Below are 57,332 nucleotides of genomic sequence, written 5' to 3' on the forward strand. Positions count from 1 at the left end.
AAGCTGGGAGAACGCCCAGCAGCGCCTGATTTCCAGCCGGCCATGATCTTTCTCAACCGACTCGTCGAAGGTGTGCGGGGTGTGCTTCCAGCCTTCCGCCTGTCCGATTTCGAAGAAAGTCTTTATCGATTCGGCTAGTTTGGGCTATCGTCAATCACATGAGAAACATGCCGACCCAGCTTGATGAAATTCTGCCGCACCACACCACGATGCCCGTCGAACTCATCACCGAACGTTTGGAAATCAAGCCCGACAGCAACATCCAATAGATGACGATCCAGACGGCCAGCAGTTCCTCGGCCGAAGCGTGCTCCATCGCCAGCTGATCCGTGTGGAAGAGCTGCAGCTACATACACTACGACGTGGGCGAGTTCGGCATGGCCGCAATCATGAACGGCCGCGTCCTGCACGGCGGCTTTCGTAATAACGCCTTATCTCCCAGAGCGCGCCATAGAGACTAGTTCAATCAACTCTTTGCTTATGGTTTGAAATTCTTTTTGCGTTAGAGGCATAAGCCCGGTAGATAGAGCGATGTCGGCAGGCAAATTTTTTATGGCGGGAACATGTGGGGCAAGCAACAAAATTTCTGTCTGAAAGCCTGGCGGAGGCACGATTAAGAAACGCCCTGGACGGTTTAAGCCGGGAATTGGAAGTTCGACAACACCAAACACTGCGCGCGCGCCGGCTTTGTTGAATTGTTCGATGACTTCTGCCGCAGAACCAGCCTTGCTTTCCAGCCCAAAAGTCGTGAAAGCAACACCATCGATTTCGGTGCTCATTTCGCTTTGCATAGTTGCGGCGATTTCATCCATTTCCTTACCAACACCTTTGGGTGGTGCGTCGAATCGGTACAACCAATCCGAGCCATCAAACCACTCGCCTGATACATTGCCGTTCAGTTTGGTCACGCGCACAGCGTCATCGACTGAGGCTTTGACCCAGCCGGCATCAACCAGTCCAAGTTCATGCGACAGAGCACGGCCCAAGGCACGCTCACGCAAAACTCGGGTGACGTTTTGCGTGAGCGCTACGCCTTCCCCTATAGGGCCTTGAAGAGCACTTTGCAGCCCCTTATATTTTTTTCCTAATTCACGTCGTATTGCAGCCGGACTCATCTTGAGTAAAGGTTTTCCAGTGCCGTCGAGTCGTCGCAAAATCTTCTCTAGGGCTTTTCGCAATGAGGCGTTTTCAAGCGATCCGACGACATTGACCCACTTAAGTAAATTGGGGTAACGCAAACTTTCTTTACTATCCATCAATGCTTTTTCAATTCGCTTCAGGACATCAGGCACATGCTGCGCTACGGGCTTAGCAATTTTTTTTGCGGCATTGTTGGCCACCCTTTCCGGCACCAAGTGTCCAGCGCCGACTAGGCCGCGACCGGTCGCTTCAACAGGCGCGCTTCTTAGCGTGACATGTTCTTCCATCGATTTAATCGCTTCGAGCAAGACTTTTTTATCCTCTTTAGCCAATTGCTCTGCTGATTTTTTTAAGGTGCTAACGCTTTTATGAAACGCTATTTGATCGGCTTGAAAAATTTTCATCGCCGCACGTTTTTCAGCACTGGGGAGTTTTAAGAACTCCAAATAAGCCGCTTCTAACGCATTGAGTTGTTGGCACGCTTGCACAAACTCAAGCTGGATTTTAGTTGGCCATTTAAATCGTTTAAAAATAGCTTGAATGATTTCCGGCAAACCCGGAGCAAGTTCTTTGACGGTATTGCGCTCAATTCGACCCGCCGCCTTGGTGAGGTATTCGGCAGCTTCTTCGGCTGGACCGAGCAGGACATGCGTCGATGCTTGAACAAGTTTGGTATTCATTGCATCACTTTCTTAACACCACGCAATACAGGTGCTATATCCAGCGCAGCAAACGCCACAGAAAGCGCAATCGCCGAAGTGTCGGGCGATTGCTCGGAAAGCGCCAGGCCTGGGTCGAGGGTGCAGAAATATGGTGCGACGCTTTGATCGTAGTCTTCAATCGCGTCATATACGCCTTTACCGGACACAGCAACGCCAAATGCTGCGCCAAGCGGTGGGGCAATGGCGGTTAACAAGATGTCGGCAGCGACCAATCCTACAGTTTCAACAATCGCCAAGCCCATTTGATTGCGTGCCTTTTGTTGTCTGAGTGGTGCCAATGCTTCAAGCACATCGGAAGCTAATTTTAAATTTTCATCAGCTTGGTCTTCTTGCAGCCTGACTAGCCCCGCATGAATCAAAGATGGATGACGCCAGAGCAGGTCGTTGTCGATGAGTGCTCCAGCAAGACGAGCTTCGACATCAACATCGGTTAACCCACCCGCATCGTTAAACGAAATCTGGTTTGCTTGAGGCGAGATTCTTTCCAGTAGATAGAGCATGTGCTGCGCGGATTGGTAGAGCCGATGCAAGAGGAGTCCGAGTGGCTTTGAAAAATGTGCTAAACCATGATCAAGCGCTTCGAGCAAAACGTCTGGCGGGGTGCGAAACAAAATGGGGTGATGCAAAGCATGAACGCCAATTTCAGCGGAATAACGTGCCATTGATGGACCTAGAATCCGTTGCATTTCTTTTTGCAGGTCTGGCGCGCCATAAGCACCCATGACAGAAAACAAGCTCTTCAATTGTTCGTAGGCCTTCTTTACTTCAAGCGCCGCCGGGCGCATCGCCGCCATGCGGTTTTGTAAATCCTGAACCAAGGGTTTCGCCGTATTGATGATGATAGGTGGCATTTTTTTATTTGCCAGCATGGCGATAGCGCTTTGCGTACTGCTTTGATCGAGCGTGCTATAGACCGTTAGCCACAACGCAGCTTGATCCATCGAAGCGCGCATGCGCTCTAAACCGGCTTCACGTGTAGCAATTTCGATAGCGGCAATTTTTTTACAGCGCGCACGCGCTTCTTGCCGGACAGCATTTTGCCAAGCGCGTAGGGTGCGTTGCGCTAGCTTTAAGGCGGCTGTGTCTAGGCTGGGCGCGCTGTAATCGGCCTGCGGTGGAAAAACCTGTCGCCGGAAATAACGCAGTGACTCATTGTTAAGTAATGCATCGGACAAATTCTTTCGGGCAAAAGAAGGCATACGAAACAGTGAATTGGGCACCGACAAACTGGACAATAGATCGAACGGATTGCTTCTCACATTCCAGCCTGGCGGCAAGTATTGACGGCGCATTTCAGGCGCTGAAAAGGCAGCGCAGATTAACGCCAGTTGTAATTCAAAAGAAAGGATACGCTGCGTGCCGCCGGTAGCAAACGCTAGCCCGGCGAGACGTTGCATCTGTTGGAATACGCCTGTGCGTTCAAAGTCGTTCGATTGTGGATTTTCAGGAACCGCAGGAAATTCAATGTCAACATCTTCAATGCGTACCGCAACATATTGCGGCGCCGGCCATTGAAATGTGCGCGCATCAAGCTTTGGCACCGCCGGCAACTGTGCCGTGTTCACTGCTGCGGCTTTTGGTGCGGCATTCTCAGCAAGGTAATCCCACACATACCCGGTAATACGAAAGTGCGGGTTAGTGGCTGAAGGATCATCAGCCAAGGTGATTACCCGGGTATTTGATTCAGATTTACGTCCAGCCCAGAGGATGGCGCGACAAACGGGTCAAGAATTTTTTTGTCGAGTAAGGCTTCGCGGCGTTGTGCTTCAGCTTTTTCTTGGCGCGCTAAAGCGTCGAGCCGGACGAGCTCATGGCCGCGCGCAGTTTCAATGTACTCCTCGCAACCAGTACAAGCGCCTAAACGTGTTGCGACCGATACTCCCGGTGTCGGCAGTACCACTGTGTCCGGCGTCAAAGCTGCGCTATTAAAGGCAGTGGTCAAGGTAGTGCGCAAACCGGCGACAAAGGTTGATAAATCGCTCGTTGCCAAAGGCGTCAAAGGCACGGCTAACGAGCGCCCGCTCATGGCGACAACACGCGGCTCAAACATACCCACGTTGAGTTTTCCGTCGGACACGGCGACGATGCGCGAGGCCTGCTCAGTCACCGGTAAAGATTGAAATAACGCGTAGTTGTAGTGATCTTTATGGTCGTTAAAATGCGCTAGCAAGATCTTTTGTCGTTCCCACGCATGCGCCAGTTCATCGAGCGGAAACGCCATAGCTAATTTATCATCGGTACTGGCCTTGCCTTGACGCCCTTCGGCTTCGGTCTTGGCGACATCAGCGCTCTTCATGGCTTCGCCTTGCGTTTGCTTGGCCTGCCATTCTTGGTAGGCACGCGCGAGTTGGTCGGCCAGGCCGGCAAGACCAGCATCGTTCGGCGTGTACAAGCTTTCATTTTTTAGATTGCTAGTCCAAAAACCCCAGTCCCAAAAAATGTAGCCTGGCTGCGCTTGTATCTTTGCCGCCAGCCCACTTTGTTCTTTTTCCTGGTCAGAGAGCTGCGTCAAATTACCCAAATTCGTAGGCGCGTCGGGCTTGGGTAATACGCTCAATAAACGTTGTGCCTTATCAGCGTAAGTGGCACCACCGGAACCGCTGGCCACTTCTTCCAGTGCTGTTAGTAGCGCTGGAAACTTGGCAGCGCACAGATTGATGAATAGCCAATACTGTCCATTACGACGCGCAGCTTCAGTTACGCTGACTTTGTTCGGGTCTTTGCTGGCAATAGCGCTCATCGCCACATCAATGTTGGCGTTACTGCGAATTGTCTTTAGCGCTTTGATCATCTGCTCGGTGATGCGCCCCAGTTCAGCGGCCTGTTGTTCTGCGGGGCTCGGCATATTGCTGCCACCAGGCGGGGGGTCGGCGCGTTGAGTTGCCAACTCATCGAGTTTTACAACTTCGGCTTCCTGCTCGGCCAGCAAACGCTTTGCTTCTTGATACGCGGCGACCATGCGACACGCATCAAAGCCCGCAGCCAGAGCCGGCTCTAGCAAAGCTTCGCGCAGACTGCTTTCATTACGCCGCACGACCTCAGAAGTAAAGTCGCCAATTTGTATCGGGTTCGGAATCAAAACAACCAGGCGTAAACGATCTGGCTGAAAACTCAGCGTAATCGTGTAGTGCGCCAGTGTTTCAAAAAAATCCATGGTCAAGGTGTGACATTGGTTCGGGTTGCGAATAATACGCGTGGTGCGTTCTTCACGGCCCTGTTCTACGGTTTGCGTGATGCGTGTTACTCGTTTGGTACGCACCCGCGACGAAGCTTTCAGCGTTGATTCTTTAACCGACTGCGAGGAATTTTTGACGGTTTGTTGAATCGATTGTGTATCCGAAACTCCCCCACGGGCTTGAACATTAATCGTTGCCGTCCCTAAACCGTACGATGCATCAATCGAACCGGACACCTGCCAGGCGAAATCGCGCTTCGAAACCATCTCCCGAAATACGTCTTCTGTATCGCGCGTGCTTTGGCTAAATTCGGTACTTTGTTCAGTGTCAGTTTCAGACGATTGTTCCAGGGTGCGCGAACGACGCTCCCAGCTAAAGACTTGCAAGGTCAACTCTTCTTGCGGCGCAAGCGCCAAACTCTGCAATAGGTTGCCACGACTAAAGCCGTTCAAAGTCCACTCCTGGCGCCACGGAACAAACACGGCGACGGGCAAACCTGTTTTAGTTGGCAAACGCGGCTCGACAAGGTCGTTAAAACCAGGTGTTGTTGCGTTATTGCCCGAGTTATTGCCCGAAGGGGTGTTCGTCGTTGAGGTGTTGTTATTGCTATCCGCGATGAACCATTGCGGTCGCTTTCCCTCTTTCCACGGAGTGACAAAAAAGCCATCTTTTTGTTTTAATTTGTTGAGATAAGTTGTCCAGTCCATGCCTGGCGGTTTAATGGTGATTAAGCCTTTGAGACCCTGTACCAAACGTGGGTCTAATGCGTCGCTTTTGGCTTCGCCAGGACGCACTACCGTGAGGCTGACCTTATCGCTGCCAAGCAGTACGTTGGCGCTGCCTTTATTGATCAAGCTTTCGACGTGGTTAGGGTTGAGATTAAGCGGCAAACCCTTGCCTTGTCGATTAGGAATAACCGGGGCAGCAAGAAATCCATCCAGGTCATGAATCTCGAAATTGCCCGCGAGCGGCTTGCCTTGATTGGCTGGCGCCAAACGCACTGGCAGTGCTTTGCCATTTTTTAGCGCCGCGCTGGTCAATACGGTGCCGCCTTCACGCAAAACGCGTACTGCTGCTGCGTCAAGTAGCGGTTTGTAAGAACGCTCGCCAACTTTGATGTCTTGTCCAGCCAGCACTGCTAACAACTGTTTATCACTCAAGCTAACGTCAGTAAAACTCGGCGTTAAACGCAGCATGATCGGACTGGCATTCGTGTTATTCACTTCACTCGCCAAGGCATCGACGACTAGGCCAGCGCGCAGCGCTGGCAGCACCTCGTCAATAATGTCGAGCCGGTATACCTTGCCAGAAATGCTGATTTCATAATTTTCTTCGAGCGTATTCAAATTTCCCAGTTGCGCTTCAAGCACACGAACCTGCGCAGCGCTACCGCTTTCCAGTAACCGTGCCAAAGAAGCTTGCTGCTCTTGTTGTGGCGCCTCGGCGTCGCTGCTTGTTTTTTGCGCCTTGAGTGGAGAGCGCGCTTGCTGCACACCACCGCTGCTTTTGGCTTCTTGACCCAGAGTGCCGGCGGTATCGAGAACAATGCGTACTGGTGTCGGCAATTGCCCCGGCGCCGGAGTGGTCGGCGCCGCCTGATACAACTCGATGAACTGCCCAAAATCAAATTGTCGTGTGACGCCAAGCTCCGGTATGGTATCGGCGCAGCCAGTTAAACGAGTGGGAGCAGTGGAAAGGGGTGGCATAAGAGTTGACCCTGGTTGAGGTTAAACACGCAGGGGCAAATGCTAACAAAACAAATACGCATTGGGGAAGTTCTGAACAAGTCATGCTCACGCAAAGTAGTAATGTCCGCTTTCTCCCAAGAAGAGGACGCGTTGCTTAACGTCAACAATGTAGCCATCGTAGTCGCGATGCTGCGATCGATAATGCGCTCGGCACGGTCACTCGCTGATATGCTTTGAAACTCCTAAATAATTGCGAATTGCGTCATGGCCCGTATCAAAATTGAAATCCCTGAACATTTCCCCTTCACCACTGAAGTCGCCCTCTACCTTAGCCATATGAACTACGGCGGGCACCTCGACAACGCGCTCCTGCTCACCGTGGTTTCAGAGGCGCGCGCAAGGTTTTTCCAGTTCCTCGGGTACACCGAAATGAATGTCGAAGGGGTTGGCATCATTGTCGCGGATGCGGCTGTTCAGTACCAATCAGAGGCTTTCCATGGCGAGGTGATGGCAGTGCGCATGGCTGCTGTCGAGTTCAACAACTATGGTTGCGATCTGCTCTGGTGCATGAACGAGAAGTCGTCCGGGCGCGAGGTGGCGCGTGGCAAAACCGGGATTGTTTTCTTCGACTATACTGCGCGCAAGGTCACGTTAGTGCCGGAAAAGTTTCGCGCGTGTTGTGTTTTGCGGCCCCGATGACTGTTGCATTGGTCAAGATGCCGGAAAAGCGACCCACAATCGGGCCTCATATCACCCATGCTCTGTTCGATAACGCACAGAAATCGTTCCAGGCTTGTGGATAATCAAAACCCCGATGGCCTGAACACACTGTGACGCTTTGGCCATACATTGACATTGGAGTAGCCGCACATGAAACCGATTACCGGAATAAAAAACAAATGGCTGGTCTATAGCGCCGCAGTGGTATTAGGCACAGCAGCGCTCGCCTCCTTCGCTCGTGCCGAGCCTGTTATGCAGACTGCCGGCCAGGTGGCCTATGTGTCTGGAGGGGTCGGTACGGAGTCGATTGAGCGCCTCACGGCACAGGCCGACGAGTTCAATCTCAAGCTTGTATTCGCTCTGAATTCCGGCGAATTCGTCAGCGGCGTCAAGGTCATCATTACCGATGACAAAGGCCAGGCCGTTCTCGATGCCGTGTCCGAAGGGCCATGGTTCCTGGCCCGTCTGCCCGTGGGAAAATATCAGATCGTCGCCAGCCTGGCAGACAAAGCGGAGAGACGATCGGTTAACGTTGGCGCGGCAAAACTCATGACCGTTGATTTTCGCTGGGCAGCTAACTGACCTGCCGGAAGCGAAACATCATGGATGCTATTTGCATAGCTGACTTGAGTCCTGGCGGTACTGCACATCGGACAGCAAGCGCTTTAGCTCCTTGCTGACCACGGCGTAGCACTCGCAGGCGTGGGCTTCCAGTCCGGTGCGATCGGTCACAGCGATGTGGCCGCGGCGATAGCTGATCAAGCCAGCGCGTTGCAAATTTCCGGCAGCTTCGGTGATCCCTTCGCGGCGCACGCCAAGCATGCTGGCGACCAGTTCCTGGGTCATGACCAGCTCGTTGCTCGGTAGGCGGTCAAGGGTCAGCAGCAACCAGCGGCAGAGCTGCTGCTCAAGCGAATGGTGACGATTGCATACCGCCGTCTGCGCCATCTGGGTCAACAGCGCTTGGGTATAACGCAGCAGAAGACGTTGCAACAGCCCGCCACGATTGAATTCCTGCAGTAGTTTGTGCCGCTCCAGTCGGTAAGCGTGGCCAGCGGTTTGCACGACTGCCGAGCTGGGCGTTGTGTCGCCGCCCATGAACAGTGAAATGCCGACCAGCCCTTCATTGCCGACCCCCGCCGTTTCAGCCGATGCGCCGGATTCCATGACATAGTGCAGCGAGACGATGGCAGTGGTTGGAAAATAGCCGTGCTGCAACTGACCGCCGGGTTCATAGAGCATATGTCCGAGCGGTAGCGGGACCAATTCAAGATGCGGCGAGATGAGTTCAAACTCGCTCGCCGGCAATGCGGCAAGGAGATGGTTCTGACTGGGGCTGTGGGGCAATGACAGCGCTATTTTTGGCGACAGGGCACTCATTTACTTCTCGGTCGCTTCTGTGTGCGCTTCTGTGCGCGCCTCCGTGTGCAACTCAACGCCGATTCCGCGGTAACCGAGGAAGCGGCAATTGCGGTCGAACATCGGCTCGCCGCTAACCTTGAAGCTTTGCCGCGAACCATTGGCATTGACGCGGCTGAAAACAAAATCCAGGAAGGGCTGGCGGGCGGCAATCCGTTCTTGCAACTGGGCCCGTTCCACCTCGTTCCAGCCGGCCACCTGAATCGGGTCGCTACCTCCGGTCAAGGTGTCGACCCGGATTCCGAGCATTTCGAGGACCGGTCCTGAAACCTTGGTGAAACTCATGTTTTCATCCTGCTCCCAGTACCAATCCGAGGCCAGTTCAGTCAGGCTGCGATAGCGGGCTTCGCTCTCGCGCAGTTCAGCGGTGCGTTCCTGCACCGTCTGCTCCAGCTCCTTGCTGTAATTTTCGAGTTTATTGTAAAGCAGGCGTACTTCAAGCATATTGTGGATACGCGTCTTGACTTCGATCAGGTCGAAGGGTTTGCTGATGAAGTCTCTGGCGCCGGCTTGCAGGGCGCGCAGCTTGTGGCCGGGCTGAGCGGTGAGCACGAGCACCGGCAGGTAATCATCGGCCTCGTTGGTCTTGAGGCATTCGATGACCTGGAATCCGTCCATGATTGGCATCTGCAGATCGAGTAGGATCAAGTCGTAGTGGTTTTTCCGGTGCAGCGCGCAGACCTCCTGCGGATTCATCGTCGAGCTCACGCTGGTGTAACCGGCCTCACCGAGCAATTGCTCAAGCAGACTGATATTGGATTCCTGATCGTCAACAATCAGGATACTGGCCTTAAAAATCTCGGAGGGGCTGATCATCATGCTTTCCTTTTTTGATTGCATTGGCTGATGCGGCTGATTCCAGCGCAGCATCGAGCACGACCACGAATTCATTGACCTTGATCGGTTTGGTGAGATAGCTGAAGAAACCGGCCTCCATGGCCTTCTCTATGTCACGCGGTACCGCATTGGCACTCAGGGCTATGATTGGAATATGCGCCGTTGACGGGTCGCCACGAAGTATTTTCATGCCGTCGATGCCGCTGATTCCGGGCAGGTTGATGTCCATCAGGATGACCTCGGGCTGATAAACCCGAGCATACTCGATGCCGAGATTGCCGTCTGGGGCACTGAGCAGGCGCAGGTCGCTGCGCCGTTCAATGATCTGCTCGACCAGTTCAAGGTTGGCGGGGTTATCTTCCACGTAGAGCAGGGTGCGCAGCGACGTGCCTTCCGCTACCTGCGTGTAAACCAGGTCAGTTAGCCTGGCCTCGTGCGCGGCATGCAAGGGCGCACTGGCCAGGGTCAATTCGAACCAGAACACACTGCCCACCCCGACCACGCTATCCGCCCCGATGCGCCCCCCATCAGTTCAACCAGACGTTTGCTGACCATCAGGCCGATGCCCGTACCTTCTTCGGCGCTGCTTTCCTTGCCGAGACGATTGAAGGGCTGGAAAAGCTGACCAAGCTGTTCCGCAGTCAGTCCGGCGCCGGTATCGCGAACACTGATGCGCAGCGAATTGCTCGTACCCTGGGTGCATTCAACAAAGACCAGACCCTCGGGTTTGTTGTACTTGATGGCGTTGTAAAGGAGATTGATCAGCACCTGCTTGACACGCATCCGATCCGCACTGACAAAACAGGGCGTTTCAAAGCGCGGAAAGCTCATGCCGATACCGCGTTTGTAAGCCTGTGGCTCGATCATTGCCCGGCACTCGAGCATTACTTCGACCAGCGAGACCGACTCCCGCGATAGCGTCACCTTTCCCGACTCGATCAGCGCCAGATCGAGAATTTCGTTGATCAGTTCAAGCAGGTACCAACCTGCCTTGAGAATCTGGTCGATGCTGCGCTTTTGCGAGGGGTTTAATGGCGACGAGCCGGATTCGACGAGTTGGGCGAAACCAAGAATTGCGTTGAGCGGCGTGCGCAATTCGTGGCTCATATTCGAAAGAAAATCAGTTTTCGCGCGGTTGGCCTTTTCCGCGACAAAGGTGGCGCGTTCAAGCTCGGTGTTTTTGTCGAGCAGCGCGTGTTCGAGCAAGGCCCGCTCGCTTTCGATACGCAGGCGTGCCGTATTGTCGGTGCCGATCAGCAGGTAGCCAATGATGTCGTTTTTCTCGTCACGCAACGCGGTGACCGACACTAGCGCCGGTAAGCGGCTGCCGTCCTTGCGGATATAGGTCAGCTCGTAGATATCTTCGATGCCACGCGAGGCTTTGAAGATCAAGGCTTCAAAGCCCGGTGCAATGGGCCTTTCCAACTCAACGCTGAGGGTCTGCGCACGAACGATCACTTCCTGCGGGTCAGAAATCTCAGCCGGTGTGATCTTGTTCATCACCTCGGCCGCCGTGTAGCCGAGCATGCATTCGGCACCAACGTTGAAGATTTGGATAACGCCCTTGGCGTCGGTCGCGATGCACGAGAAATTGGCGCTTTTGAAAATCGCGTTTTGCAGCGCGCCGGCCTTGAGCAAAGCAGCTTCAGCCTGCTTGCGGGCACTGATGTCACGCAAAATTCCAGTAAAAAATCGCTGGTCGCCGAGGACCATTTGGCTGACTACAATTTCAAGCGGAAAAATGCTGCCATCCTTGCGCCGGCCGACCACCTCGCGCCCGAGCCCAACGGCGCGTGCCGTGTCGCTGGCGCTGTAATACTCGAGGCTGCCATTATTCTGGCCCTGATCAAGCTCGGGAACGAGCAGGCTAAACTTGCGTCCGGCAAGCTCTTCGGCACTGTAGCCGAACATCTGTTCGGCCGCCGGGTTGACTGTTTCGATGGCGCCGCCACGGGCCAGGAAAGTGATGACGCCGTCGGCGATGGTATTGAGCAGTGTATGCACCAGCGTGGCGCTGTCATTGAGCGACTGTTGCAGCGCATACTCCTCGGTAACATTGCGAAAGACTAGGACAGCGCCGACCACCTGCTTGTTGCGGTCGCGAATTGGTGCGCAACTGTCGGCGATGTCGTACTCACGGCCATCGCGTGCAATCAGCACGGTGTGGTTGGCCAATCCCTGTAGAGTGCCATGGGCCAGTACATCGAGGACCGGGATCGTCGAGTCCTGGCGCGAGACCTTGTTAACGATGTGGAAAACATCACTGACCGGGCGACCGATGGCTTCGTCCTGCGTCCAGCCGGTGAGCTGTTCGGCAACGGGATTGAGCCGCGTTACCCGCGCTTCGCTGTCGGTCGCCAACACCGCGTCGCCGATCGAGTTAAGCGTCACGTCGAGATTTTCCTGGCTTTCGATCAGGGTGACGTAGGCCTGCTGCAACTGGCTGTTCATCGCTTCCTGGATCGTGAGCAGATGCTTTGTTTCGAGGTGAACCAGATCCTTCAAGCGCTGTCGTGCCTGACGGTGTATCAACCAGGCGAAGGCCAGGGCAAAGAATAGCGCCAGCAGACTGGCGACAACGATCAGGCTAAACATGCGGCGCATGTCGGACTGGAACTCGATTTCGCGTTGCGCCAGCAGGCTTTCTTCCAGTTCGATGAATGCATGCATTTCGACCCGAATCGAATCCATCAGGCGCTTGCCCTGACCACTGCTGACCAGCGCCAGTGCGCCAGGCAGGTCGCCGTGGCGGCGCAAGTCGATGGCCTGCGCCATTTCAGCCAATTTGGCAGCGATCATCGGTGCAATGGCGCTCAGATGCAGCTTGGCCGCGCCCAGCAGGGTTTGTTTATCCAATTCATTCAGATGGCCGGTGATTCTGTCGCGCTCCCTCAGATAGGGCTCCAGATAGGTCTCGTCACCGGTCAACAAATAGCCGCGCTGACCGGTCTCGGCATCTTTTAATGCCGACAGAAAACCAAGCGCGTTGTTGATGACGCTGTAGGTGTGCCGGCGGACGCCAGCCGCCTCCTCAATTTGCCGGAAGGTCGATAGAGAAATTATCATGCCGAGCACCAGCAGCAGGCTAGTCACGACCAGCCAGACAATAATTTTGTTTGCCGCTTTCAAAGCGAAGCCGCTCCTGAACTTGCCAGCACCGTGACCAGCGACCGCAGTAAATTTATTTCAAACATTTCCCACTCCATTCAGATTTATTGCGCACTTATTATCACTTCGACTTGATGCTCCTGCCGGTCGTCAACCAGAAGAACCATCTTGTCGGCTTGCTCGACACCATCGAGTGTCAGGCAGCTGACACCCATCCGCTCATCTACGCCGGCCGGCGTTTGTGATACGGCGATGTGGTATGGCGTTTCCCGATAGCGGTAATGAATGCTGAACGCCTGCCAGTTTGCCGGCAGGCAGGGAGAAAAATGCACCCGGTCCGCGTCGCGTTGCAGACCGAGCAGCGATTCGAGAATTAGCCGGTACATCCAGCCGGCCGAACCGGTGTACCAACTCCAGCCGCCGCGTCCGGTATGCGGCGACAGCGCATAGACATCGGCGGAAACAACGTAGGGTTCGACCTTGTAGGTCGCCACCCCGGCGACCGATAGCGCATGATTCACCGGGTTGATCAGGGTCAGCACATCCCAGGCGCGCTGGCGATCACCCAGTGCGGCGAAGGCCATGGCCGTCCAGATTGCCGCATGGGTGTATTGCCCGCCGTTTTCCCGAACGCCCGGAACGTAGCCACGGATATATCCGGGATCGAGCTTCGCGGTATTAAACGGCGGATCAAGCAGTTGAACCAGCGCGGCGTCGCGGCGCACCAGGTGATCATTGACCGCCTGCATGGCCAGGCACGACCGCTCGCGGTCGATTCCACCGGCGCCGCCAGTGACGCCAATCCCGGAGAGTACGGACCAGCTTTGCGCAATCGAATCGATGCGGCATTCCTCGCTGCTCGCCGAACCGAGCGGTGTGCCGTCGTCGAAGTAGGCACGGCGGTACCACTGGCCGTCCCAGCCGTTCTTCTCGATGCTCTGGCGCAAGCGGAACCACTCGCTCCGGCAAACATCGGAAAAGAAGGAATCGCCCTCTGCCGCAGCCACCGGCGCGAACTGCCTGAGCACCTCGCAGAGGAAGAAGCCCAGCCAGATACTCTCGCCCTTGCCGCCGACGCCGACCCGGTTCATACCATCGTTCCAGTCGCCGGAACCGATCAGCGGCAGGCCGTGGGCGCCGAAACGCAGCCCGTGCCGGATGGCCCGCACGCAATGTTGGTAGAGACTGCTTTGCTCGGCGGAACGGCTGGGCAAATCGTAGTAGGAATCATCCTCGGCGTTGACCAGACGGCCTTCAAGGAAATACGCGGATTCAGCGAGTATCCCGCTGTCCCCGGTAACCGTAAGATAGCGGCAAACCGCCAGGGGCAGCCACAGGTAATCGTCCGAACAATGCGTGCGCACGCCGCGACCCGATGGCGGATGCCACCAGTGCTGAACGTCGCCCTCCAGGAACTGGCGGCTGGCGCAGAACAGTAGATGGTCGCGCACCAAAGCGGGTTCGGCGTGAACGAGCGCCATCACATCCTGCAACTGGTCGCGGAAACCGAAGGCGCCACCGGACTGGTAGTAACCGCTGCGCGCCCAGATACGACAGCCCAGAGTCTGATAGAGCAGCCAGCCGTTGGCCAGTACATTGAGCGACTGATCCGGGGTGTCCACCTGCACCGCGCCAAGACTGCGCTTCCAGTGCTGGCGCACGGCTTCGAGTGCGCCGCGGGCCGCCACGGGACCGCGAAAGCGTTGCACCAGCTTGCCCGCATCGTCGGTATTGCGGCCAACGCCAAGCCGGAAAATAATCTCGCGCTCCTGGCCGTCGGACAGATCGAAGCGTACCTGGAGTGCGGCGCAAGGATCGAGGCCGGCGCCCACCCGGCCCGACAGGCGCGAGCGTTTCATGGCCGCCGGATTACGCAGCGAGCCGTTGCGGCCGATGAACTCGGCACGGTCGCCGGAGAGGGTGCGCGCCGGATCGTCGACGTCGAAGAAGGCCAGCCGGTCGGAAAACTCCGTGCTGTAGGGGTTGCGCGCGTAAAGCGCACCGCTCTGCGCGGCAATTTCGGTGTTCACATGCATGGCCGACTTTTCGCGCAGATCGCCGAGCACCCATTCGACATAGCCAGTGGCCGAAAGCCGGCGTGGCCGTCCCGATTCATTGCGTACTTTCAACACCGAAAACTTGACGGCGGCGTCCAGCGCGACATAGACCCACAGTTCCGAACGGATTCCGCCGGACTTGGTTTCAAAAACGCTGTAGCCGAAGCCATGGCGGATGATATAGGGCGTTGTCGCGCGCACCGGCAAAGGCGTTGGCGACCAGACGTGGCCGCTATCCTCGTCACGCAGGTAAAGCGCTTCACCGCTGGCGTCGCTGACCGGGTCGTTGTGCCAGGGGGTGAGACGGAATTCGTGGGCGTTCTCGCTCCAGGTGTAGGCCACACCGTTCTCCGAAACGACGGTGCCGAAGTTCGGATTGGCCAGAACGTTCACCCACGGCGCCGGCGTCACCTGGCCCGGCGCCAGGCTGATAACGTATTCGCGCCCATCGGCGGCGAATCCGCCGAGCCCGTTGAAGAGAATCAGATCCCGACCCGGCGCTTGATCGCCGAGCGCCGGCTCGGCCCGGTGCGTGCGCAGCGGTTTGAGTTGCGGCGGGCGCGCTTCGCTGAGGCGGCGATCATCGAGCTGCTCAGCCAGCGTTCCCTGGCTGTCGGAAATGACGGCGCGGGCAACCGACTGGAACAGGATGCGATCTTCAGCCGAAATATGCTCGGCCGGTCGAACAAAAATCCCGCCTGGCCGATCAATCACGCTGGCCTCAATGCCCGAGGTGATCAGCCCGATGATCTGATCCTGCAACTGTTGGCGATAACCGGCGTGATCCTCGTTCCAGATCACCAGGTCGACGGCCAGGCCCTTCAAGCGCCAGTAGGCGTGAGCCTCGACGAGTTGGCGCACCAGGCTGATATTGGCGGCATCGGTGATCTGCAAGAGCACGATCGGCAGATCTCCGGAAATGGCGTAACCCCATAGCCCGGATTGGCTGCGACGATTCCGGATCAGCAGCGCCGCATCGGCGCGCAGTCCGGCGTTGGCGTAGATCACCGAACTGGCCAGCCGGGCATGCAGTTGGGCATCGGTCTCGTTGGCATTGAGTTGGCGCAGCACCACCTGACTGTGCGTCCACGCCAGGTCGATGACGCGATCCGCGAGATGCCGATCCTGATATTTATCGATTAGGCATACGGCCAAGTAGCGGTTTTCGGCGATTCCCGAAACAATATCGACGGTCACCGACTGGCCCGCATCGAGGGTGATCCTATGGCGAATGGCGACAATCGGATCGAGTACCGAACCCTCGCCGCCGGACAGCGCTGCACGCCCGCTCATCGCCAGCGGGCTGATGGCGCTGCGGCTGCGGCCGATAAAGCGCAGACGGTCGGTTTCGTAAGACACCGCGCCACTGGCGGCGCCATGCACCGCCATCAGGTGCAGCATCCACGGCGACTGTTCGTCGGGCGAACGCGGCCGACGGGTGCATAAAATGGCGCGGCGATCACGCAGGATTTCGCTTTGTACGAACAGATTGCTGAAGGCCGGATGCAGCGCATCGGCGGCCTGTGGCGCGATCACCACTTCGGCGTAGCTGGTGACCTCGATCTCCCGGCGCAGCCGTGAGCGATTGGTGATGCGCACCCGGCGCAACTCGATGTCATCCTCGGGCGAGACAACGATCTCGGTATGCGTTTCGAAATAACCGCCGCCGGAGCCAACGCCTGGGTCAACCGGGTCGCGGCGACGGAATTCGGCGCGTCCCTCGGAGAAGATCGCTTCGTATTTCTCAGGACGTTTGAGCGTTGGCTGATAGGCGGCCGACCAAAACTCGTCAGTCTGAGCATTCTCATCATGGCCTCTTGTTGTGGTCAACTCGCGGATGTAACAAAAGCTGCCCCAATTGTCGCAGGTCCCATCCTCGCGCCAGCGGGTGACGGCGAGATCCTTCCAGCGACTGTAACCACCGCCGGCATTGGTAATCATCACGTGGTAACGACCATTGGACAGTAATTGCACCTCGGGGATAACCGTGTTCGGGCTGGTAAAAACGCGAATCGGAATTTCGGCGGCCGCCGTGCTCGAACCGGCTGCGGCCAGCCGGGCAGTGTGCGAAAACAATGCCGTAACCTTGGGAATGCGTTCCTGGAGCAGCAGCATGATCGCCTGGAACAGTCGATCCGAAGCAAAGCGCCGCTGCATCGGACGGTTCAGGATCTGATAGGCCAGAGCAAGCAAGCTCATACCCTGGTGATGCGCCATGAAGGAGCGCACCACCACGCACGACTGCCCACGCCGTTGCCGTACCGGCGTGTAGTCGATCGCTTCGTAAAAGCCGAAGCGTCCCATGAAACCCTTGCCGGCAAGTTTCTCCAGATTCAGGCAGGCCTCCTCGGGCGCCACCATCAGGGCCAGCATCGAGGCATAGGGGGCAACGACCAGATCTTCGGCCAGGCCACGCTTGAGTCCCAGACCAGGAACGCCAAAAGCGCGGTATTGGTAGTTCAAATGCACATCGACCGTGTTGTAGCCGGATTCGGACATTCCCCAAGGCACACCGCGCTGGCCGCCATATTCGATCTGACGGGCGACCGCCGCCTTGCAGGTCTGGTCAAGCAGCGTATTGTCGTAAGTTGGCATCACCAGCAGCGGCATCAGGTACTCGAACATCGAACCGCTCCACGACAGCAGCACCGGTTCACCGCCGGTGCCAGTCAGCAGACGCCCGAGGGCGAACCAGCTCTCCTGCGGCAATTTCCCCTGGGCGATGGCGACGAAACAGCCAAGCCGCACTTCAGAGGCCAGCAGGTCGTAAAAACCCGTATCCATGCGGTGTTCAGCGACGTTGTAACCGATACTCAGCAAATGACGCGACTTGTCGAAGAGGAAGTCGTACTCCATGTTCGCAAGCTCTCCTGCGTGCTGCGCCAGGACTTCGATAGCGGCCATCCGGTCGCGGGCAGACAGGCTGCCGGCCTTGGCCAGTTGGCGCAGGGTCGGCAAAGTCGACGCGGCGCCGTCGGCCAGTGCATCCAGCACGCTCGCTGCCGTTGGCTGCTCCAGCCAGGGAGCAAGAAGCATCAGTTCGTCGAGCGCCGTGTGGCATTGCCGGGCCAGCGCCTGTGCCCAGGTACGGGCTTCCTCGCCTTTCGCTTCAATGTCATCGGCATGATCGCCGCTAACATCGTCGCTGGCGGTGAAGTGGGCGAGCAGTTGGTCAGCACCGCTGGTTAGCCGCAGCAGGGTCGCCCGCGCGACCGTCAGATTTCCCTGGCGAGTAACGAAAGCGTGCTTCAGCGTCTTCCGGAATTCGATCAACGCTGCGGCGACACCGTACTCGGCTTCATCGTCGAGCACATCCTCGAGAATTCTGAAGGTGTCGGTCATACCGTCGAACAGCCGCGTGCCGAGTATCGGATCATCAGCCAGGGCGAGCAGGCCGGCGCGCAGGATCAGCAGATGGCCGGCGAGGTTACCGCTGTCCACCGTCGAGACATAGAGCGGCGGCAGTGCTTGCAGGGTTTGCGTGTCGTACCAGTTGTAGAAGTGCCCCCGGTAGCGTTCCAGTCCGTCCATCGTGCGCAGGGTATTTTCCGTGCGCACGAGAAGCTGCCCGGCAGGGAGGTAGCCAAAGTCGTAGGCCGACAGATTAGCCAGCAGCGCCAGACCAATGTTGGTCGGCGAGGTACGGTGCACAACGGCGGCAACGCGATATTCCTGAACATTGTCGGGCGGCAGCCAGTGATCTTCCGGCCCGACATAACGGTCGAAGAAGGCCCAGGTCCGACGCGCCAGCATGCGCAAGAACATGGTCTGCTCGGGCGTCAGATTTGCCTTGCGGCGCGCCAGCGGGCGGCTGACCCACCAGCTTATGAGCGGCGAGCTTAGCCAAAGGAGCAAAATCGGCGCCGCCACGGCCAGTACGGCCGGCCTGGCGCTGGCTAGATGGATGAGCAGCGCCAGGGCGATGGCGGGTCCAACCCACTGCGCGCGGAAGGCGGCGACGAGTTCAGCACGTTCACTGCGGCCGCGTGCCGCCGCTTGCAGATCAGCCTCGCTCGACGGATTCCATTCGAGCAGGTGACGCCGACTCACCTGCATCCGCCAGATCGTGCGCACGATGGCATCCAGGCTAAAGAAAGCCTCGTAGGGAAGACAGGCGAGCTCGAACACCACCTGCTTGCCGCACCGTGACGCCGAGCGGGCAACGCTTGCAAGATGCTGGCGCACGAGCACTTCGTCCGGTTTGCGCAGCATCTCCAGGAAGATGCTAAACAGGGTGGGAATGAGCAGGATGCCAAGTACCGACAGGGTCCAGAAAACAGCCGACGAAATAGCCGACGTCAGCAATGTCCATCCGAGCAGCAGGAGCAGGAGCAGTGCCGCCGGGACGAGGCTGCGCCGCAGGTTGTCGAAGAGCTTCCATTGCGACAGGGCGGAGAGCGGATTGGTCGGGCGACTGTCACCTTTCTTCATGCCCGGAACTTGCCGCAACAACCACCCGGCCAGTTGCCAATCACCGCGAATCCAGCGGTAGCGGCGGCTGACGTCGGCGGCGTAACGGGATGGATAGTCCTCGAACAACTGCACGTCGCTGAGTAGCCCCGAGCGGGCATAACAGCCTTCGAGAAGATCGTGGCTAAGAATCAGATTCTCGGGAAAACAACTAGCAAGTGAACTACCGGGAGTGTCGGGAGTGCCGGGACTACCGAGCGCCTGCACGAAAGCATCGACCTCATAAATTCCCTTGCCGATGAACGAGCCTTCGTCGAACAGATCCTGGTAGACATCGGAGACGGCGCGGGTATAGGGATCGATTCCCGGTTCGCCGCCGTACAGTTACGCATAGCGCGAACGGTTGGTTCCCGGCAGGCTGATCGCCACACGCGGCTGCAAGATGCCGTAACCGTCAATCACCCGCCGCTGCATTCGATCATAGAGCGGGCGATTGAGCGGGTGCGCCATGGTGCCGACAAATTGCCGCGCCGCATCGCGCGGCAACTGCGTATCGGTGTCCAGGGTAATGACATACTTGACCTCACTGAGCACAGCAAGGTCACCAGTGAGATGCGAAAAAGCCGCGCTGCCGACAGCATTTTCGCCATACGCGGCGGGACGCAACAGCGCATTCAAGTCCGCCAGTTTGCCGCGCTTGCGCTCATAACCCATCCACACGGCTTCCTGCGGGTTCCAGCGCCGCGGGCGATGGAAGAGGAAGAAAATATCGTGGCGGACGGGCAGGCTGCTGCTGCCATATTTTTCGTTGAGCTCAATAATTTTCGCCTGAGCCAGTTGCACCAGCGGCGCGTCCGTGGGGAGCGATTCTAGTGCTGCATCACAAAAATCGGTCAACAAGCCAAAGTGCAGGTGGTCATCGCGATTGGCCAGAAACCTGACTTCCAACGCCTCGATCAGGTTCTCGATGCCCTGGGCGCTGGTGAGCATGGTCGGAACGACGACCAGGGTGCGCGCTTGTGCTGGAATACCCTTGGTGAAATCCATTCTGGGCAGCGCATGCGGCGTCACCAGCAGGCTGGCCAGCCAGTTTGCCAGCGCCACGGCCAACTGGCTGGCCGCCAGCAGCAGGACGATGCCAAGCAGGCCGCTCAAGCCATACGAAACCGCCGCAGAAGCCCCGGTAAAGAGTTCATCGGAACGAGCACGGATGAGTAGCGTCCCGGCCAGGCTCGCGCTAAATAGCAGAATGGGGCCCAGATAGAGGACCAATGGAAAGCAGGCTAGCGCACGGCGCATTCTCTCGAAAACTGAAAGCCGAACATTGGCCGCCCGCTCAAGTTGCGGCAAGCCCTTGCCAATCAGGTAGAAGCCGACATGCTGCGCCCGCGCAGCGGTCGCCTGCTCTGTCTCACTGACCGAAGCGGCAGCGGCCAGCGCAACAGCCTGACGCGCCACCTTGACCTCGTCCATGCACCCTTTTTTAGCGATTTCTTCGGTGGCGTGACGATAGCGGTCGCGGGTGGCAAATTCCATGCTGCCGTAGACGCCGGCCGGATCGCCAAGCAGGGTCTGCTCAACATGGCTCATGGTCTCGACGAAGACGCGCCAATCCACTGCACCGAGAACGCGCAGACTGCCTATGCTGTTGCTGACCGAGACCTGATCGGCGGCCTGCTGCTGGTTTTCCGACTGGACCAGTTGCTCGATGGTCAGGCCCGATTCTGAGAGGCGCTGTTCTATCCAGGTCAACGGCAGGGCCAGGGCAGGTCCACGACCCTGTAGGCGGCGCGCGAGTTCGGCAACGAAAGCACTGACCATCGGCGGGTTTGAGCGTGCCATGTCGGCGATGACCAGGATCAGACCATTGGGGTCTTTCTCGGCGGTCTCCATCATCTGATCGGCCCAGACGTTGGCTAGGTTACGATCAGCCCGGCCAGCCGAGATACGCACGCCGACACGACGAAGATTCTCGATGATCGCCAGGCGCAGCATGATCGGGGTCGCCCATAACTCGCCAAGCTTGAGCACGGTGACACTCTGATAAGCCGCCACAAAACGATTCAGGACTTCAGTGTCCACCCGGCCATCACCGTGCGCCACAATTTCAAGCGCGATGTCATAGGCGCGGGGTAGGCCGGCGGCCATCCCTGCGCTCTGGAATGGCGAACTGATTAGGCGCGGCAGATCCCGGCTATACCCTTTTGGCAGATGCCGCTTGGCGGTTCGGATCTGCTCTTCGATGAGATAGAAATTATCAAGCAGCCACTCACCGGCCGGAGTGATCCGACGATTCTCGGTAACCGCAGCGGCGAGCAGGTTGCAAACATCGACCAGGGTGCTTTCGTTTGCTGCCAGACGCACCAGCAACTGGTCCGGAGCGCGGCCCGAAGCCAGTTGGTGCGAAGCGGCCAAGGCCTTGCCGTGCTGTTCCATCTGATCGGCGCTGAACAGCTCCGAGCGCAGCGGTGATTCTTCGTCAAGATTATTGGGTGACAGACCACCGCGCAACCGCGCCGTCAGTTGGTGCAAATACCCGAAAAACGTTGTGCCGGTGTTCAATTCGGGACACCTTTCCAGTTAATAAAATTCGCGCACCCATCAGATATAAAAACAGCCCTTGCGGGCTGCCATTGCTTACTTGATGCGCATGTCATTCTTGACGGATTTCACGCCCCCAACGCTGCGAGCCACTTCAACAGCCTTGCTCGATGCCGCCTGCGAGCTCACAAAACCGCTCAGTTGTACCACACCCTTGAAGGTTTCGACGTTGATTTCGGCAACCTTCAGTGTCGGCTCATTGAGGATGGCGGCCTTCACTTTGGTGGTGATGACGCTGTCGTCGATATACTCGCCCGTGCCTTCCTGCTTGGACGTTGATGCGCACCCCACGGCTGTTACCAGCACCAGGGCAAGAAAGAATGCTGAAAGATAGTTGTTCAGTTGTTTCATGATCGATTCTCCATAGGTGAATAAAACAGGTTTGTTGTAATGAAACCATCGGACCCCGAAGCTCACGTTGCATCGCAAGCTCAACAGCACCATAGCGCCGGGAGCTGAAATAGTCGGTGCGTTGCCGCACACAGCTATTTTGTCAGCAGGCACGCGAAGGCATCGGCGACTAGCGGCAGGCTGAACTTAAAGCCCTGCCCTTGCGCGCATTGGCTGGCCTGAAGGAAGTCGACCTGCTCCTGTGTTTCGACACCTTCGGCAATAACCCGATGCCCGAGACTTTTCCCCATGCCGATCACCGCGCTAACGATGTTTGCACCATAGGTATTGGTGGCGATGTCGCGCACGAAGGACTGATCAATCTTCAGGGTGTTGATCGGGAAGCGTTGCAAGTAGCTCAGGCTCGAATAACCGGTACCGAAGTCGTCGATGGCCAGCCTCACGCCCATGGCTTTGATCGCCTCCAGAACCGACGCCGATGCCTTGGCGTCGTGCATGATGATGTTTTCGGTCAGCTCAAGTTCGAGATAGTGCGGCGCCAGCCCGGTTTCCTTCAGGATCGCGCCAAGCCCGGAAAGAAAGTTTTTGTCCCGAAACTCCAGCGCCGAAACATTGACCGACACGGGCACGGCGTGCAGTCCTGAATCGAGCCAGGCTTTGACCTGGCGGCAGGCTTCGCGCAGAACCCAGCGGCCGATTGGCACGATCAGGCCGCACTCTTCGGCGATTGAAATGAACTGCGTCGGTTGGATGAGCCCGAGATCCGGATCCTGCCAGCGGATCAGGGCCTCGGCGCCGATCATCGCGCCCGAGGCAATATCGATCTGCGGTTGATAATGGAGCAGGAACTCTTCCTGCCGGAGGGCGCGGCGCAGGCTGTTTTCGATGACCAGGCGGCGCACCGCATTGGTATTCATGTCGGCCTTGAAGAACTGGTAGTTGTTACGCCCGATTGACTTGGCGTGATACATCGCGGTGTCGGCGTTCTGCATCACGCTGTCGGTATTGATGCTGTCATCCGGATAGACGCTGATGCCAATGCTCAGGGTGACATGCAGTTCATGGCCGCCGATGCTGTACGGCAGGGCCGAGGCGGCAAGCAACTTTTCCGCGATCAGGGCAGCATCCTGCTGCTGTTCGATTTCAGCGAGCAGGATGACGAACTCACCCCCGCCCTGGCGGCATACCGTATCCGTGGTCCGCACACAGGACATCAGGCGCTCGGCCACCGACTCCAGCAATTTGTCGCCAATGGCATGACCGAGCGAATCGTTGATGTGTTTAAAGTTATCAAGATCGAGAAAGAGTAGCGCAACCTGCATGCGGTGCCGGTCGGCAAGCAGGATCGCCTGGGACAGGCGTTCGGTCAGCAGCACCCGATTCGGCAAACCGGTAAGAAAGTCGTGCTGGGCGATGTGAGTCATTTTCAGCGCCATCGACTTTGCTGTGCTGACGTCATGAAAAACGATCACTGCGCCACTCACCCGGCCATCCCGGTTGTGGATGGGTGCCGAGGAATCCTCGATGGCGAACTCGAAGCCGTCACGCCGAATCAGCACGCAATCGGCCGCCAGTCCAATAGTTTTGTTTTCCTTGATGGCGCGCTGTGCCGGGTTCGCAATCGCCTGGCGTGTCGTGCCGTTGATAATCCTGAACACCTCCGAAAGCGAACGGCCCAGGGCCGCCGCATAAGGCCAGCCGGTCATTGTCTCGGCTACCAGATTCATGTAAGTCAGATTGCCCAGCAGGTCGGTGGACAGCACGGCATCGCCAATCGAGTTGAGGGTAGCCTGGGCGCGTTCCTTTTCGTCATACAGCGCTTCTTCCACCGCCAGCAACTTGAACTCGGCGGCCTTGCGCTCGCTGATGTCCTCGACCGTTTTCACGCGGCCGTTAGCGTGCAAACCGTCAAGCATGGGGGCGCTGCTGACGCGCGTCCACACGATGTTCTCATTTTCCTGCAGAAAACGATATTCGGTCTGAAATGGCTCCTCGCCCATCGCTGCCGCTCGCCACTCGGCAAGCACACGCGCTCTATCCTCGGGGTGGATTGCCGTCATCCAGTTGCTGCCAAGCGTCTGTTCGAAGTTCAGTCCCGATATTTTGTGATAGGCGGCGTTGGTATAGGTGCAACTGCCCTGACTGTCGGAAACGAAGATGCCCAGCGGGGATGCATCGCTCATGGCGCGAAAGCTTGCCTCGCTGTCTTGCAGCTTGCCGCGGGTAGCCTTGTGCTCGATGACGTAACGCAGGGCACGTGGCAGCCAGTGGGCGTCGACATGGGCTTTGGCCAGATAGTCCTGAGCGCCGCGCTGGACGGCCTGGCGAGTCGTTTTTTCCTCATTTGCCGCACTCAAGACCAGGATCAGGGCGTTCGGCGCCGCCTGGAATACCTGATCAAAAGCGGGAATGCCTTGCCCATCGGGCAGCGACAGGTCAAGCAGGACAACGTCGACATTACCCCTGGTCAGCCGTTCAAGCGCAGTGGTGAGTTGCGTTACCCATTCGACATGAAACGGGCTGCCTCCCGTGGTGGCGAGAGCCTCCCTGATTAATCGTGCATCAGTGGCATCGTCTTCGACAATGAGGACGGTAGTCGGCTGAACACCCATGCCGTCAATCTCCGTTGGTGAACAGGTACTCCTTCAACTCTTTGGAGAGACGAGTGTCCTTGCGCCGAATCCATTCCAAAAGCATGGCGGCATGCTCTTTCTCTTCGTCCCGATTATGCTCGATGATGGCTCGCAGACCCGTATCAACGCAGGCATCAACGCGCTGGTTGTACCAATCAACCGCTTCTAGTTCTTCCATCAGGGAAACTAGGGCTCGGTGCATGTCGCGTGTTTCAGCGGACAACTCGTCCACAGGTTCGTGATAACCGACACTGGACATTTCATTCTCCCGTTAATGACAAATTTTGGTGCAACAACAGATCGCTTGTAGAATTTTATGTAGGTCGGGTTAGCGATAGCGTAACCCGACGCAAGCGGTGGTGTCGGGTTACGGTCTGCGACCTAACCCGACCTACTTTGGCTTTGGCTGCAGGAGCGGCGGAAGATCAGCAAGGCGGCGGCGAGTCCGGCCAGCGACGCAATCCCGACCACTTTCCAGGGGTTCTCGCTGATGTATTCATTGGTCGCATTGGCAGCGTCACAAGCCTTGCGGGTGAGCACGATGCGCGCATCGTCGATTCGCGTTCTGGCTTCGGCCAGCTTGCCTTCGATATGCTTGCGCGCCACGGCGAACTCTTCGGCGGTGTAACTGGCCATTTCCTTGAGCAGCGTGTCGGCATCGCCAACAATTGTTTTCAGGTCTGCTACCAGTGTTTCCCCGGTGGGCTGAACAATCCCGGTGTTTGTGGCAAATGTGTTAGTCATGATCTCTCCTGATTGAAATGAATGAGCGACAAGATGAGAGACAAATTCTGTTCTTCTCCCGAGCGCCCGTCTGTGCGCCAGCGAACGCATGGCAACCGTCATCGTTTCAGAGCACTGCCCTGGAGGCTCGTGCAAGGCGAGTCAAAATACCCTGAGCAATGTGCGCTGTCGCACAGACTCCTGCCCTCAACAGAGTCAGGCTACGGGCGAGGATGTGACGATGATTCGCGCCAGCGGGGGCGATCGCTGCACAGTCCGGAAAAGAAATACCGCCTCGAAGAAGCCGTTTTATTAACCGTCGGAAGACGGGTTGTGGCGTTCCGGGAAAAGCAGCATTGGCGGGCTGCGCTGATTTTCCTGAAGGCCGGGCGGCCTGGAACTACTGTGAGGAGACATCAAATGTCATTAGGAACAATTCTGCTGATCGTTGTCGTTTTGATGCTTATTGGCGCCATTCCAAGCTGGCCCCACAGCCGGGGATGGGGTTACGGCCCAAGCGGCGGTCTCGGTTTGGTACTGCTCATCCTGATCGTCCTGTTGCTGATGGGCAGGCTATAGCGCCCGGCCCCGACTGGAACAATCACCGACCGCTATAACGCATCGACGTCAGGTAGGGAATGACGTTTTTGCGTGGCATCATCTCGCCGACAGCGCAGTTTTTTTCGCTTAGTGCGCCGGTGGGGCAGACGTGGACGCATTTGCTGCATGAGGTACAGGACAGCGACTGGCCCCAGGGTTGGTTCAGGTCGGTCACCATCATGGAGTTGATGCCGCGGCCCATCACGTTCCATGTTCGTGCGCCTTCGACTTCTTCGCACGCTCGCATGCATCGTGTGCACAGGATGCAGCGATTCGCGTCGTAGTTGAATTTCGGGTGCGAGGCATCGTACTTGTAGATTGGATAGCGGTACGGATAGCGGGTGTGATTGACGCCGAGTTGTTGCGCGAGCGACTGCAATTCGCAGTGGCCGTTCGAAACGCACACCGCGCAGACGTGATTGCGTTCCGCAAAAAGCAGTTCGAGAATCATTTTCCGGTACTTCGTCACCTTGGGCGAATCGACCGTGACGTCCATTCCCTCGGCCACGAGGGTCGCACAGGCGGGCAGCAGGCGCGGCACGCCGCGGATTTCAATCATGCACAAACGGCATGCGCCGACGTTGGACAGACCTTTGAAGTTGCACAGCGTGGGAATGAAGATGCTGTTCGCGCGAGCAAGGTCGAGAATTGTGCTGCCTTCGTTTGCCGTGAATTCCATTCCGGAAATTTTCAACTTGATGATCTTTGGCATGGTCTCACCCTACCCTTTCACAGCACACGGTTCATGGACGTCACAGCGAAGGCAGCGGCTGCTTTCGGCGATGGCGTTTTCCTTTGTCAGGCCGAGAATGGTTTCCTCGAAATGTGACTTGCGCTGATCCGCCGGCAGTTCAGGCGAAGTGTGTCGCGCGCCGCCTTCCGGTTCGGCGGGAACGACCTGAGGAACGTCGACTGTCTTGAGCAAGTCCGCAAAGTGATCCTGCCCGGTGAGAATGCCGTCGATCGCCCGCGCGGCGTTCTTGCCGGTGGCCATCGTCGAGGAAACATTCGATGCGCCGGTAACCAGATCTCCGCCAGCGAAAACATACGGGCGGTTGGTTTCATAGGTGACCCAGTCGGCGGCGGCGGTATCGTTTTCACGCACGTGAATTCCAGAGCGGCGTAGCGGTTCGACGTCGGGCCGTTCGCCGATGGCGAGAATAATGTTGTCGCACGGAACAATGATTGTTTCACCGCTGGAAACCGGTCGGCGACGACCGTCGAGGTTGAAATCACCAAGTTTTGTACGCATCAGTTCAATGCCGGTAATGCGGCTGCGTTCGTCGGAAACGACGCGCTGCGGCGAGACGAGGAACATCAGTTTTACGCCCTCGGCTTGTGCATCGTCGACTTCCTCGGCAATCGCGGGCATGTCCTGCCGTTCGCGGCGATAGGCGATGGTGACATCGCACCCGAGCCGCAGCGCAGTGCGCGCAGAATCGACCGCAGCGTTGCCACCGCCGATGACAATGACCTTCTTGCCGATGTTCGTCGGTTCTTTGCGCGCCACCTGTTCGAGGAAATGAATCGCATGCCAGACGCTCGGCGATTCCTCGCCGGGGATACCGGCGGTCATCGCTTTCCATGTTCCGGTCGCGAGGAAAACGGCATCGTTCTCAACTTCAAGAACATCAAGTGAAACGCCCGCAGCGAGTTTCTGGTTGAAGCAAAATTTCACGCCGAGGCTTTCGATAACGTCGAGTTCTAGTCTGAGCACTGCTTTTGGCAGGCGATACTGCGGGAGCGAGTAGAGCAACATTCCGCCGGCTTCTTCGCGCGCTTCGAAAACGGTAACGTCGTGCCCGAGCAGAGCGAGATAGAACGCAGCGCTCAGTCCGGATGGACCTGCACCGACAATCGCAATTTTTTTTCCGGTCGCTGCCATGCGGCGCCCGGCAAGGCGCATCTTGATTTCGGCGAGCAAGGGGCCGGCGAATATCTGGTCCGAAATGAACCTATGGACTTCGCGCATGTTGACCGGCGCATCCACGCTTTTACGGCGGCACTGGCTTTCGCACGGATGCTGGCAGATGCGCCCGGTCGAGCCGGGCAGAGGATTGTCAAGCCAGATCATTTCTGCTGCGTCGGCAATTCGTCCGCGTTTTGTCAGTTCGAGGAATTCCGGGATGCGCATGTGCAGCGGGCAGGAATTTTCGCAGGGCGAGAGGAAGAGTTTTTCGCAAACCCCCGCACGGCACCGACGGGTGCGAAGGTGTTCTTCGTAGTCGCGCCGGAAATAGCGCAGCGTGGTGAGCACGGGATTCGGCGCCGTCTGGCCGAGTCCGCACAGCGACATTTCCTTGATCATCTGCGCGAGTTCTTCAAGATCCTGAATATCGGATTCCTCGGCGCTGCCACCGGTGATTTTTTTCAGAATGCGCAGCGCCTGCTCGAGGCCAGCGCGGCACGGAACACATTTGCCGCAGGATTCGGAGTGCGAAAACTCGACGAAGTAGCGCGCGACATCGACCATGCAGTTATCTTCATCCATCACCACCATGCCACCCGAACCCATGATCGCTCCGATTTGCGCGAGCGATTCATAATCAATCGCCACGTCGAAATGCGTCGCCGGAATGCAGCCGCCGGACGGGCCGCCAGATTGCACGGCCTTCACGCGTTTGCCGTCGGGACTTCCCTGGCCGATATCGTAGATAACGCTCTTGAGTGGCGTGCCCAGCGGCAGTTCGACAAGACCGGTATTTTTGATTTTTCCCACCAACGAGAAAACCTTGGTCCCCGAACTGTGCGTCGTTCCTATTTCGGCGAACCACGATCCGCCACGGGCAATGATGACGGGAACGTTGCACCAGGTTTCGACGTTGTTGATGTTCGTTGGCTTTCCCCACAAGCCTTTTTGTGCCGGGAATGGTGGACGCGGATGGGGACGCCCGGCACGACCTTCGAGCGATTCGATCATCGCGGTTTCTTCGCCGCAGACAAATGCACCGGCGCCTTCGATGAGTTTTATGTCGAAATTGAAATTCGTTCCGAAGACGTGTTCGCCGATGAGGCCGAACTCGCGTGCCTCGGCCACAGCGCGTTTCAGGCGATGGACGGCGAGCGGATACTCTGCCCGCAAATAGACAATGCCTTGCGTCGCGCCCATCGCAAACGCGCCGATGAGCATGCCCTCGATGAGCATGTGCGGATCGCTCTCGATTTCGTTACGGTTCATGTAAGCACCGGGGTCGCCTTCGTCGGCGTTGCAGATGATGTATTTCTGGTCGGCGACGGCCTTGCGCAAAAGGTCCCATTTCACGCCAGTCGGATAGCCCGCGCCACCGCGTCCGCGCAGTTTCGATTTTTTTACTTCTTCGACAATCTCGTTGACGTTCGGCTTTTGCGTGGCCTGATAGAAGGCATGGTATCCACCAACAGCGATGTACTCCTCAATGTCCTCGGGATTGATCAGGCCGCAATCGCGCAGAACAATTTTCTTTTGGTTTTTGAAGAACGGAATCTCATTCCAGTTTGGTAGATCGGGAAGACCGCGGCCATACATCACGTGGCCGGTGAGATGATCCCACTCCTCGATTTTGCACAGCGCCTTTTCCACTGGCGGCCGGTTGGACGCAATAGCCTTAACGATCATGGCGGCATCATCGGGGGCGACCTGGCTGAGCACTACGAGCGGGAATCCGGGAATGTGTACGCTTACGAGCGGTTCAACAGCGCAAAAGCCGAAGCAGCCGACCGGAGTGAGTTGAGCATCGACAGACTGTTTTTTCAGCGCTTCGGCAAGCGAGTTCATTACGTCGCGCGCACCGTTGCCTATGCCGCAGGTGCCCATGCCGACCCCGATGCGCGGCTTGCCCGGCAGGATTTTCATCATGCCCGTGCGCCGGATGTCATGCAGCCCGTCGAGATCGTGAATTCTCATTGCCTTTCCCCTGCGTCAATTGCCGCGACGAGTTTGCGAAGTTTGATATCGCTGACATGCCCGTAAATGTCGTGATCAATGGCGGCAACTGGCGCAAGTGCGCACTGGCCGAAGCAGGCGACGGTGCGGATGGTGAGCCCAAAGTCTGGCGTCGTGAATGATGCCGTCGAACCGGTTTCTTCATCGTCCTGGTGAAATCCGGCGCTGGCTTTGAGCGAATCGAGAAGCGGTTTCGAACCGCGCGTGTGGCACGCGGTGCCACGGCAAACCGTTACGGTGTGCCTGCCCTGCGGCTTGAGGTTGAAGAAGGCGTAGAAGGTAACGACGCTAAGAATCTGTGAACGCGACACGCCCATTTTCCGTGCGACGTAGTCGTGCGTTTCCTCCGGCAGATACTTCAGCGGATGTCTTTCCTGGATTTCCTCAAGGACGCTGAGCACGTCGCCGGTCTTGTCGGGGTGGCGCGCAATGATTTCATCGATGACCTGTTCCGAGAGTGGCTTGGCTTCTGCCGCGATCATTTTGAACCCCCTTCCTATTTTTTAGAAAATGCACGCTCTCCGATTAGCGCAACCGCCTCATCAATCCAGTACAAGGTTTCGGATGAGATTGATTCGCCCGCGGCGAAACTGTATGCCGGAATTCCGACTAGCCAAGCCTCGGGAGCTCTACCGAAAAGTTGATTAGCCAGATGCAGCAGATCACTAGGACTGCCGTGATGTCCCATTACGTTTGCGCTATCCACGTCGTCCCCGGAAATTTCTTCAATACGAAGATTTGCACCGGTCGCACACGCCATGTACGCGTCAACGAAGATAACCTGAGTTGCTGACGCGATGTCCTCGGCCAGATCGGGCGTAAGCTGAGGCGTGATGATGACCCGCAAATGCGGTGACTGCGCAGCGATGATCGTCGCCGCGCGTATTCCAGCGCCATCATCGCCGCGCAGGTCGTTGCCGTAGCCGATGACGAGTGTTGCATCGAGTGTGTTAAGCACGTTCGCAAGCGTCCAGAATTTCGCCGGCCGGATCGGTCAGTTCGATACGCAGCGGCATTTCCCCAAGCGCGTGTGTGGAGCAGCTCAGGCATGGGTCGTAGCAACGGATGACCGCTTCGACGCGGTTGAGCGCGCCTTCGGTGATTTTCATTCCATCCACGAAATGCTTGGCGGCCTGGGTGATGCCCTGGTTCATCGCCAGATTATTGTGTCCGGTCGCGATGATGAGGTTGGCCCAGGTGATCAGGCCATTCGTGTCGATCTTGTAGTGATGAATCAGCGTGCCGCGTGGAGCCTCGGAGACACCGATACCTTCGAGTTTGTTCGGTTCCGCCATCGCGCGCACCCGGGTGTTCAAAATTTCCGGCGCGCCGAGCAACTCTGAAACGCGTTCGAGGGCGTAGAGAATTTCAATGAGGCGGGCATAGTGAAAGTGGAACGAGCTGAGCACAGCACCATCCGGCTGCAAGGCGCGGAATTCGTCGAGTTCGCGCTCGGCCAGCGGTGTGCCCATGCGGTCACACACATTGAGGCGAGCCAGCGGACCGACGCGATACATGCCTTCGGGATAGCCAAACGGTTTGAAGAAGGGTGATTTCAGGTAGCTATCCGGTTCGACGGCTTCGGCGATGTAGTCCGTATAGGCGCTGGGCTCAAGTTTGTCGACGATAATTTCGCGCTGTGAATCCACGACACGCATGAGCCCGTCATAGTGTTCGATCGTTCCGTCGGGCAAGACAAGAGCAAGGAACAGGCTGGGAAAGTTCGCAAAGGTGTCGATCTCGTCCTGGTATTTCTTGATCGCGGGCTTGAACCATTCGAGGGTTTTGTGAGCGATGGCGATAGCCTGCGGAAGCTCGGCGACGATCTGCTCACGCACTTCGGCGCTCAGAGGACTGCTGACGCCACCAGGAACGATCCACGTGGGATGAATCCGCTTGCCGCTCATCCGCTCGATGATCCGCTGGCCGAATTTGCGCAGCCAGATTCCGTCTTTCGCCAACTCGGGAAATTGCGCGGCAACACCGAAGATGTGGCGTGACGCGGGATCGGAATCCATACCCAGCAGCAAGTCCGGCGAACTCAGATGAAAAAAACTCAGCGCGTGCGACTGGATGATTTGGGCGTAGTTGATCACGCGGCGTAGCATTGCCGCGGACTCCGGAATGCGCACCGCCAGGATGCTGTCGCACGCTTTCGCCGAGGCGAGCAGATGACTGATCGGACAAATACCGCACGTCCGCGCGGTCAGCGAAGGCATTTCCTGGAATGGCCGACCCTCGGTGAATTTCTCGAAGCCGCGGAACTGCGTGATGTGCAAGCGGGCGACCTCAACCTTGCCCTGATCATCCAGCCGGATCGTTATCTTGGAATGACCTTCGATTCGTGTGACCGGATCGATCGTGATGAGTTTTTCCATGGCGCGTCTCCTCGAATCAGCCGAACCGGGCCTGGTTTTCCAAATCGGGCAGGCGCCCTTCGAGCAAAGCAGCAACCGCATTGAAAATGATGTCCGCGTGGGGCGGACAACCCGGCACAAAAATATCGACCTTCACGTATTCGTGGATCGGTTTCGATTTTGGCAGCAACTGTGGGATCGTTTCTGTCGGTATGCCTTGATTCACCGAGGCATTCTCGATGTACGCGCGGCGGAGAATTTCGTCGCGGCTGAAGTAATTTCTCATACCGGGCACGTTGCTGGTAACCGCACAATCGCCCAGAGCCATGAGCAGCTTCGTGCGTGAGCGAACGAGTTTAATTTTGTGCAAATCGTCTTCGTTGCTGACCGCGCCCTCAACCAGGGTGAGGTCCACGTTCTCCGGAAATATCTTGGCGTCCACCAACGGGCTGTACACGAGATCGATTTTGTCCGCGATAGCAAGCAGACGCTCGTCCATGTCGAGAAACGACATATGGCAACCAGAACAACCATCCAGCCACACCGTCGCAATTTTTATTTTGCTCATGAGCAACTCTCCCTTCCCTCAGGATAGGAAATTCAAACGCATAGCACAAAGTTTTTTGTCTTCAGTGTCTCGCTCAAATCCGCCGTGAGTGCTGGACAGCCCATCAAGGTGACAGTAGAGCCTCTTGCGAAAGCAGTAAAGCGAACTGCCGACTTGTCACATTCGCCTGCTGGGAGCGATTTTTCGTGACGGACGCTGCTGATCGAGTAGCCGATCTAGTGCGCAACAGCGACCTTGGCCTCTTCCAGTTTCAAGAGCTTGTATTCGATTGAATCGACCAGGGCAATCCAGCTCGCCTCAATGATGTCCGTTGATACCCCCACCGTTGTCCACACCGCGTCGCCGTCCGTCGATTGAAGCAATACGCGAACCTTGGCGGCGGTCGCATCCTTGCCGTTGATGACACGCACCTTGTAATCGGTCAGATGAACGTTGGCGAGCTCCGGATAGAACTTGTCCAGCGCTTTGCGCAGCGCGCGGTCGAGCGCATGCACCGGGCCGTCGCCTTCGGCAGCGGTAATTTCATCGGTGCCGTCGACTTTCACTTTGATGATGGCCGATGAACCATAGTCGCCATTGGCCGGATGTTCGCCAATGATCCTGAAGTGACCAAGCTCGAAAAACGGGCGGTACTTGCCGAGTTGTTTGCGAATAACCAGTTCGAAGGTGCTTTCCGCACCTTCAAACTGATAGCCTTCATGCTCCAGCTCCTTGAGGCGTTTGATGATGCTGTCGGTCACCGCATCGTCCTTGGTGATGCTGGCATCGACTTCCCAGATTTTCTCCAGAATCATGCGCCGGCCCGAAACCTCACTCATCAGGAAGCGGCGCTGGCCACCGACCAGATCCGGGTTGATGTGTTCGAAGGAATGTGCCGCCTTGTTCACGCCATCGATATGCATGCCGCCCTTGTGGGCAAAGGCGCAGTTGCCGACGAAGGGGTCGCGCTCATTGAGCGCAACGTTCGAGATGGCCGCAATATGGCGTGCCACGCGGGTAATGTTGCGGTACTGGTCGGCGGGTAGGCAGTCAAAATTAGCCTTGACACCCAGGTTGGCGATGATGGTCGATAGATTGGCGTTGCCGCAGCGCTCGCCGAAGCCGATGTAGGTTCCCTGAACGTGCCGGGCACCATTCTCAACGGCCATCACGCTATTGGCCACCGCCATGCCGCAGTCATTGTGCGCATGAATGCCGATCGGCACGCTGAAAACGGCAACCATGCGTTTTACGATTTTGGCCACTTCGGACGGGAAAGTTCCGCCGTTGGTGTCGCACAGAACCAGGCAGTCGGCACCACCGTCGACGGCGGCCTGCAGCGACTTGACGGCGTAGTCCGGATTGTTCTTGTAGCCGTCGAAGAAATGCTCGGCGTCGTAAATCACTTCCTTGCCCCTGGCCTTGAAGAAGGCCAGGGTATCGCTGATCATGTTGAGGTTTTCGTCAAGCGTGGTGCGGATAATGTCGGTCACATGAAAATCCCAGCTCTTGCCGAAAATGACAATGACCGGGGTATCGGCGAGCAGCATGGATTGAACGTTGTCGTCACTCTCCGCTTGGATGCCACGCCGGCGGGTACTGCCAAAAGCGGCGAGCCTGGCGTGTTTCAGAACGATGCTCCTGGCCCGGGCGAAGAACTCGAGATCCTTGGGGTTCGAACCAGGGTTTCCAGCCTCGATGTAGTCCACCCCATGCTCGTCGAGAAGTTCGAGGATCTTCAGCTTGTCGTCCACGGAGAACGAGATTCCCTCGGCTTGAGCACCGTCCCTCAAGGACGAATCGAAGATTGCTACTTTATTACCCATGGCAAACTTTCTTAATTCTGAGAAGCTCAGATATTCACCGCAAAGGCGCAAAGGACGCAAAGTTCCGCAAAGAAGATCAAATACCTACCTATTGGCTCCAACACAAATTCTGGTCACCAAATATACGGGCAGTAATAAATCGTAACCCTACGTTTCTTTGCGTCCTTCGCGCCTTTGCGCCTTTGCGGTGAGGTTTTTCGGTTAATTACTTAAACCATCACAACAGGTTGTCGCGCGTCACGCCGCCGCGCTTGATGACGCGGCGAAGCTGGTCGAGCGCTTCGATCTGGATCTGGCGGACACGCTCGCGGGTCAGTTTTAGATCTGCGGCGACCTCTTCGAGCGTGCTTATTTCAGCCCCCCCCAGGCCGTAACGACGTTCAAGCACCCGGCGCTGCTTCTCCGGCAACTGCTCAACCCAGTGGCTTACCAGATGACCGATTTCGTTGGTCTGGAGCAGACTTTCCGGATCGAGCGCATTTTCATCGGCAATGGCGTCGGCAATGGTGTGATTGGGGTCGATTTCCAGTGGCGCATCAAGCGAGGCGATGTGCTCGTTGAGCGCCAATGCGCGGCGAACGTCTTCAACCGAGCGGTCGATGAGGTGGGCAATCTGTTCCATGTGGATTTCTTTGCCGTTGGCCAATTCCAGATGCCGAAAGGAGCGCAGGACCAGATTGATCTCCTTGACCACATGCACCGGCAGGCGAATGGTACGCGACTGGTTCATGATCGAACGCTCGATACTCTGACGGATCCACCAGGTGGCATAAGTCGAGAAGCGAAATCCGCGTTCCGGATCAAACTTCTCAATGGCATGAATCAGACCGAGGTTGCCTTCTTCAATCAGGTCGAGTAGAGGAATACCCCGATTGAGGTAGTGCTTGGCAATGTTCACCACCAGTCGCAGATTGTGTTCGATCATTTTCTGCCGTGCGGCAAACTCACCGCTGCGTGCACGGCACGCCCAGTCGTACTCTTCTTTTGGAGTGAATAAGGGCTTGGCGCCGATCTCGTTGAGGTAATGCTGGGTAACGTCGTTGAGCAGTTCGACTTCCGGCGTCGGGGCAATGACTTCGTCTTCCGGTTCGCTCAGGAATAACTCTTCGGGCGACCCTTCCTGCGGCATCGCGTCTTCGCCGAAAGCGGAGTCGGAGTCAGAATCAGGATCGCCGGACATGATCAGCGCTGCGGCAAATACTTGAGAGGATCAAGCGGCTTGCCCTGACTGCGAACCTCGAAGTGCAGTTTGACCTGATCGGCATCAGTATTGCCCATCTCGGCGATTTTCTGGCCCTTGCTGACCGTTTGACCTTCCTTGACCAGGAGGGTCTGATTGTGTCCGTAGACCGAAACGTAGGTGTTGTTGTGCTTGACGATCACCAGCTTGCCGTAACCGCGCAGGAAATTGGCGATGATCACTTTCCCGTCGCTGGCGGCAATCACCGGATCACCGGCCTTGCCAGCGATGTCGATGCCCTTGTTGCCGCCTTCGGCATAGGTGCCAATCATCTTGCCGTTGGCTGGCCAGATCCAGGCCATCTCGTCACCGCTCAAGGCCGGCTCGGCAGGCTTGGTTTCTGTCTTGACCACGGGGGCAAGGGGTTCGCCAGCCTTCGACTGGCCTTGCGCCTTGGCCAAGGCCTGATCCGAGTAGGCTTCCTTACCGGCCTTGGGCTCACGCTTGAGGGCTTCGGAGCCGCTGACCAGCGGTCGTTGCTCAATCCCCGGTTCGGCGCCAATTGGCCTCGCCTGTACCACATCGGAGCTCACCGGCGCCGTTGATGCGACGCTCGTCGTTGTCCCCCCCTGCGGCCTGACCTTCAGCACCCTGCCGGGCGTAATACGGTTCGGGCTGTCGATTCCGTTCAGCGTAATCAGTTCGCGATAATCCATTCCGTGTTCGCGCGCGATGCTGTAGAGCGTATCGCCACTCTTGACGGTATAGCTGTCCCTGATAACTGTAGCCACGGAAACAGGCGACTGACCTCCACCCGAGACAGGGGCTGGTGACTTGCTTGCACAAGCCGCCAAAACAAGCAGGGTGGCGAGAGCAAAACCCGGCCCCAGCTTGGCAAAGAAACAATTATTCTTCATTCAAGTCCTGAAAGTAGCGGAACAAAGCGAACACCATCCAGACGCGTTTCAACGTAGCCCTGAGCATGACGTTCAATCAGCAGAAGGAATTGATCACCCGCACCCAACGGCAAGAGCATTCTGCCACCAAGCGCAAGTTGCTGCAAAAGCGCCGTGGGAACACACGATGCCGCCGCCGCAACGATGATCGTATCAAAAGGCGCAGCTTCAGGAAGCCCGAGTTGCCCATCGGCATATTTCAGGCGAACCTTGAACTGCTGTATCGCACGCAAATTGAGCTTGGCCTTGGCCAGCAGCAGTTCGATCCGCTCGACCGCATAAACCTCGTCGGTCAGTTGCGCCAGAACGGCCGCCTGATAGCCGCAGCCCGCACCGATTTCCAGCGTCTTGCCCAGTTCGCGTCCATCGCGCAGCACCTCGATCATGCGCGCCACGATATAGGGCTGCGATATCGTCTGAGAAAAACCGAGCGGCAGCGCTGTATCTTCGTAGGCGCGTGAGGCCAGCGCCTCTTCAACAAAAACGTGACGCGGCACGGCGGCAATGGCCGTCAGTACACGCTCGTCACGAATCCCTTGCTCGCGCAGGCGCTCGATCATGCGCCCGCGCGTGCGCTGCGAGGTCATGCCGATACCGGAAACGCTTCGATTCATTGCGCCAGCCAAGTGCGAATCAGCGGCAGCTGCGCGTTATGCGTCAGGTCAATCTGCAAGGGGGTGATCGAAACCTGATTATTGCTTACCGCAAAAAAATCAGTGCCTTCTCCGGCATCCTGCGCTTCACCGGCCGCTCCTACCCAATAGACTGTCTCGTTGCGTGGCGTCACGGTGCGCACCACCGCTTCGGCCTTGTGCCGTTTGCCAAGCCGCGTAACGACCTTGCCGCGCAACTGATCAAAGGGCACATCCGGAACATTGACGTTGAGCAGCACGGGCTCGCGAATTTCCTGGCGCTGAATTAATTGCACCATTTCCAGAGTCACGCGCGCCGCCGTTTCGAAATACACGCCGGCCTTGCTGCACAGGGAAACGGCAAGCGACGGAACGCCAAGCAGATAACCTTCGGTAGCCGCCGCGACGGTACCCGAATAGATCGTGTCATCGCCCATATTGGCGCCGAGATTGATCCCGGAAACAACCATGTCCGGAAGCTCGTCAAGCATCCCGGTTACCGCCAGATGCACGCAATCGGTCGGCGTCCCGTTCACATGATAATAACCGTTGGGCGTGCGCCTCAAGGACAGCGGACGATCCAGTGTGAGGGAATTGCTGGCGCCGCTGCGGTCGCGCTCAGGGGCCACAACGGTAATGTCGGCCACCTGTGCCAGCATACGCGCCAGGCAGTCGATCCCCGGCGAAAAATAGCCATCATCGTTGCTGAGCAAAATTCGCATATCAACCCATAAAAAGCGGAAAGAAGGAACAAAAAAACCGGCAGGCTGCCGGCTATTGGGAACGGTGGGCCCGCGAACGCGAGCGTTTGCCACCCGAAAACCATACCACCACCAAGTCAGTCCAAATTATACGGGTATTCGGAATCCAGTGCGAAAACGAACGGCACTACAAGCCTTGTGCGTACGAATACACTCTGTGCTGCCGCGAGAAGGTGGGGGCGAACGTCCAAATTCAGCGGCGCGCAAAGCGGGTCCGCTGCAATGCAGAGTCAGGCGCTTGGGGTACGGGCGGTGGAGGTACAAAGGGGTGCCCAGCAGCAATATGCTCAGCCTCTGATTTCTTCAGGTCTTCATAAATTGCACGCAGGTCATAGCCGAACTTGGCGGCGTGTGCATCTCGAATGGCCCGTACTTCATCGACGATTTCATCATTCACATTTTCTTCTCCAAAAAGTTCTTCCGGGGTGCAAATAAACGGAAGGAACCAACCAATCTGCTCCAAGTAAGCAGCAATGCCTCTTTGTATCTCCGGGTTTGCGATATGCCGACAGTTCCATGTCAGCAGATAATCCACACCATTGACCGTGGCGACCGCAATGTGCAGCGCATCTTCCGCCGCCCGGGGCGGGACGATTCCTTGCCTCACCAACGACTCCGCGATATTGAGTGCCTGCTCAGTGATTAAGAGCAATGGCACGTCATTTAACACTGCCAACCGCTTTTGGGCGGCATCTGGGTTGCCAGCGCCACACTCACGCAGGACCGACTCTGACACAAACAGTTCGTACTGGTTTCGGGTTTCCCACCACGCCAGAGTAATTTGCTGGTGAGCAGCGCCGATGATGGTCTTGCTGGGGCGAGCCGTCAGGTAGCTGACGACAGAGGTTTCAACGTAGATTTTGCGCTTCATAACTGCGGTCCTGGTTCAGAAAACTGTGGTCCGTCCCGAATGGCACTTACTTAATCGATAAGCATATAAATGCGGGCTGGCACGATGGCAAGCTTAAGTTGCCAAACCATTGCCACCACCGAAGAGCCAGCCCCCACGCATGTTAGCCGTTCAATGTCATCTCAACAACAACGAGTTCAACGTTATGTTGTGCGGGGAGGTTTTGGCATGCTTCGCACATTCCAAGCAACTGCCTTAGCCAGGGCCAATGTGGTTTAACGCACAGACAAGCAATACAAAGTCGGTGAGCATCAACTCGGAAGTTCTGTTGAGGCCGTTTTTGTTCGGATTGTGCAAGGCCGCACTCATCTGTTGAGAATCCGAAAACCGCACTCTCTGCTCAGGATACGCTATTGAGGAAATCAACCATGCCTGAAAAGGAAAGCGACACCGTCCGTGTTTACGATATTCACAAGGCGGACGGCTTCACCGATGTGCAACACCAAGTTGCCTTGCTTAACACCGGAGCTCTGCAGAGCGCGATTTTCAATAGCGCCAATTTCTCCAGTATCGCTACGGATGCAAAGGGCGTCATCCAGATTTTTAACGTGGGTGCCGAACGCATGCTGGGCTATACGGCTGATGAAGTGACGAACAAGATCACGCCTGCCGATATTTCCGATCCATATGAAGTGATCGCACGCGCCGAAGCCTTGAGCGTTGAACTCGAAACACCAATTGCACCCGGTTTTGAGGCTTTAGTATTCAAAGCCTCACGCGGTATTGAGGACATCTACGAGTTAACCTACATTCGCAAGGATGGCAGCCGCTTCCCGGCGGTGGTCTCGGTCACTGCCCTGCGTGACGCACAAGGTGACATCATCGGCTACCTGCTGATCGGCACTGACAACACGGCACGCAAGCGGGCTGAAGAGGCGCTGCTCAAGGCAGGGGCATTACAGAGTGCGATTTTCAACAGCGCCAATTTTTCAAGCATCGCTACCGACGCCAAGGGGGTCATCCAGATTTTTAACGTGGGTGCCGAACGCATGCTTGGCTACACCGCCGCAGAAGTGATGAACAAAATTACCCCGGCTGACATTTCCGATCCGCAGGAGGTGATTGCACGGGCCGAAGCCTTGAGCGTCGAACTCGAAACACCCATCACGCCGGGCTTCGAGGCGCTGGTATTCAAGGCTTCGCGTGGCATCGAGGATATCTACGAATTAACCTACATCCGCAAGGATGGCAGCCGTTTCCCGGCGGTGGTGTCGGTCACGGCCCTACGCGATGCTCAAGATGAGATCATCGGTTACCTGCTTATCGGAACTGATAACACCGCGCGCAAGCAGGCCGAAGAGGCGCTGCTCAAGGCCGGGGCATTGCAGAGTGCGATCTTCAACAGCGAAAATTTCTCATGTATCGCCACTGACGCGCGGGGTGTCATTCAGATATTTAATGTTGGCGCAGAACGCATGCTGGGCTACAAGGCGGCCGATGTGATGAACAAGATCACCCCCGCCGACATATCCGATCCGGAGGAAGTGATCGCGCGTGCCAAGGCCTTGAGCATTGAGCTATTTACCTTGATTGCGCCTGGTTTTGAAGCGTTGGTGTTCAAGGCATCGCGTGGTATCGAGGACATTTACGAATTGACTTACATCCGCAAGGATGGTAGCCGATTCCCTGCGGTGGTGTCGGTCACGGCTCTACGCGATGCCCAAGGCGGAATCCTCGGCTACCTGCTGATCGGCACCGACAATACCGCGCGCAAACGGATCGAGGCGGAACAACAACTACTTGAGGCAGAGCAGAAGCAGCTCAGTCAGCGCCTGCGCGACCATCATTTCTATACGCGCTCACTGTTTGAATCGAACATTGATGCACTAATGGCTACCGATCCGCTCGGGATTATCACCGATGTGAACAAACAGATGGAGGCGCTAACCGGTTGCACGCGAGATGAACTGATCGGCGCACCGTTCAAAAATTACTTCACTGATCCGGAGAGAGCCGAAGCAGGCATCAATCTGGTGCTGAGCGAGAAGAAGCTCACCAACTACGAGCTTACTGCGCGTGACAGGGACGGCAAGGAAACAGTGGTGTCCTATAACGCGAGAACACTTTATGACCGGGACAGGCGACTGCAAGGTGTGTTCGCCGCCGTGCGTGACATTACAGAGCGCAAGCACACCGAACAGCAGATTCTCAACCTGGCTTCGCATGATGCATTGACACAACTACCCAATCGACGCCTGCTAGACGATCGTTTGGACCAAACGATCGCCAATGGAAAACGTAGTCGCCGGTATAGTGCGCTAATGTTCCTGGATATGGATAACTTCAAACCCGTTAATGATCTGCATGGGCACAACATGGGCGATTTGCTGCTGATCGAGGCGGCGCACCGCATTAGCAGTTGTGTGCGTGCGGTCGACACCGTCGCGCGTTTCGGCGGAGATGAGTTTGCCGTAATACTAAGTGAATTGGATGTGGACAGCACAAAATCGGCTAACCATGCAAACCTTGTCGCTGAAAAAATTCGCGCAATTCTGAACAAGCCATATTTCCTCAAATATCAGCTTGAAGGCAAAGCAGAAACGACGGTCGAGCATCATTGCACAGCAAGCATCGGCGTGGTGTTGTTCCTCAATCACGCTGCCAGCCAGCATGATCTCTTGAAATGGGCTGATACGGCAATGTACGAAGCCAAGGAGGCCGGGCGAAATTCGATTCGATTTTATGAACCCAGATGACGCGTATCCGACCGGCGTTCCCGGAATGTTACTTCAGGCCGGTGCAGGTTGACTGATCGCAAAATCAACTGGAGGGATTGCTTCGAGCGATGAGTTTTGAACCGGCATTGGAGAATGCTGTCATTAGATGGCAGCTCAGGCAGCCGAATTTGCGGGCCAGCCTGATCTTTCCATCGCGACCCGGAGAACCCCAATGCAAGGCGACAAACAAATCATCGACATCATGAACAGCCTGCTGGCTGGAGAGTTGACCGCCGTTGACCAGTATCTGATTCACGGCGAAATGTATTCAGACATGGGCTTCACACATCTGGCAGCGAAGGCACTGCACGAATCCGCGCACGAGCTACAGCACGCGCGTGCGTTGATCCAGCGCATTCTTTTCCTCGAAGGCACGCCCAATCTGGCCAAGCGCGACGCGCTGAAGATCGGCAAAACGGTGCCGAAAATGCTTGAGGCTGATCTCGCCGTCGAATACAAAGTCGTCGGTGATCTGAAAAAAGCCATGGCCGCCTGCGAAAAAGCACAGGATTACGTGACCCGCGATATGCTTGCCATTCAACTTGAAGACACCGAGATGGACCATGCCTATTTCCTGGAAAAGCAGATCCGCCTGATCGAGCTGATCGGCCTGCAGAATTATCAACAGAGCCAGATCGGCTCTGGCAACACGGCATAATTGGTGGGCATCGCGATGAGAGGTGACAAGAAAATCATCGGCGCCTTAAACAGGGTGCTGAAAAACGAGCTGACGTCGATCAATCAGTATTTCCTGCATGCCCGCCTATTCCGCCACTGGGGCCTGGAAAAGCTCAACGATTACCAATACAGGCAGTCCATCCGTGTCATGAAAGAAGCCGATAAGCTGATCGACCGTATCCTCTTCCTGGAAGGATTACCCAATCTGCAAAATCTTGGCAAACTGCTGATTGGCGAACACGTCGTCGAGTGTTTGCAATGCGATCTCATGAACGAGCGTGAGGTGCAGCACCCCGTGCTGGTCGAGACTATCGCCTTATGCGAAGAACTGCAGGATTACGTCAGCCGCGACCTGTTGGAAGATCTGCTGGAACACTGCGAGGAAGCGATCGATTGGCTGGAGACACAGCACAGCCTGATCAATCAAGTCACGCTGCCAAACTATCTTCAGGCCCACATGGAACCGGGTGGCGACTGATCAGGCTCACGTCAACTTGCACGCCCCGATTTGTGGAGAATGTCCATGTATATCTGCGTCTGCATGGCCGTTACCGAGCACCAGATTCACGAAGCCGCACGAGGCGGCGCACGCACGCTGAACGACTTGCGGCGCGCCCTGGGCGTGTCCAGCGAATGCGGCCAATGTGCTGCGTATGCGCGACAGTGCCTGAAAAAAGCGAATGAAGGAACGAATCAGCGCCTCGATTTGATTGATCCCAAATAACCCGCACGGCGTCAATATCCTTGATGTAGTTCTCACCGCCAAACTTGTCCGTAAAGGTCTTGCGTCCCGGCCTTCTTCACGTCAGCGGCAATCTTTGCCATATTGTCGTTGTTCAGCTTGCGCTGATATTGACCAGCTTCGCAAGCCGCTTCGACCAGGGCTTTTTGCTACGCCGGCGGCAGGGCATCTGCGGCCCGACGTCGCCGACCTCAAGGGTTTCGATACGCACATCTTCCTGTGCGTGCAATACACATGCGCGAGTTTTCATCATTTATCCTTTGAAAAGTCTGTTCATGGTTCACAGGGCTTTGATTCTTGCCCATAGTTCATCGCCGACCGGAATGCCGTTGGCCAGATTGTCCTTGCGGTAGCCCATCGACCGTTCGCCGGGATACAGCACCGGCTGGTCTGGATCAACACGCGCAGAGCCGTGAATATTTTCGATCGCCTCACTGATTGCCGAAGCCAGATAGTCTTCACCGGCAATTCGCGTAGCATCCAGGGCGATGAATACCTGCGACAGGCCGTATTCATCGCTTCCCAGCTTGCCAACACCCACAGTTGAACGACCACCGGAAAGCACCGCAGCAATCATGTCCATGACAATCGACATCGACGAACCCTTCCAGTAGCCGACAGGCAACACCCGCCAGGTCTTGGCAATCTCTTTCGGATCGCAGGACAGTTGCCCCTGCTCGTCGTAACCGCCGGGAACCGGCAGCAGATCGCCACGCATCGCGCTTGACTCCATCTGGCCATAGGAAAACTGAGCCATGGCGATATCGACCACGACATGACCTTCGTGACGCGGAACAGCCATGACAAAGGGATTGTTGCCGATGCGCCGGTCACGTGCGCCCCAGGCCGGCATGTTCGGCTGGGTGTTGGTCCAGCAAATACCGACACAGCCCGCATCGGCAGCCTGCCAGCCATAACTGCCGCCACGCAGCCAGTGGTTGGTGTTGCTCAGCGCCACACAGCCAATGCCGTTGGCACGGGCAAGTTCGATGGCCCGGTCCATTGACAGCTTAGCATTGACATTGCCCAGCCCGAGATTGCCGTCCCAGCGCTCGAAGGCACCCATGCCATCGACGCGGGTCGGCTTGGCTTTCAGATCGATGTAACCCTTATCGATATAGTCAATTACACGTGGAAATCGATTCACCCCGTGCGAATACACACCGTCACAACTAGTCTGGGTCATCAATTGCGCCGAGAGGTCGGCAGAGCTTTCGTCACAGCCCTTCTTGATCAGAACGCGCTTGAACTCGGCTTTTAATTCTTCAAACTGGATGCGTGGCATGAGTTGCTCCTTGATTAATTGCCGATCGTCGATGTACACCGCATCGATCGCCTGATCGGCCAGCAGTTGTTCAGTCGTATCAAAGGCACTGGCCACCCTGTGGCGTTGCGCAAAGGCGCGGGTCATTGAAGGATCGGGATGGTCACGGCGTCGAACGAAGAGTCACGCGCCTTGTAGAAACCAGGCCCGCTCTTCACTTCGGCGACTGTGCCGCAGCCGATCATTCCCCAGCGAATGGTCTTCTTCATCGTTAATGGCTTTCCGAGAGCAGCGAAGCGCGCACCTTGATCACCACCTTGCGCACCGATGCCGGCTGCTCAACAACACATCCCGGGCGATGCACGTCACTCGGAAAAAACACCACAAAACTACCCGGCGTCATGATCAAGGTCGACTCGCTTTCCATCCCGGCATAAAAGAGAAGGTCGCGCGACTCGAGCAGGTTTTCCAGAATTACGTTGTTACCGGTCTCCGAGGCAAAGCCCATCCTCTCGTTACCGTTGCACGAATACTGCACGTCGATGTACTGGCGATGCACCTCGGCGCGAGTCTCGGCGAAGGGTTTAGTGGTCGCGTCGAAGACCTGAACATAGATGTCCTTGCCCTGAAGATCATAGTTACCCACCGGCAAGGCGGAAAAATCGGTGTCCTTGAGGTGTTGCACAGCCGTCTTGAGTGGCTTGGGAAGCCAGGCAAAGCCCGACTCCAGATCGTTTACATGTCCGAAAATCATTCTGCTTTTCTCCTGAAATCTGATTAGTGCTGGGCCTTGGCAACAGGCGCTGTGGTGAATTTGCAGACCGCTTCCCACAGGCCGTTGATATAGACGGCGCCGAGCGCGCGGTCGTAGAGGCCGTAGCCGGGCTTTCCTGTCTCACCCCAGATCATGCGACCATGGTCGGGGCGGATATAGCCTTCGAAACCGACGTCGTGGTAAGCCTTCATGATCTGGGCCAGATCCAGCGAACCTTCACAGGACAGGTGCGCCGACTCGTAGAAGCTGCCGTCGGGTTTGACCGCCACATTGCGCACGTGACCAAAGTGAATGCGGCCCATGCCGCCAAACTCGCGCACCAGCGATTCAATGTTGTTGCATAGATCGGCGCCGAGCGAACCGGCGCACAGGGTCAGCCCGTTGGCCGGCGAGTCGACAATCCCGACCAGACGCGCCAGATCGTCGCGGTTCTTGACGATACGCGGCAGACCAAAGATCGGACGCGGCGGATCGTCCGGATGTATCGCCATCTTGACATTGGCTTCAATAGCGACCGGAATGATGGCCTTGAGAAAATACTCGAGATTTCCCCACAGCGTCTCTTCTGTGACGTTCTTGTATTCGGCAAGCAGACTCTTCAGTTGGCCGGGTTCATAGCTGGCATCCCAACCGGGCAGGGAAATCCCCTTTTCCGGGTCGATTTTTGCCACGGCCTCGGCATCAAAGGCCAGCGTGAAGGAGCCGTCGGGCAGTTCCATGGCCATTTCGGTGCGCGTCCAGTCGAAAACCGGCATGAAGTTGTAACAGATCACCTTGATGCCGATGGTTGCGCAGTTGCGGATGTTTTGCTGGAAGTTGGCGATCAGGCGATCGCGCGTCGGTTTGCCGAGCTTGATGTCTTCGTGCACCGGAACGCTTTCAACCACTTCGAACTTCAGCCCTGCGGCTTCAATGCTGTCACGCAGCGCCCGCAGCTTCTCGATTGGCCAGACCTCACCGACGGGAATATCGTAGATTGCAGAAACGATGCCGTACATGCCGGGAATCTGGCGAATGTACTTGAGACTGACCGGATCGGACGTACCGTACCAGCGGAATGTCATTTTCATTTACTTGGGCTCCTTGTGCAGAGTATCAGGGCTACAACCGGGTCAGACCTTGATCTGCGCAGCAGTAGCGAGGGTAGGATTGATCGCCAGTTCAACAAATTTCTCGATCAGCAAGGCACGAAAATCGGCGTTGGCTGGCAAATCCAAGCCAAAAATCTTGTCCAGCGCCAGCAAGTGGTCGACGATGCTCGGGGCATCCGTGCTTAGCCTGGCGCGCGCCAGAATGTCGACGGCCAGCGGGTCATTGAACCCATCATCCGGCGTATAAGCCATCTTCACCGCGTAGTGCATCCAGGCGGCGATTGCCGTAGCGATCATCGGCGACGACAGGCCCTTGTCCAGGCGGTCGCGCAGCGGGGCAAGCAGGCGCTGCGGAAGCTTTTGCGAACCATCCGAGGCAATCTGTGCCGTGCGGTGCTTGAGCGCAGGATTGCGGAAACGCTGCTTGAGACTCTCCACATACTCGGCAGGATTAACGCCCTTGGGCGCGTCTAACACGTTACGGATTTCCACCCACAGCGGATCGAGGATAACGGTGATCAAAGGGAGTTGCATGGCATCGGCGACGGTTTCGCGTCCAGTCAGTTGCCCGAGGTAGGCAAGCGTCGAATGCGCGCCATTCAGGCAGCGCAGCTTCATGTTTTCCCAGCGCTCGATTTCGTCCGAGAAGATTGCGCCGCCGACGGTCCAGTCCGGGCGCCCCATGGTGAATTGGTCTTCGATGACCCACTGCACGAATTGCTCGGTAACTACCGGCCAGGCATCATCCAGACCAAGAACCTCCGCTACATGGGCACGATCGGCGTCGGTCGTGGCCGGCGTGATGCGGTCAACCATGGTGCACGGGAAACACACATTGGTTTTGATCCATAAGGCCAGATCGGCATCCACTTCACGTGCAAAGGCGAGGACTGCGGCCTTGGCCAGCTTGCCATTGTTCGGCAGGTTGTCGCAACTAAGAACCGTGAAGGGCAAGATACCCGCCGCCTTACGGTTCTTGAGCGCTTGCACGATCAGACCAAGAATGGTTTTTGGCGTTTCCGGCGCCGCCAGATCGGCGGCAATCGCCGGCGCTTGCAGTTGCAGCTTGCCGGTGGCCGGATCAAGGTAGTACCCCTTCTCGGTCACCGTAATGCTGACGATGCGGGTGCTGATGTCGCTCATCTTGGCGAGCAAGCTGTCGGCGTCTTCGACACCGCCGAAAACGCCGACAATTGAGCCGATGACCCGCACATTCTCGGAATCTGCACCCATCTCGGCCAGCGCATAAAGGAAATCCTGCGGGCCGAGCGCGTTCTTCATGTCCGCCGAGACTACTCCCGCACCGACGATGCCCCAGGCCAGATCACCAGAGGCCAACACCGCATCGGTAAACATCGCCTGATGAGCGCGATGGAAGGCGCCAATGCCCAGATGCACAATCGAGCCGATCACCTTGCTGCGATCAAAGGCCGGTCTAGCAACGGATGCCGGCAACTGGGAAAGACTCTTTTCACTAAGCCGCATACTCAGCTCCTCCTTCGGAATGGAAAGCCATCTGCGCGGAATACTCACCTCACCTCGCTGCCGCTGATCGCTGAGCGCTACCCCGAGCATTTCATTGACGACTGAAAGGGTTTGCACAGGCAGTGCATCGCGCTCAGTAGTTTAGATCTGCCTTGCCTTGATCCATGAGCATTCCAATCTACTAGTCGAACGGGACTTCAGTATGGCATAAGAAAACCGCCGAGAGGCGGAACCCATTTCTTTTGCGCTGATGGTGTGTGGAATACACACATGAACAGCAAAGACCTTTATATGGGTGTTGGTCTGGTGCAGAAAATTCTGAAACAGGCCGGGCTGAAATGAAAGGATGGCAAAGATGAGATACCCGATTGCAATTGAGCCTGGCGACGAGACACACGCCTTTGGTGTGGCCGTCCCCGATCTTCCCGGCTGCTTCTCGGCAGGCGACACCCTTGACGAAGCGATTGACAGCGCCACGTCCGACAAGGTGGAACGTGTCAATATAAGCCTTCCGGCACGGGTTCTGCGGCGGATTGATGCGCCGGCGAAATCGGCCGACGAGTCACGCTCCGGGTTTATTGCGAACTTGGCGCTACGGGCGTAAAAAACCGCCCGGGGGCGGCTTGTTGGCGGTGAATGTTTAGAAAAACTGCTTGGCGAAATTGGCAATGGCGATGGCGATTAGGATTCCCATCATCCAAGACAGTTTGTCGACCTTCGCATCGAGCACGGTGATATCAGCTTTGGTGGCGAGTGTCGAATCAAGCGCCTCCGAGAACGCGTCTTTCTGCGCCTCGGCAATGGCAGCCGCTTGTTCGCGGGTGAGCCCGGCCTTTTCCAGCCGTTCGGCAAACTTTAGCGTATCAAAGGTAACTGTACTCATGTGAAAATCTCAACGAACTGCCATGTCGCTCATTTTATACTTCAATTGCGATGTCGGCACCGATGAACTGTTGAAATCCAGCAATGACAGCAAACTCATCCCCGTTCGAACAGAGCAATCGACTCCACGTGCGAGGTATTGGGGAACATGTTGACCACCCCGGCGCCGCGCAAACGATAGCCTTTCTGGGTCACCAGAATCGCCGCATCACGCGCCAGTGTGGCCGGGTTGCACGAAACATATACGATGCGCAACGGCCCGTCCGGGCCGATAGCCTTCACCAGTGCGACAGCGCCTTCGCGCGGCGGGTCGATCAACATTCTGTCGAAATGGCCCAGTGCTGCCAGGGTTTCGTTCGTCGTTTCGAACAGATTGGCGACGCTGTAGTGCACGCGGCCGTGCAGGCCGTTGACCATGGCGTTCTCGGCCGCCCGCCGCAGTAACGCGGCACTCCCCTCAATGCCGACCACCTGTGCACCGGAGCGCGCAATCGGCAAGGTGAAATTGCCCAGCCCGCAAAACATGTCGGCAATCCGCTCGCCTGGCTGGGGATCGAGAAGCGCCAGCGCGCGACGAACCAGAACGCGGTTGATAGCAAAATTGACCTGCGTGAACTCGGTGGGCGAAAAAAAGTGCTCAATGTCAAAATCCGGCAAACGGTAGGAAAGCTGCGGCCCGTCCTTCGGGTAAAAACGGTAGGCCGTGGCCGGCCCATGGGGTTGCAGGTAGAACACGACCTTGTGCTGGTCGGCAAAAACACGGAGCAACTTCTCGTCGGTGGCAGTGAGTGGCTGCAGGATGCGCAGCACCAGTGCCGTCTGGGTCTCGCCAATGGCAAGCTCGATCTGCGGTAGGGCGCTGTTGATCGACAGGGCAAAAACCAGTTCGCGCAGGGGCAGCAGCAGCGCCGAAACATGTGGCGGCAAAATCTCGCACTGGCGCATATCGGCGACGAAGCTGCTTTTGCGCTCATGAAAGCCAATCAGCACCCCGCCCTGCTTCGACACACAATGGACAGACAGTCGAGCCCGCTGGCGATACGCCCAGGCGGCGCCGTAAATCGGCGCATAAAGCTGCTCGGCCTTGATTCGACCCAGATGCCAGAGGTTGGACTCGAGTATGCGCTGCTTGGCGGCGACCTGCGCGTCAGGCTCCAGATGCTGCATGCTGCACCCGCCGCAAACGCCAAAATGCGGGCACCTGGGCAGCACCCGATGCGGCGAGGCCCTCAGGATGCGTACCGTGCGCGCCACCTCGTAGCTCGGCTTCTTGCGCCAGGAAACATGCTCGACCAGCTCGCCGGGCAGGGCACCCTCGACAAAAATCGTCTTGCCCTCGAACCGCGTAATGCCGCGCGCATCGTGATCGAGCGATTCAATGATTCCGGTCGGCATGCCACGTCCCCAGGAAAAAGCGGGCCATTTTAGCGGTCTATGGCCGTTCGGCGAAATTGAAAAATACTATCAGCCGGACCATAACGACCGATCAGCATTTGCCGTTTGCCAGAAAAACCAGGGCGCCTGGTGACGTCAAACTGTGCCGAACGCAAGGACTGGCGCACCGTCCCGGCGACCGACCAGGTGGCAAGCGTGGCCCCGCTCACGGCCAGACGCGCCAGTGATTGGCACAGCGCGGGCGACCACAGCTCCGGATTTTTCGCCGGCGAAAAGCCGTCCAGATAAAAGGCGTCGACCGCCGTAGCAAGCCGGGGCAAAGTCTCGGTCGCGTCACCAAAATAGACGGTAAGCACCACCTGGCCACCTTCGAACTCAAGCCGATGCTCCCCCACTTCCAGCGGCGGCCAGTGCCGACGGAGCGCTTCAGCGAGCGGCGCGAACTCCGGCCAGGAAGCCTGTGCCTGTGCCAGATCGGCGGCATGAAACGGGTGTTTTTCCAGCGAGATGAAATGCAGCGTCTGACAACGCTGCGGGTCGCTTTGCCAGGCCAGCCAGGTGGCGAGAAAGTTCAGCCCGAGGCCAAAACCGGTCTCCAGAATAACGAAGCGCGCCCTGCCCCGCCAACGCCCCGGAAGCCCGTTCCCAGCCAGAAAGACATGCCGCGCCTGAGCGTGCCCCCCGGCCACCGAGTGATAGACATCGCCGTAGACTTGCGAAACGGGCGTGCCGTCAGCACCAAAGGTCAGGCGTGCGGGTTCAAGTGGCATCGATACTCGTGGCGGTGCTTCTCGGCCAGTGGCTGGTCATTCGCCAGAGCTGTCGTGAGCTTGCTCTTCCGCGCTGCTGATAACTGATAACTGTAGTGCGATGCTTGTACCCGGCGGCGGCGAGACCCGCATACTCCCTTTGCTGTCCGCTCCATCACTGTGAAAGTTCGATAACGACCGACTTGCCTGAGCGCCCACCAGCGGCACGCAACAAGGACTCGATGTCGGTGTTGTCGCTCTTCAAGGCCCAGTCAATCGCCGTATCCCCATTCTCGTTGGTAATCGCCGGATCGGCCCTGTTTTTCAAAAGCAGTTGGACGACTGCGATGTGTCCGAAGCGCGCCGCAAAAAATAGGGCCGTTGAACCGTTCTCGGTCTTCGCATCAATCTCGGCGCCGTGCTTGAGCAGGTAATCGACAATCTCGAGATGGCCATTGTAGGCGGCATAGGAGAGCGGCGGCCAGCCATAGAAATTGACCTCGGCTCCAGCTTCAACGAGACGCTTCACATACGCGAGTTTGCCTGTGTACGCCGCAATGCTGAGCGCCGTTTCGCCATTCCGGTTACGTATGTTGAGGCGCGCACGGCGTTGCAGCAAGTAATCAGCGAGTTCCGGAATGTCGCGCCGCATGGCCTGAACAAGCAGCGTGTTGCCTGCTCGATCAACCGTATTGACGTCCATTCCACGCTTGATCAGGTCAATGGCGGCAACAGAGTCGCTACGAATCAACGCTTCTTCCATTTCTTCATACGCACCCGCAGAGGCCAGCGCCGGGATCAGGAGGATTAGTAGAAAAGCAATTATTTTCATTGGCTTGTTTTCGTTCTGGCTTGAGGAAAAAGGCGGAAAAAATTGTTCGTTGTGGTCGCCGCGAGCTCTTCGATAGAAATGCCCCGCAAGCGGGCAATTTCTTCAGCAACGTGCTTGACGTAGCCAGGCTGATTGATTTTTCCCCGATACGGGACAGGGGACAGATAAGGCGAATCAGTCTCAATGAGCAGGCGATCGAGCGGAACTTGACGCGCGACATCCTTGACGGTCAGCGCATTCTTGAAGGTGACGATGCCGGAAAGCGAGATATGAAAACCTAGGTCCAGCGCCTTTTCGGCCACCTCCCAGGTCTCGGTGAAACAATGCAGGATGCCACCAACTTTTTCTGCACCCTCCTCTGACAGCAAGCGCAGCGTATCGGCGGTCGCCTCCCGGTTATGAATGACCAGCGGTTTTCCCGATTCAAGGGCGGCGCGGATATGGGTGCGAAAGCGTTCGCGCTGCCATTCCGGCGCATCTTTGTGCCAGTAATAGTCAAGACCGGTTTCGCCGATGGCGATGACTTTCGGATGGCGAGCCAGGGCGACCAGTTCAGCGACCGTTGGTTCGCGCACATCGGTCGCCTCGGGATGGACACCAACCGACGCCAGGATCTTGGGGTGCGCTTCGGCAAGCGCCAAAATGCGTGGCAAATCCTCCAGATTGACGCCGATGCAGACAGCACATCCGACATCGTTGCGGTGCATCAGATCAAGCAGTTGCGGGAGATTTTCAGAAAGATCCGGGAAGTCGATGTGGCAGTGTGAATCAACAAGCATCAGATTTCGATCACATGGTATGGGTCGGGCGGGTGGATTGCATTACGCCACCAAGGAGACTTTCGATCTTGCGCCGCGCCTCAATCCCGCTTTCGTCACTCTTGAAGTGCACGCCAATCCCCTGCGCCTTGCTGTTCTGGGCGCCGGCCGGTGTTATCCAGACCACGGTTCCGGCGATCGGCAGCTTGGCCGGGTCATCCATCAGCGACAGCAGCATGAATACTTCGTCGCCAAGATTGTAGGCACGCGTCGTCGGAATGAAGATACCGCCATTGCGCAAGAGAGGCATGAAGGCAGCGTACAACGCAGATTTCGAGTTGATGTTCAGCGACAACACACTCGGTCGTGACGCGGAGGCAGCGGCAGATTTGGAGACTGCTTCAGTCATATACGCCTCAGGAAGTGCGGAACAAGGCCGCGTAACTCAGGAAAAACTCCTCGAGGAAAAGGCGGCTGTTCAAGGGTTGTTCGCATTGCAGCTTGTATTGTATCGTTTTCCGGCTGAACGCCAACAAATTGGCGATATTGCTTGTGCTTGCCAGACGCTGTAGTGCTTGAGCATGCGCAAGAAAATAGCGCAGAGCCAGCCCCTCGCTGACTAGCGTCAGGTCGAAAAGCCACTTTTGCGACCACTCGATCATTCGCTTCAAGGGCGCCGGACGTTTCTCAGCTTTGATCACCCGATCGAGTGCCGCAGCGGCGGCCAGCGGGTCAAGCTTGCCTCCGCGCGACATCTGCGCAATCAAAGCATCGAGCAGTTCCCCCTCCCCGCTGCCGCCCAGCTCTACGGCCATCAGCGGCGAACCGCCAGCGAGCGCCAGCCAGTGCCCGGCATCACCGACCCCGGCCTGCACCAACCATTCTTCGGATCGACTTCGTGCCGGCTGCGCAACAAGAAGCGACTGACAACGACTGCGAATCGTCGGTAGCAAGCGTGATTGCTCACTAGAAACCAATATAAACAATGTACTTGCAATTGGTTCTTCTAGTGATTTAAGAAGAGAATTCGCCGTCGAACGATTCATCGCTTCGGCTGGATTGATCAGGATAACCCGGGCGCCGTGACGGTGCGTACCAATGTGCAGGAAGTCGTCCAGCGCACGAACCTGGGCGATGGTAATCTGTTGACTGGCTTTTTTCTTGCCACCTGCTTCGACCGTCTCGCCAGCTTCGCCCTCCCCCTCGGCCAGCGCATCGGGTTGCAGCAGGCGAAAATCCGGATGATTGCCTTGGGCCAGCCAACCACAGGCAGGGCACACGCCACAGGCTTCGGAAGACGCCGTCGGCGACTCGCAGAGCAGCGATTCGGCAAAACACCGCGCCAAGTCAAACTTACCTATCCCGCGCTGACCCGAAATCAGGAGGGCGTGCGGCAACTGGGCACGCCGTGCGCCCAATTGCGCCCAGGCTTCACTGTGAAGTTCTATTATCTTCATAAACAGTTGGTTATCACAGTTAATTCAATCTTATTCTTTATGTTTTCCAGCGTCTGATCGGCATTGATCACGATTATTCGCTGTGGCGCCTGTTCCGCACGCTCAAGATAGGCCTGGCGTACCCGCACATGAAAATCGGCATGTTCCTGTTCAAAACGATCGAGTGTTCGACCTTGGGCCGCAATGCGCTCGCCAGCGATTGCCGGGGGCAGGTCAAAAAGAAAGGTCAGATCCGGTTGCAGATGTCCATGCACCCACTGCTCAAGTTCGGCGAACTTTATTTTGTCCAGGCCGCGTCCGCCGCCTTGATAGGCGTAGGTCGCATCGCTAAAGCGGTCACAGACCACCCAGTCCCCCCGCGCCAGCGCCGGCTCGATCACTTGCGCCAGATGCTCACGGCGCGCGGCAAACATCAGCAAGGCCTCGGTCTCCAAATGCATGATTTCGTGCAGCAACAGTTCGCGAAGTTTTTCACCCAGTGGCGTGCCTCCCGGTTCACGGGTTGAAATAACCGTCAAACCACGACTAGCAAGAAGTGCAGCAACGCCAACAATATGACTGCTTTTGCCGGCGCCATCGATGCCCTCAAAGGTTATGAATTTTCCTCGTTTAGTATTCGAGGCATTATTCTTTTCCACACTCACTTCCCGATCCTCTGATAACGGTTGACTGCCTGATTGTGTTCTTCCAGCGTATGCGAAAACTGGCTGCTACCGTCGCCTCGCGCCACAAAATAAATCGCCTGACTGGCCGCCGGGTGCAGCGCTGCCTGCAAGGACGCCAGACCGGGCATGGCAATCGGGGTGGGCGGCAGGCCAGTGCGAGTATAGGTATTGTAGGGCGTGTCGGTAAGCAGATCACGTTTGCGCAGGTTGCCGTCGAATTTCTCGCCGACACCGTAAATGACGGCCGGATCAGTCTGTAAGAGCATGCCCTGACGCAGACGGTTGACAAAGACAGCAGCCACCAGCGGCCGATCCTGATCCCGTCCGGTTTCCTTTTCAACGATCGACGCCATGGTCAGGGCTTGATAGGCGTTCGCATAGGGCAGACCGGCGGCCCTTGCTTCCCACTCACGGGACAGATGGCGCTGCATGCTTCGATAGGCACGCTGCAACACATCAAGGTCCCTGCCTTGTTTGGCGAATAGGTAGGTATCGGGAAAGAACATCCCTTCTGCAACACCGTTCGGGGCGCCGATCAGGCGCATGATTTCTGAAGCCGGCAGTCCTTTGCTGTCGTGTCGAATGTCGGGGTGCGCGTCAAGTCGCTCACGCATCTGACGAAAGGTCCAGCCCTCAATAAAAGCAATCTCGGTCTGAGTCACGTCACCGCGCGTCAGCTTGTTCAGCAGATCGAACAGAGTGATGCCCCGAGTGATCTCGTAACTTCCGGCCTTGATTGACGTTTCGACTCGCAGCACTTTGCCAAGAACGGTGAGCAGCCAGGGATCAAATACCACACCGGCGCTGGCGATTTCTTTGGCGGCGGCGCGCAGGCCCTTGCCTGGCGTGATTTGAAAATCGACCTGTTCGCTCTTTAAGGTCAGTGGCGAAGAAGCCAGCCAGTAGAAACCGCCAGCCACGGCCAGTACAAGACACAGAGCAACAAGGATCAGATTTTTAAAAAGTTTAAGCATCGATCCTGCACGGCTGGAGTGCCGCAAGTCTGTAATTGGGGGGAGGAATGGAGCCGAACGCAGTGGCTATATAATAGCCGAAACCCGCATCAATGAACCGATGCACCACCGCCGTGTCGAATTCGCTCGTTCACAGCGTCTAAAGCCCAACTTGAAAGAAACTGACGGAAAACAATGAACTCCAACTGGCAAGACTTTCTCGGCGCATCCGGCGCTCATCTTAATCACGCAATGGTCAGCGATTTTGGCGACATCGACGCCGAGCTCGCTACCGCTCGCGATGCGACGATCATCGCTCCACTCCCTCATCTAGGCCTGCTCGAATGCACGGGTGATGACGCCAAGAGCTTCCTCCACAACCAGGTGACCAGCGACATCAATCACTTGGAATCCGCTTCTGCCCAGTATTCGTCGTGGTGTACGGCCAAGGGTCGGGTGCTGGCGAGTTTTCTTCTGTATCGTACTGACTCCGGCTATCTGGCCTTGCTATCTGCCGACCTGCTGGCCGTCATCCAGAAGCGTTTGCAAATGTTCGTAATGCGCTCCAAGGTGAAAATCACTGATCTTTCCAGTGGCCACGAAGCTATCGGTTTGTCCGGCCCTCAAGCCGAAGCGGCCTTGCACAGCGCCGGTCTGCCGGTGCCTGCCAAAGCCCTGGAAACGGCCGCTTTTACCGGCGGCAGAGTTATACGCCTTGACGATTCGCGCTATATCCTCATCGTCATCAGCGCAGCAGCGGCTGAACTGTGGACGAAGCTTGCTGCAAATGCCCGTCCGGCCGGAACACCGGTCTGGCACTGGCTTGACATTCGAGCCGGCATTCCGCTGATTACCGAGGCCACCAAGGAAGCGTTCATTCCGCAAATGACCAATTTCGACAAGATTGGCGGTGTCAGTTTCCACAAGGGCTGTTACCCTGGACAGGAAGTCGTCGCCCGCACACAGTACCTCGGCAAAGTCAAACGTCACCTCTACCGCATACACACGACCAACGTCATTGCCGGTGGTGACGCGATCTTCGCCCCAGTGAACCCAGAACACCCCTGCGGCATGGTCGCCAATGCGGCGCCCGCACCCGGTGGAGGCTATGACGCGCTGGCAGTCATCCAAGAAACTTTCGTTGCCACCAACGACCTTCAACTCGGCGTTCCGGGTGGGCAACGCATGGTTCGTGTGACGCTGATTTGAAACGTCTTAACCACAACGAACACCACGAAAAGCAAAGACCTCTATTGATTCTTCGTTGCGTTCGTTGTGGTCAACTTTCAGAAATTTCTACCGACGTATAAATCGGCACCCGGTCGAAGAGTTCAATAACGTCGGCATTGCGCATACGGATGCATCCGTGCGATCCGGGAACGCCCAGCGTTGCCGTATCCGGACAGCCGTGGATGTAGATGTAGCGGCGCATGGTGTCGACCTGCCCCAGCCGGTTGCGCTCCGGCTCACACCCTGACAGCCACAGGATGCGCGTGAGAATCCAGTCGCGTCCAGGGAAGGCAGCAGCGAGTTCCGGCGAATAGACTTCTCCGCTTGGACGGCGCGCAACAAAGACAGTGTTTTCCGCTTGCCCGGCGCCGATCCGGGCGCGG

51 protein-coding genes (1 of these 51 running past the window's edge) are annotated in these 57,332 nt (G+C 57.0%); 9 read left to right on the plus strand and 42 right to left on the minus strand.

Annotated elements, in window-relative coordinates; translation table 11 throughout:
- Positions 1 to 154: 154 nt before the first annotated feature.
- From Q1J43_RS06630 to Q1J43_RS06645, 4 genes are all read right to left on the minus strand, one after another.
- Positions 155 to 316 (minus strand): hypothetical protein, encoded by a 162-nt coding sequence (locus tag Q1J43_RS06630; RefSeq protein ID WP_301101636.1) that lies wholly within the window; start codon positions 314 to 316, stop codon positions 155 to 157.
- Positions 317 to 431: 115 nt separating this feature from the next.
- A complete protein-coding gene (locus tag Q1J43_RS06635) occupies positions 432 to 1,820 on the minus strand; it encodes a hypothetical protein (protein WP_301101637.1) in 1,389 nt (462 codons plus the stop codon).
- Positions 1,817 to 3,523: a hypothetical protein gene (locus Q1J43_RS06640; protein ID WP_301101638.1), complete on the minus strand. Its 1,707-nt coding sequence runs from the start codon at positions 3,521 to 3,523 to the stop codon at positions 1,817 to 1,819. The genes Q1J43_RS06635 and Q1J43_RS06640 overlap by 4 nt, the downstream gene beginning before the upstream one ends.
- Positions 3,524 to 3,528: 5 nt before the next feature.
- Complete coding sequence (locus Q1J43_RS06645) at positions 3,529 to 6,744, minus strand: hypothetical protein (protein ID WP_301101639.1); 3,216 nt, start codon at positions 6,742 to 6,744, stop codon at positions 3,529 to 3,531.
- Between the two features lie 246 nt (positions 6,745 to 6,990).
- Here Q1J43_RS06645 and Q1J43_RS06650 point away from each other — a divergent pair, with 246 nt between their 5' ends.
- Entirely contained in the window at positions 6,991 to 7,425 is a 435-nt protein-coding gene (locus tag Q1J43_RS06650; RefSeq protein WP_301101640.1) for a thioesterase family protein, read from the plus strand.
- A 171-nt stretch (positions 7,426 to 7,596) separates the two neighbouring features.
- A complete protein-coding gene (locus Q1J43_RS06655; protein WP_301101641.1) occupies positions 7,597 to 8,028 on the plus strand; it encodes a carboxypeptidase-like regulatory domain-containing protein in 432 nt (143 codons plus the stop codon).
- Positions 8,029 to 8,055: 27 nt separating this feature from the next.
- Here the strand turns inward: Q1J43_RS06655 and Q1J43_RS06660 are convergent, their stop codons facing one another.
- From Q1J43_RS06660 to Q1J43_RS06705, 10 genes are all read right to left on the minus strand, one after another.
- A complete protein-coding gene (locus Q1J43_RS06660) occupies positions 8,056 to 8,826 on the minus strand; it encodes a Crp/Fnr family transcriptional regulator (RefSeq protein ID WP_301101642.1) in 771 nt (256 codons plus the stop codon).
- On the minus strand, positions 8,827 to 9,684 hold the full coding sequence (locus tag Q1J43_RS06665) for a response regulator (protein WP_301101643.1): 858 nt from the start codon (positions 9,682 to 9,684) through the stop codon (positions 8,827 to 8,829).
- Positions 9,656 to 10,186, minus strand: a complete 531-nt coding sequence (locus tag Q1J43_RS06670; protein ID WP_301101644.1) for a response regulator — start codon at positions 10,184 to 10,186, stop codon at positions 9,656 to 9,658. Before Q1J43_RS06670 ends, Q1J43_RS06665 begins: the two co-directional genes overlap by 29 nt.
- Entirely contained in the window at positions 10,168 to 12,831 is a 2,664-nt protein-coding gene (locus Q1J43_RS06675; protein WP_301101645.1) for a PAS domain S-box protein, read from the minus strand. The genes Q1J43_RS06670 and Q1J43_RS06675 overlap by 19 nt, the downstream gene beginning before the upstream one ends.
- 83 nt (positions 12,832 to 12,914) lie before the next feature.
- Positions 12,915 to 19,544: a glucoamylase family protein gene (locus Q1J43_RS06680; protein WP_301101646.1), complete on the minus strand. Its 6,630-nt coding sequence runs from the start codon at positions 19,542 to 19,544 to the stop codon at positions 12,915 to 12,917.
- A 117-nt stretch (positions 19,545 to 19,661) separates the two neighbouring features.
- On the minus strand, positions 19,662 to 21,839 hold the full coding sequence (locus Q1J43_RS06685; protein ID WP_301101647.1) for a hypothetical protein: 2,178 nt from the start codon (positions 21,837 to 21,839) through the stop codon (positions 19,662 to 19,664).
- 75 nt (positions 21,840 to 21,914) lie between these two features.
- Positions 21,915 to 22,229, minus strand: coding sequence for a BON domain-containing protein (locus tag Q1J43_RS06690; RefSeq protein WP_301101648.1), 315 nt, complete (start codon positions 22,227 to 22,229; stop codon positions 21,915 to 21,917).
- A 134-nt stretch (positions 22,230 to 22,363) separates the two neighbouring features.
- Positions 22,364 to 24,841: an EAL domain-containing protein gene (locus Q1J43_RS06695; protein WP_301101649.1), complete on the minus strand. Its 2,478-nt coding sequence runs from the start codon at positions 24,839 to 24,841 to the stop codon at positions 22,364 to 22,366.
- A 4-nt stretch (positions 24,842 to 24,845) separates the two neighbouring features.
- The gene (locus Q1J43_RS06700; protein ID WP_301101650.1) at positions 24,846 to 25,121 is read right to left on the minus strand and encodes an encapsulin-associated ferritin-like protein; all 276 of its coding nucleotides are present in this window, start codon (positions 25,119 to 25,121) and stop codon (positions 24,846 to 24,848) included.
- A gap of 122 nt (positions 25,122 to 25,243) precedes the next feature.
- Positions 25,244 to 25,606 carry a DUF883 domain-containing protein gene (locus Q1J43_RS06705; RefSeq protein ID WP_301101651.1) on the minus strand — a complete coding sequence of 121 codons (363 nt, stop codon included), beginning with the start codon at positions 25,604 to 25,606 and terminating at the stop codon, positions 25,244 to 25,246.
- Between the two features lie 399 nt (positions 25,607 to 26,005).
- Between Q1J43_RS06705 and Q1J43_RS06710 the strand changes: the two genes are divergently transcribed.
- A complete protein-coding gene (locus tag Q1J43_RS06710; protein ID WP_301101652.1) occupies positions 26,006 to 26,164 on the plus strand; it encodes a DUF3309 domain-containing protein in 159 nt (52 codons plus the stop codon).
- A 22-nt stretch (positions 26,165 to 26,186) separates the two neighbouring features.
- On the opposite strand, the gene hoxU is transcribed toward Q1J43_RS06710, so the two are convergent.
- From hoxU to Q1J43_RS06770, 12 genes are all read right to left on the minus strand, one after another.
- Positions 26,187 to 26,897: a bidirectional hydrogenase complex protein HoxU gene (hoxU, locus tag Q1J43_RS06715; RefSeq protein WP_301101653.1), complete on the minus strand. Its 711-nt coding sequence runs from the start codon at positions 26,895 to 26,897 to the stop codon at positions 26,187 to 26,189.
- Positions 26,898 to 26,906: 9 nt separating this feature from the next.
- Positions 26,907 to 30,068, minus strand: a complete 3,162-nt coding sequence (locus Q1J43_RS06720; RefSeq protein WP_301101654.1) for an FAD-dependent oxidoreductase — start codon at positions 30,066 to 30,068, stop codon at positions 26,907 to 26,909.
- Complete coding sequence (locus tag Q1J43_RS06725) at positions 30,065 to 30,589, minus strand: NAD(P)H-dependent oxidoreductase subunit E (protein ID WP_301101655.1); 525 nt, start codon at positions 30,587 to 30,589, stop codon at positions 30,065 to 30,067. Before Q1J43_RS06725 ends, Q1J43_RS06720 begins: the two co-directional genes overlap by 4 nt.
- 14 nt (positions 30,590 to 30,603) lie before the next feature.
- On the minus strand, positions 30,604 to 31,065 hold the full coding sequence (locus Q1J43_RS06730) for a hydrogenase maturation protease (RefSeq protein ID WP_301101656.1): 462 nt from the start codon (positions 31,063 to 31,065) through the stop codon (positions 30,604 to 30,606).
- Positions 31,058 to 32,485, minus strand: a complete 1,428-nt coding sequence (locus Q1J43_RS06735) for a Ni/Fe hydrogenase subunit alpha (protein WP_301101657.1) — start codon at positions 32,483 to 32,485, stop codon at positions 31,058 to 31,060. Before Q1J43_RS06735 ends, Q1J43_RS06730 begins: the two co-directional genes overlap by 8 nt.
- Before the next feature lie 16 nt (positions 32,486 to 32,501).
- Positions 32,502 to 33,032 (minus strand): NADP oxidoreductase, encoded by a 531-nt coding sequence (locus Q1J43_RS06740; RefSeq protein WP_301101658.1) that lies wholly within the window; start codon positions 33,030 to 33,032, stop codon positions 32,502 to 32,504.
- Between the two features lie 215 nt (positions 33,033 to 33,247).
- A complete protein-coding gene (cimA, locus tag Q1J43_RS06745) occupies positions 33,248 to 34,837 on the minus strand; it encodes a citramalate synthase (RefSeq protein ID WP_301101659.1) in 1,590 nt (529 codons plus the stop codon).
- A 217-nt stretch (positions 34,838 to 35,054) separates the two neighbouring features.
- A complete protein-coding gene (gene rpoS / locus Q1J43_RS06750; RefSeq protein ID WP_301101693.1) occupies positions 35,055 to 35,966 on the minus strand; it encodes an RNA polymerase sigma factor RpoS in 912 nt (303 codons plus the stop codon).
- A 53-nt stretch (positions 35,967 to 36,019) separates the two neighbouring features.
- Positions 36,020 to 36,934 carry a peptidoglycan DD-metalloendopeptidase family protein gene (locus Q1J43_RS06755; protein ID WP_301101660.1) on the minus strand — a complete coding sequence of 305 codons (915 nt, stop codon included), beginning with the start codon at positions 36,932 to 36,934 and terminating at the stop codon, positions 36,020 to 36,022.
- A complete protein-coding gene (locus Q1J43_RS06760; RefSeq protein ID WP_301101661.1) occupies positions 36,931 to 37,587 on the minus strand; it encodes a protein-L-isoaspartate(D-aspartate) O-methyltransferase in 657 nt (218 codons plus the stop codon). The genes Q1J43_RS06755 and Q1J43_RS06760 overlap by 4 nt, the downstream gene beginning before the upstream one ends.
- A complete protein-coding gene (gene surE, locus Q1J43_RS06765) occupies positions 37,584 to 38,327 on the minus strand; it encodes a 5'/3'-nucleotidase SurE (RefSeq protein WP_301101662.1) in 744 nt (247 codons plus the stop codon). The genes Q1J43_RS06760 and surE overlap by 4 nt, the downstream gene beginning before the upstream one ends.
- A 232-nt stretch (positions 38,328 to 38,559) precedes the next feature.
- A complete protein-coding gene (locus Q1J43_RS06770; protein WP_301101663.1) occupies positions 38,560 to 39,237 on the minus strand; it encodes a type II toxin-antitoxin system VapC family toxin in 678 nt (225 codons plus the stop codon).
- 407 nt (positions 39,238 to 39,644) lie between these two features.
- On the opposite strand from Q1J43_RS06770, the gene Q1J43_RS06775 reads away from it, so the two are divergent.
- The 4 genes from Q1J43_RS06775 to Q1J43_RS06790 all read left to right on the plus strand — a co-directional run bounded on the left by Q1J43_RS06775 (position 39,645) and on the right by Q1J43_RS06790 (position 43,395).
- Entirely contained in the window at positions 39,645 to 41,972 is a 2,328-nt protein-coding gene (locus tag Q1J43_RS06775; protein ID WP_301101664.1) for a PAS domain S-box protein, read from the plus strand.
- 193 nt (positions 41,973 to 42,165) lie between these two features.
- Positions 42,166 to 42,651, plus strand: coding sequence for a bacterioferritin (gene bfr, locus Q1J43_RS06780; RefSeq protein ID WP_301101665.1), 486 nt, complete (start codon positions 42,166 to 42,168; stop codon positions 42,649 to 42,651).
- Positions 42,652 to 42,666: 15 nt separating this feature from the next.
- Positions 42,667 to 43,149 (plus strand): bacterioferritin, encoded by a 483-nt coding sequence (gene bfr, locus Q1J43_RS06785; protein ID WP_301101695.1) that lies wholly within the window; start codon positions 42,667 to 42,669, stop codon positions 43,147 to 43,149.
- A gap of 45 nt (positions 43,150 to 43,194) precedes the next feature.
- Positions 43,195 to 43,395 (plus strand): (2Fe-2S)-binding protein, encoded by a 201-nt coding sequence (locus Q1J43_RS06790; protein WP_301101666.1) that lies wholly within the window; start codon positions 43,195 to 43,197, stop codon positions 43,393 to 43,395.
- Positions 43,396 to 43,507: 112 nt separating this feature from the next.
- On the opposite strand, the gene Q1J43_RS06795 is transcribed toward Q1J43_RS06790, so the two are convergent.
- From Q1J43_RS06795 to Q1J43_RS06820, 6 genes are read right to left on the minus strand one after another with little or no spacing between them, the layout of a single operon-like run.
- Positions 43,508 to 43,666, minus strand: a complete 159-nt coding sequence (locus tag Q1J43_RS06795) for a hypothetical protein (protein ID WP_301101668.1) — start codon at positions 43,664 to 43,666, stop codon at positions 43,508 to 43,510.
- A 27-nt stretch (positions 43,667 to 43,693) separates the two neighbouring features.
- On the minus strand, positions 43,694 to 44,824 hold the full coding sequence (gene yiaK / locus Q1J43_RS06800; protein ID WP_301101669.1) for a 3-dehydro-L-gulonate 2-dehydrogenase: 1,131 nt from the start codon (positions 44,822 to 44,824) through the stop codon (positions 43,694 to 43,696).
- Positions 44,821 to 44,946 carry a hypothetical protein gene (locus tag Q1J43_RS06805; RefSeq protein WP_301101670.1) on the minus strand — a complete coding sequence of 42 codons (126 nt, stop codon included), beginning with the start codon at positions 44,944 to 44,946 and terminating at the stop codon, positions 44,821 to 44,823. The genes yiaK and Q1J43_RS06805 overlap by 4 nt, the downstream gene beginning before the upstream one ends.
- A gap of 2 nt (positions 44,947 to 44,948) precedes the next feature.
- Positions 44,949 to 45,431, minus strand: a complete 483-nt coding sequence (locus Q1J43_RS06810; RefSeq protein ID WP_301101671.1) for a YhcH/YjgK/YiaL family protein — start codon at positions 45,429 to 45,431, stop codon at positions 44,949 to 44,951.
- A gap of 23 nt (positions 45,432 to 45,454) precedes the next feature.
- A complete protein-coding gene (gene uxuA / locus Q1J43_RS06815) occupies positions 45,455 to 46,522 on the minus strand; it encodes a mannonate dehydratase (RefSeq protein ID WP_301101672.1) in 1,068 nt (355 codons plus the stop codon).
- A gap of 42 nt (positions 46,523 to 46,564) precedes the next feature.
- On the minus strand, positions 46,565 to 48,028 hold the full coding sequence (locus Q1J43_RS06820) for a mannitol dehydrogenase family protein (RefSeq protein WP_301101674.1): 1,464 nt from the start codon (positions 48,026 to 48,028) through the stop codon (positions 46,565 to 46,567).
- Between the two features lie 355 nt (positions 48,029 to 48,383).
- On the opposite strand from Q1J43_RS06820, the gene Q1J43_RS06825 reads away from it, so the two are divergent.
- Entirely contained in the window at positions 48,384 to 48,632 is a 249-nt protein-coding gene (locus Q1J43_RS06825) for a type II toxin-antitoxin system HicB family antitoxin (protein ID WP_301101676.1), read from the plus strand.
- Positions 48,633 to 48,668: 36 nt separating this feature from the next.
- Here the strand turns inward: Q1J43_RS06825 and Q1J43_RS06830 are convergent, their stop codons facing one another.
- From Q1J43_RS06830 to mltG, 9 genes are all read right to left on the minus strand, one after another.
- Positions 48,669 to 48,911, minus strand: a complete 243-nt coding sequence (locus Q1J43_RS06830) for a hypothetical protein (RefSeq protein WP_301101677.1) — start codon at positions 48,909 to 48,911, stop codon at positions 48,669 to 48,671.
- A 95-nt stretch (positions 48,912 to 49,006) separates the two neighbouring features.
- Positions 49,007 to 50,305 (minus strand): 23S rRNA (uracil(1939)-C(5))-methyltransferase RlmD, encoded by a 1,299-nt coding sequence (gene rlmD, locus Q1J43_RS06835; RefSeq protein ID WP_301101678.1) that lies wholly within the window; start codon positions 50,303 to 50,305, stop codon positions 49,007 to 49,009.
- Between the two features lie 29 nt (positions 50,306 to 50,334).
- Positions 50,335 to 51,075: a tRNA (5-methylaminomethyl-2-thiouridine)(34)-methyltransferase MnmD gene (gene mnmD, locus Q1J43_RS06840; RefSeq protein ID WP_366141857.1), complete on the minus strand. Its 741-nt coding sequence runs from the start codon at positions 51,073 to 51,075 to the stop codon at positions 50,335 to 50,337.
- Between the two features lie 154 nt (positions 51,076 to 51,229).
- A complete protein-coding gene (locus Q1J43_RS06845) occupies positions 51,230 to 51,886 on the minus strand; it encodes an ankyrin repeat domain-containing protein (protein ID WP_301101679.1) in 657 nt (218 codons plus the stop codon).
- Entirely contained in the window at positions 51,883 to 52,665 is a 783-nt protein-coding gene (locus Q1J43_RS06850; RefSeq protein ID WP_301101680.1) for a TatD family hydrolase, read from the minus strand. The genes Q1J43_RS06845 and Q1J43_RS06850 overlap by 4 nt, the downstream gene beginning before the upstream one ends.
- 10 nt (positions 52,666 to 52,675) lie before the next feature.
- Complete coding sequence (locus Q1J43_RS06855; RefSeq protein WP_301101682.1) at positions 52,676 to 53,053, minus strand: PilZ domain-containing protein; 378 nt, start codon at positions 53,051 to 53,053, stop codon at positions 52,676 to 52,678.
- Positions 53,054 to 53,060: 7 nt separating this feature from the next.
- Positions 53,061 to 54,101 carry a DNA polymerase III subunit delta' gene (holB, locus tag Q1J43_RS06860; RefSeq protein ID WP_301101683.1) on the minus strand — a complete coding sequence of 347 codons (1,041 nt, stop codon included), beginning with the start codon at positions 54,099 to 54,101 and terminating at the stop codon, positions 53,061 to 53,063.
- Complete coding sequence (gene tmk / locus Q1J43_RS06865) at positions 54,098 to 54,745, minus strand: dTMP kinase (protein ID WP_301101684.1); 648 nt, start codon at positions 54,743 to 54,745, stop codon at positions 54,098 to 54,100. The genes holB and tmk overlap by 4 nt, the downstream gene beginning before the upstream one ends.
- Positions 54,742 to 55,740 carry an endolytic transglycosylase MltG gene (gene mltG, locus Q1J43_RS06870; protein ID WP_301101685.1) on the minus strand — a complete coding sequence of 333 codons (999 nt, stop codon included), beginning with the start codon at positions 55,738 to 55,740 and terminating at the stop codon, positions 54,742 to 54,744. Before mltG ends, tmk begins: the two co-directional genes overlap by 4 nt.
- Positions 55,741 to 55,914: 174 nt before the next feature.
- Between mltG and Q1J43_RS06875 the strand changes: the two genes are divergently transcribed.
- On the plus strand, positions 55,915 to 56,928 hold the full coding sequence (locus tag Q1J43_RS06875; RefSeq protein ID WP_301101687.1) for a folate-binding protein: 1,014 nt from the start codon (positions 55,915 to 55,917) through the stop codon (positions 56,926 to 56,928).
- Between the two features lie 70 nt (positions 56,929 to 56,998).
- Here the strand turns inward: Q1J43_RS06875 and Q1J43_RS06880 are convergent, their stop codons facing one another.
- Positions 56,999 to 57,332, minus strand: partial view of a L,D-transpeptidase gene (locus Q1J43_RS06880; protein ID WP_301101696.1) — the 3' portion only. It continues 149 nt past the right edge of the window; the window shows 334 of its 483 coding nt (coding positions 150-483); its start codon lies beyond the right edge, outside the window; the stop codon is at positions 56,999 to 57,001.

It is taken from the genome of Propionivibrio sp. (assembly GCF_029255185.1).
In the GTDB taxonomy this organism is placed as follows: domain Bacteria; phylum Pseudomonadota; class Gammaproteobacteria; order Burkholderiales; family Rhodocyclaceae; genus Propionivibrio.

What these genes read in the sequence shown, in the direction of transcription:
- Q1J43_RS06720 (WP_301101654.1), bottom strand. Translation starts at nt 30,068, where the DNA reads ATGAGAATTCACGATCTCGACGGGCTGCATGACATCCGGCGCACGGGC.
- Q1J43_RS06645 (WP_301101639.1), bottom strand. Translation starts at nt 6,744, where the DNA reads ATGCCACCCCTTTCCACTGCTCCCACTCGTTTAACTGGCTGCGCCGAT.
- cimA (WP_301101659.1), bottom strand. Translation starts at nt 34,837, where the DNA reads ATGGGTAATAAAGTAGCAATCTTCGATTCGTCCTTGAGGGACGGTGCT.
- Q1J43_RS06805 (WP_301101670.1), bottom strand. Translation starts at nt 44,946, where the DNA reads ATGAAGAAGACCATTCGCTGGGGAATGATCGGCTGCGGCACAGTCGCC.
- rpoS (WP_301101693.1), bottom strand. Translation starts at nt 35,966, where the DNA reads ATGCCGCAGGAAGGGTCGCCCGAAGAGTTATTCCTGAGCGAACCGGAA.
- Q1J43_RS06875 (WP_301101687.1), top strand. Translation starts at nt 55,915, where the DNA reads ATGAACTCCAACTGGCAAGACTTTCTCGGCGCATCCGGCGCTCATCTT.
- yiaK (WP_301101669.1), bottom strand. Translation starts at nt 44,824, where the DNA reads ATGACCCGCGCCTTTGCGCAACGCCACAGGGTGGCCAGTGCCTTTGAT.
- Q1J43_RS06855 (WP_301101682.1), bottom strand. Translation starts at nt 53,053, where the DNA reads ATGACTGAAGCAGTCTCCAAATCTGCCGCTGCCTCCGCGTCACGACCG.
- mltG (WP_301101685.1), bottom strand. Translation starts at nt 55,740, where the DNA reads ATGCTTAAACTTTTTAAAAATCTGATCCTTGTTGCTCTGTGTCTTGTA.
- Q1J43_RS06825 (WP_301101676.1), top strand. Translation starts at nt 48,384, where the DNA reads ATGAGATACCCGATTGCAATTGAGCCTGGCGACGAGACACACGCCTTT.
- surE (WP_301101662.1), bottom strand. Translation starts at nt 38,327, where the DNA reads ATGCGAATTTTGCTCAGCAACGATGATGGCTATTTTTCGCCGGGGATC.
- Q1J43_RS06810 (WP_301101671.1), bottom strand. Translation starts at nt 45,431, where the DNA reads ATGATTTTCGGACATGTAAACGATCTGGAGTCGGGCTTTGCCTGGCTT.
- Q1J43_RS06850 (WP_301101680.1), bottom strand. Translation starts at nt 52,665, where the DNA reads ATGCTTGTTGATTCACACTGCCACATCGACTTCCCGGATCTTTCTGAA.
- Q1J43_RS06630 (WP_301101636.1), bottom strand. Translation starts at nt 316, where the DNA reads ATGGAGCACGCTTCGGCCGAGGAACTGCTGGCCGTCTGGATCGTCATC.
- Q1J43_RS06655 (WP_301101641.1), top strand. Translation starts at nt 7,597, where the DNA reads ATGAAACCGATTACCGGAATAAAAAACAAATGGCTGGTCTATAGCGCC.
- Q1J43_RS06740 (WP_301101658.1), bottom strand. Translation starts at nt 33,032, where the DNA reads ATGAGCAAAATAAAAATTGCGACGGTGTGGCTGGATGGTTGTTCTGGT.
- Q1J43_RS06700 (WP_301101650.1), bottom strand. Translation starts at nt 25,121, where the DNA reads ATGTCCAGTGTCGGTTATCACGAACCTGTGGACGAGTTGTCCGCTGAA.
- Q1J43_RS06755 (WP_301101660.1), bottom strand. Translation starts at nt 36,934, where the DNA reads ATGAAGAATAATTGTTTCTTTGCCAAGCTGGGGCCGGGTTTTGCTCTC.
- hoxU (WP_301101653.1), bottom strand. Translation starts at nt 26,897, where the DNA reads ATGCCAAAGATCATCAAGTTGAAAATTTCCGGAATGGAATTCACGGCA.
- Q1J43_RS06725 (WP_301101655.1), bottom strand. Translation starts at nt 30,589, where the DNA reads ATGATCGCGGCAGAAGCCAAGCCACTCTCGGAACAGGTCATCGATGAA.
- uxuA (WP_301101672.1), bottom strand. Translation starts at nt 46,522, where the DNA reads ATGAAAATGACATTCCGCTGGTACGGTACGTCCGATCCGGTCAGTCTC.
- bfr (WP_301101695.1), top strand. Translation starts at nt 42,667, where the DNA reads ATGAGAGGTGACAAGAAAATCATCGGCGCCTTAAACAGGGTGCTGAAA.
- Q1J43_RS06845 (WP_301101679.1), bottom strand. Translation starts at nt 51,886, where the DNA reads ATGAAAATAATTGCTTTTCTACTAATCCTCCTGATCCCGGCGCTGGCC.
- rlmD (WP_301101678.1), bottom strand. Translation starts at nt 50,305, where the DNA reads ATGCCGACCGGAATCATTGAATCGCTCGATCACGATGCGCGCGGCATT.
- holB (WP_301101683.1), bottom strand. Translation starts at nt 54,101, where the DNA reads ATGAAGATAATAGAACTTCACAGTGAAGCCTGGGCGCAATTGGGCGCA.
- Q1J43_RS06695 (WP_301101649.1), bottom strand. Translation starts at nt 24,841, where the DNA reads ATGGGTGTTCAGCCGACTACCGTCCTCATTGTCGAAGACGATGCCACT.
- Q1J43_RS06770 (WP_301101663.1), bottom strand. Translation starts at nt 39,237, where the DNA reads ATGAAGCGCAAAATCTACGTTGAAACCTCTGTCGTCAGCTACCTGACG.
- bfr (WP_301101665.1), top strand. Translation starts at nt 42,166, where the DNA reads ATGCAAGGCGACAAACAAATCATCGACATCATGAACAGCCTGCTGGCT.
- Q1J43_RS06760 (WP_301101661.1), bottom strand. Translation starts at nt 37,587, where the DNA reads ATGAATCGAAGCGTTTCCGGTATCGGCATGACCTCGCAGCGCACGCGC.
- Q1J43_RS06830 (WP_301101677.1), bottom strand. Translation starts at nt 48,911, where the DNA reads ATGAGTACAGTTACCTTTGATACGCTAAAGTTTGCCGAACGGCTGGAA.
- Q1J43_RS06820 (WP_301101674.1), bottom strand. Translation starts at nt 48,028, where the DNA reads ATGCGGCTTAGTGAAAAGAGTCTTTCCCAGTTGCCGGCATCCGTTGCT.
- Q1J43_RS06705 (WP_301101651.1), bottom strand. Translation starts at nt 25,606, where the DNA reads ATGACTAACACATTTGCCACAAACACCGGGATTGTTCAGCCCACCGGG.
- Q1J43_RS06690 (WP_301101648.1), bottom strand. Translation starts at nt 22,229, where the DNA reads ATGAAACAACTGAACAACTATCTTTCAGCATTCTTTCTTGCCCTGGTG.
- Q1J43_RS06735 (WP_301101657.1), bottom strand. Translation starts at nt 32,485, where the DNA reads ATGGAAAAACTCATCACGATCGATCCGGTCACACGAATCGAAGGTCAT.
- mnmD (WP_366141857.1), bottom strand. Translation starts at nt 51,075, where the DNA reads ATGCCACTTGAACCCGCACGCCTGACCTTTGGTGCTGACGGCACGCCC.
- Q1J43_RS06665 (WP_301101643.1), bottom strand. Translation starts at nt 9,684, where the DNA reads ATGATGATCAGCCCCTCCGAGATTTTTAAGGCCAGTATCCTGATTGTT.
- Q1J43_RS06790 (WP_301101666.1), top strand. Translation starts at nt 43,195, where the DNA reads ATGTATATCTGCGTCTGCATGGCCGTTACCGAGCACCAGATTCACGAA.
- Q1J43_RS06660 (WP_301101642.1), bottom strand. Translation starts at nt 8,826, where the DNA reads ATGAGTGCCCTGTCGCCAAAAATAGCGCTGTCATTGCCCCACAGCCCC.
- Q1J43_RS06795 (WP_301101668.1), bottom strand. Translation starts at nt 43,666, where the DNA reads ATGATGAAAACTCGCGCATGTGTATTGCACGCACAGGAAGATGTGCGT.
- Q1J43_RS06650 (WP_301101640.1), top strand. Translation starts at nt 6,991, where the DNA reads ATGGCCCGTATCAAAATTGAAATCCCTGAACATTTCCCCTTCACCACT.
- Q1J43_RS06635 (WP_301101637.1), bottom strand. Translation starts at nt 1,820, where the DNA reads ATGAATACCAAACTTGTTCAAGCATCGACGCATGTCCTGCTCGGTCCA.
- Q1J43_RS06710 (WP_301101652.1), top strand. Translation starts at nt 26,006, where the DNA reads ATGTCATTAGGAACAATTCTGCTGATCGTTGTCGTTTTGATGCTTATT.
- Q1J43_RS06775 (WP_301101664.1), top strand. Translation starts at nt 39,645, where the DNA reads ATGCCTGAAAAGGAAAGCGACACCGTCCGTGTTTACGATATTCACAAG.